General features: G+C 68.2%; 56 protein-coding genes (1 of these 56 cut by a window edge). 28 read left to right on the forward strand and 28 right to left on the reverse strand.

Annotation, left to right across the window (positions count from 1 at the left end):
- The 8 genes from sucB to NP4_RS35235 all read left to right on the forward strand — a co-directional run.
- Positions 1 to 789 (forward strand): 2-oxoglutarate dehydrogenase, E2 component, dihydrolipoamide succinyltransferase (gene sucB, locus NP4_RS35200; protein ID WP_068007260.1); only part of this gene is annotated, 789 nt, incomplete at its 5' end.
- Between the two features lie 8 nt (positions 790 to 797).
- Complete coding sequence (locus NP4_RS35205) at positions 798 to 1,697, forward strand: TIGR01777 family oxidoreductase (protein WP_068007263.1); 900 nt, start codon at positions 798 to 800, stop codon at positions 1,695 to 1,697.
- Between the two features lie 30 nt (positions 1,698 to 1,727).
- The gene (locus NP4_RS35210) at positions 1,728 to 2,330 is read left to right on the forward strand and encodes a GNAT family N-acetyltransferase (RefSeq protein ID WP_174556210.1); all 603 of its coding nucleotides are present in this window, start codon (positions 1,728 to 1,730) and stop codon (positions 2,328 to 2,330) included.
- A 77-nt stretch (positions 2,331 to 2,407) separates the two neighbouring features.
- Complete coding sequence (gene lipB, locus NP4_RS35215; RefSeq protein ID WP_068007437.1) at positions 2,408 to 3,139, forward strand: lipoyl(octanoyl) transferase LipB; 732 nt, start codon at positions 2,408 to 2,410, stop codon at positions 3,137 to 3,139.
- Positions 3,140 to 3,160: 21 nt separating this feature from the next.
- A complete protein-coding gene (gene lipA / locus NP4_RS35220; protein ID WP_174556211.1) occupies positions 3,161 to 4,213 on the forward strand; it encodes a lipoyl synthase in 1,053 nt (350 codons plus the stop codon).
- 158 nt (positions 4,214 to 4,371) lie between these two features.
- Positions 4,372 to 6,573, forward strand: coding sequence for an elongation factor G-like protein EF-G2 (locus tag NP4_RS35225; protein ID WP_068007445.1), 2,202 nt, complete (start codon positions 4,372 to 4,374; stop codon positions 6,571 to 6,573).
- Positions 6,574 to 6,637: 64 nt separating this feature from the next.
- Positions 6,638 to 7,381, forward strand: coding sequence for a DUF4191 domain-containing protein (locus tag NP4_RS35230; protein ID WP_068007265.1), 744 nt, complete (start codon positions 6,638 to 6,640; stop codon positions 7,379 to 7,381).
- Between the two features lie 190 nt (positions 7,382 to 7,571).
- Positions 7,572 to 8,432, forward strand: coding sequence for a C1 family peptidase (locus tag NP4_RS35235; protein ID WP_082876507.1), 861 nt, complete (start codon positions 7,572 to 7,574; stop codon positions 8,430 to 8,432).
- 80 nt (positions 8,433 to 8,512) lie between these two features.
- Here the strand turns inward: NP4_RS35235 and NP4_RS35240 are convergent, their stop codons facing one another.
- On the reverse strand, positions 8,513 to 8,974 hold the full coding sequence (locus tag NP4_RS35240; RefSeq protein ID WP_068007453.1) for an RDD family protein: 462 nt from the start codon (positions 8,972 to 8,974) through the stop codon (positions 8,513 to 8,515).
- 37 nt (positions 8,975 to 9,011) lie between these two features.
- Entirely contained in the window at positions 9,012 to 9,119 is a 108-nt protein-coding gene (locus tag NP4_RS42220; RefSeq protein ID WP_245997945.1) for a CGNR zinc finger domain-containing protein, read from the reverse strand.
- Here NP4_RS42220 and NP4_RS35245 point away from each other — a divergent pair.
- Positions 9,073 to 9,507 carry an alpha/beta fold hydrolase gene (locus NP4_RS35245; RefSeq protein WP_068007268.1) on the forward strand — a complete coding sequence of 145 codons (435 nt, stop codon included), beginning with the start codon at positions 9,073 to 9,075 and terminating at the stop codon, positions 9,505 to 9,507. The genes NP4_RS42220 and NP4_RS35245 overlap by 47 nt on opposite strands.
- Positions 9,508 to 9,789: 282 nt before the next feature.
- Positions 9,790 to 11,226 carry a type I glutamate--ammonia ligase gene (glnA, locus tag NP4_RS35250; RefSeq protein ID WP_062512046.1) on the forward strand — a complete coding sequence of 479 codons (1,437 nt, stop codon included), beginning with the start codon at positions 9,790 to 9,792 and terminating at the stop codon, positions 11,224 to 11,226.
- A 77-nt stretch (positions 11,227 to 11,303) separates the two neighbouring features.
- Here glnA and NP4_RS35255 read toward each other — a convergent pair whose 3' ends face one another.
- Entirely contained in the window at positions 11,304 to 12,659 is a 1,356-nt protein-coding gene (locus tag NP4_RS35255) for a DUF2637 domain-containing protein (RefSeq protein WP_068007270.1), read from the reverse strand.
- A gap of 147 nt (positions 12,660 to 12,806) precedes the next feature.
- Positions 12,807 to 13,205 (reverse strand): RNA polymerase sigma factor, encoded by a 399-nt coding sequence (locus tag NP4_RS35260; protein ID WP_068007274.1) that lies wholly within the window; start codon positions 13,203 to 13,205, stop codon positions 12,807 to 12,809.
- 336 nt (positions 13,206 to 13,541) lie between these two features.
- Between NP4_RS35260 and NP4_RS35265 the strand changes: the two genes are divergently transcribed.
- Positions 13,542 to 14,366 (forward strand): tyrosine-protein phosphatase, encoded by an 825-nt coding sequence (locus NP4_RS35265; RefSeq protein ID WP_245997890.1) that lies wholly within the window; start codon positions 13,542 to 13,544, stop codon positions 14,364 to 14,366.
- A 60-nt stretch (positions 14,367 to 14,426) separates the two neighbouring features.
- Here the strand turns inward: NP4_RS35265 and NP4_RS35270 are convergent, their stop codons facing one another.
- The 5 genes from NP4_RS35270 to NP4_RS35285 all read right to left on the reverse strand — a co-directional run bounded on the left by NP4_RS35270 (position 14,427) and on the right by NP4_RS35285 (position 17,281).
- Positions 14,427 to 14,606, reverse strand: coding sequence for a hypothetical protein (locus NP4_RS35270; protein ID WP_062512049.1), 180 nt, complete (start codon positions 14,604 to 14,606; stop codon positions 14,427 to 14,429).
- A 149-nt stretch (positions 14,607 to 14,755) separates the two neighbouring features.
- Positions 14,756 to 15,205 carry a TY-Chap domain-containing protein gene (locus NP4_RS35275; protein ID WP_068007278.1) on the reverse strand — a complete coding sequence of 150 codons (450 nt, stop codon included), beginning with the start codon at positions 15,203 to 15,205 and terminating at the stop codon, positions 14,756 to 14,758.
- A gap of 116 nt (positions 15,206 to 15,321) precedes the next feature.
- Complete coding sequence (locus tag NP4_RS35280; protein WP_068007281.1) at positions 15,322 to 16,137, reverse strand: SDR family NAD(P)-dependent oxidoreductase; 816 nt, start codon at positions 16,135 to 16,137, stop codon at positions 15,322 to 15,324.
- A gap of 105 nt (positions 16,138 to 16,242) precedes the next feature.
- Positions 16,243 to 16,401 carry a hypothetical protein gene (locus tag NP4_RS41380; protein ID WP_156524967.1) on the reverse strand — a complete coding sequence of 53 codons (159 nt, stop codon included), beginning with the start codon at positions 16,399 to 16,401 and terminating at the stop codon, positions 16,243 to 16,245.
- A gap of 88 nt (positions 16,402 to 16,489) precedes the next feature.
- Positions 16,490 to 17,281 (reverse strand): ABC transporter permease, encoded by a 792-nt coding sequence (locus NP4_RS35285; protein ID WP_082876508.1) that lies wholly within the window; start codon positions 17,279 to 17,281, stop codon positions 16,490 to 16,492.
- Between the two features lie 117 nt (positions 17,282 to 17,398).
- Between NP4_RS35285 and NP4_RS35290 the strand changes: the two genes are divergently transcribed.
- The 8 genes from NP4_RS35290 (at position 17,399) to NP4_RS35325 (ending at position 26,933) form a co-directional block, all read left to right on the forward strand.
- Positions 17,399 to 19,048 (forward strand): CocE/NonD family hydrolase, encoded by a 1,650-nt coding sequence (locus NP4_RS35290; protein WP_068007289.1) that lies wholly within the window; start codon positions 17,399 to 17,401, stop codon positions 19,046 to 19,048.
- Positions 19,045 to 20,397: a M20/M25/M40 family metallo-hydrolase gene (locus NP4_RS35295; RefSeq protein ID WP_068007293.1), complete on the forward strand. Its 1,353-nt coding sequence runs from the start codon at positions 19,045 to 19,047 to the stop codon at positions 20,395 to 20,397. The genes NP4_RS35290 and NP4_RS35295 overlap by 4 nt, the downstream gene beginning before the upstream one ends.
- Before the next feature lie 524 nt (positions 20,398 to 20,921).
- Positions 20,922 to 21,761 carry an alpha/beta hydrolase gene (locus tag NP4_RS35300; protein ID WP_068007297.1) on the forward strand — a complete coding sequence of 280 codons (840 nt, stop codon included), beginning with the start codon at positions 20,922 to 20,924 and terminating at the stop codon, positions 21,759 to 21,761.
- Positions 21,762 to 21,835: 74 nt separating this feature from the next.
- Complete coding sequence (locus NP4_RS35305; RefSeq protein WP_068007301.1) at positions 21,836 to 22,603, forward strand: DUF2334 domain-containing protein; 768 nt, start codon at positions 21,836 to 21,838, stop codon at positions 22,601 to 22,603.
- Positions 22,603 to 23,772: a glycosyltransferase gene (locus NP4_RS35310; RefSeq protein ID WP_068007304.1), complete on the forward strand. Its 1,170-nt coding sequence runs from the start codon at positions 22,603 to 22,605 to the stop codon at positions 23,770 to 23,772. The genes NP4_RS35305 and NP4_RS35310 overlap by 1 nt, the downstream gene beginning before the upstream one ends.
- Before the next feature lie 147 nt (positions 23,773 to 23,919).
- Positions 23,920 to 25,167, forward strand: a complete 1,248-nt coding sequence (locus NP4_RS35315) for a sensor histidine kinase (protein ID WP_068007308.1) — start codon at positions 23,920 to 23,922, stop codon at positions 25,165 to 25,167.
- An 11-nt stretch (positions 25,168 to 25,178) separates the two neighbouring features.
- Positions 25,179 to 25,823 carry a response regulator transcription factor gene (locus NP4_RS35320; RefSeq protein ID WP_068007312.1) on the forward strand — a complete coding sequence of 215 codons (645 nt, stop codon included), beginning with the start codon at positions 25,179 to 25,181 and terminating at the stop codon, positions 25,821 to 25,823.
- Positions 25,824 to 25,832: 9 nt separating this feature from the next.
- Positions 25,833 to 26,933 carry a glycerol dehydrogenase gene (locus tag NP4_RS35325; protein WP_068007314.1) on the forward strand — a complete coding sequence of 367 codons (1,101 nt, stop codon included), beginning with the start codon at positions 25,833 to 25,835 and terminating at the stop codon, positions 26,931 to 26,933.
- Here NP4_RS35325 and NP4_RS35330 read toward each other — a convergent pair.
- The 6 genes from NP4_RS35330 to NP4_RS35355 all read right to left on the reverse strand — a co-directional run bounded on the left by NP4_RS35330 (position 26,930) and on the right by NP4_RS35355 (position 32,528).
- Entirely contained in the window at positions 26,930 to 27,811 is an 882-nt protein-coding gene (locus NP4_RS35330) for a DMT family transporter (protein WP_068007316.1), read from the reverse strand. The genes NP4_RS35325 and NP4_RS35330 overlap by 4 nt on opposite strands.
- A 51-nt stretch (positions 27,812 to 27,862) precedes the next feature.
- Positions 27,863 to 29,092, reverse strand: a complete 1,230-nt coding sequence (locus NP4_RS35335) for an RNA polymerase sigma factor (RefSeq protein ID WP_068007318.1) — start codon at positions 29,090 to 29,092, stop codon at positions 27,863 to 27,865.
- Entirely contained in the window at positions 29,092 to 29,496 is a 405-nt protein-coding gene (locus NP4_RS35340) for a YciI family protein (protein ID WP_068007321.1), read from the reverse strand. Before NP4_RS35340 ends, NP4_RS35335 begins: the two co-directional genes overlap by 1 nt.
- 61 nt (positions 29,497 to 29,557) lie before the next feature.
- Positions 29,558 to 30,874, reverse strand: coding sequence for an MFS transporter (locus NP4_RS35345; RefSeq protein ID WP_373863891.1), 1,317 nt, complete (start codon positions 30,872 to 30,874; stop codon positions 29,558 to 29,560).
- Positions 30,875 to 30,920: 46 nt separating this feature from the next.
- Positions 30,921 to 31,313, reverse strand: a complete 393-nt coding sequence (locus tag NP4_RS35350; protein ID WP_068007327.1) for a VOC family protein — start codon at positions 31,311 to 31,313, stop codon at positions 30,921 to 30,923.
- An 18-nt stretch (positions 31,314 to 31,331) separates the two neighbouring features.
- Positions 31,332 to 32,528, reverse strand: a complete 1,197-nt coding sequence (locus tag NP4_RS35355) for an alpha/beta hydrolase family protein (protein ID WP_068007332.1) — start codon at positions 32,526 to 32,528, stop codon at positions 31,332 to 31,334.
- A gap of 111 nt (positions 32,529 to 32,639) precedes the next feature.
- Here NP4_RS35355 and NP4_RS35360 point away from each other — a divergent pair, with 111 nt between their 5' ends.
- Complete coding sequence (locus NP4_RS35360) at positions 32,640 to 33,230, forward strand: TetR/AcrR family transcriptional regulator (protein ID WP_068007457.1); 591 nt, start codon at positions 32,640 to 32,642, stop codon at positions 33,228 to 33,230.
- Here NP4_RS35360 and NP4_RS35365 read toward each other — a convergent pair.
- On the reverse strand, positions 33,227 to 33,898 hold the full coding sequence (locus tag NP4_RS35365; RefSeq protein ID WP_068007335.1) for a TetR/AcrR family transcriptional regulator C-terminal domain-containing protein: 672 nt from the start codon (positions 33,896 to 33,898) through the stop codon (positions 33,227 to 33,229). The genes NP4_RS35360 and NP4_RS35365 overlap by 4 nt on opposite strands.
- Positions 33,899 to 33,970: 72 nt before the next feature.
- Between NP4_RS35365 and NP4_RS35370 the strand changes: the two genes are divergently transcribed.
- Positions 33,971 to 35,461, forward strand: coding sequence for an FAD-dependent monooxygenase (locus tag NP4_RS35370; protein ID WP_068007338.1), 1,491 nt, complete (start codon positions 33,971 to 33,973; stop codon positions 35,459 to 35,461).
- A gap of 184 nt (positions 35,462 to 35,645) precedes the next feature.
- On the opposite strand, the gene NP4_RS35375 is transcribed toward NP4_RS35370, so the two are convergent.
- The 4 genes from NP4_RS35375 to NP4_RS35390 form a co-directional block, all read right to left on the reverse strand.
- A complete protein-coding gene (locus tag NP4_RS35375) occupies positions 35,646 to 37,019 on the reverse strand; it encodes a bifunctional lysylphosphatidylglycerol flippase/synthetase MprF (RefSeq protein ID WP_082876509.1) in 1,374 nt (457 codons plus the stop codon).
- A gap of 229 nt (positions 37,020 to 37,248) precedes the next feature.
- Positions 37,249 to 40,260 carry a bifunctional [glutamine synthetase] adenylyltransferase/[glutamine synthetase]-adenylyl-L-tyrosine phosphorylase gene (locus tag NP4_RS35380; RefSeq protein ID WP_068007342.1) on the reverse strand — a complete coding sequence of 1,004 codons (3,012 nt, stop codon included), beginning with the start codon at positions 40,258 to 40,260 and terminating at the stop codon, positions 37,249 to 37,251.
- A gap of 9 nt (positions 40,261 to 40,269) precedes the next feature.
- Entirely contained in the window at positions 40,270 to 41,607 is a 1,338-nt protein-coding gene (locus NP4_RS35385; RefSeq protein WP_062510220.1) for a glutamine synthetase family protein, read from the reverse strand.
- A gap of 96 nt (positions 41,608 to 41,703) precedes the next feature.
- Entirely contained in the window at positions 41,704 to 43,251 is a 1,548-nt protein-coding gene (locus tag NP4_RS35390) for an alpha/beta hydrolase (RefSeq protein ID WP_114755675.1), read from the reverse strand.
- Between the two features lie 144 nt (positions 43,252 to 43,395).
- On the opposite strand from NP4_RS35390, the gene panB reads away from it, so the two are divergent.
- Positions 43,396 to 44,238 (forward strand): 3-methyl-2-oxobutanoate hydroxymethyltransferase, encoded by an 843-nt coding sequence (gene panB / locus NP4_RS35395; protein WP_068007469.1) that lies wholly within the window; start codon positions 43,396 to 43,398, stop codon positions 44,236 to 44,238.
- A gap of 111 nt (positions 44,239 to 44,349) precedes the next feature.
- Here the strand turns inward: panB and proS are convergent, their stop codons facing one another.
- Positions 44,350 to 45,789 carry a proline--tRNA ligase gene (proS, locus tag NP4_RS35400; RefSeq protein WP_068007345.1) on the reverse strand — a complete coding sequence of 480 codons (1,440 nt, stop codon included), beginning with the start codon at positions 45,787 to 45,789 and terminating at the stop codon, positions 44,350 to 44,352.
- Between the two features lie 133 nt (positions 45,790 to 45,922).
- On the opposite strand from proS, the gene NP4_RS42970 reads away from it, so the two are divergent.
- The 4 genes from NP4_RS42970 (at position 45,923) to NP4_RS35420 (ending at position 49,149) form a co-directional block, all read left to right on the forward strand.
- Positions 45,923 to 46,363 (forward strand): hypothetical protein, encoded by a 441-nt coding sequence (locus tag NP4_RS42970; RefSeq protein WP_245997889.1) that lies wholly within the window; start codon positions 45,923 to 45,925, stop codon positions 46,361 to 46,363.
- Entirely contained in the window at positions 46,363 to 47,322 is a 960-nt protein-coding gene (gene pip, locus NP4_RS35410; protein ID WP_068007350.1) for a prolyl aminopeptidase, read from the forward strand. The genes NP4_RS42970 and pip overlap by 1 nt, the downstream gene beginning before the upstream one ends.
- Entirely contained in the window at positions 47,322 to 48,206 is an 885-nt protein-coding gene (locus NP4_RS35415; RefSeq protein ID WP_068007355.1) for a CHAD domain-containing protein, read from the forward strand. The genes pip and NP4_RS35415 overlap by 1 nt, the downstream gene beginning before the upstream one ends.
- A 64-nt stretch (positions 48,207 to 48,270) precedes the next feature.
- Entirely contained in the window at positions 48,271 to 49,149 is an 879-nt protein-coding gene (locus NP4_RS35420; RefSeq protein ID WP_245997888.1) for a DUF4436 family protein, read from the forward strand.
- Position 49,150: 1 nt separating this feature from the next.
- On the opposite strand, the gene NP4_RS35425 is transcribed toward NP4_RS35420, so the two are convergent.
- From NP4_RS35425 to NP4_RS35435, 3 genes are all read right to left on the reverse strand, one after another.
- Entirely contained in the window at positions 49,151 to 50,599 is a 1,449-nt protein-coding gene (locus NP4_RS35425) for an RNB domain-containing ribonuclease (RefSeq protein WP_068007359.1), read from the reverse strand.
- 14 nt (positions 50,600 to 50,613) lie between these two features.
- Positions 50,614 to 50,946, reverse strand: coding sequence for a hypothetical protein (locus tag NP4_RS35430; protein ID WP_062510210.1), 333 nt, complete (start codon positions 50,944 to 50,946; stop codon positions 50,614 to 50,616).
- A gap of 745 nt (positions 50,947 to 51,691) precedes the next feature.
- On the reverse strand, positions 51,692 to 52,231 hold the full coding sequence (locus NP4_RS35435; RefSeq protein WP_082876510.1) for a TetR/AcrR family transcriptional regulator: 540 nt from the start codon (positions 52,229 to 52,231) through the stop codon (positions 51,692 to 51,694).
- Positions 52,232 to 52,254: 23 nt separating this feature from the next.
- On the opposite strand from NP4_RS35435, the gene NP4_RS35440 reads away from it, so the two are divergent.
- Positions 52,255 to 52,572, forward strand: coding sequence for a hypothetical protein (locus tag NP4_RS35440; protein ID WP_068007362.1), 318 nt, complete (start codon positions 52,255 to 52,257; stop codon positions 52,570 to 52,572).
- A gap of 28 nt (positions 52,573 to 52,600) precedes the next feature.
- On the opposite strand, the gene NP4_RS35445 is transcribed toward NP4_RS35440, so the two are convergent.
- From NP4_RS35445 to NP4_RS35460, 4 genes are all read right to left on the reverse strand, one after another.
- A complete protein-coding gene (locus NP4_RS35445) occupies positions 52,601 to 53,656 on the reverse strand; it encodes a slipin family protein (RefSeq protein ID WP_114755674.1) in 1,056 nt (351 codons plus the stop codon).
- A gap of 83 nt (positions 53,657 to 53,739) precedes the next feature.
- The gene (locus NP4_RS35450) at positions 53,740 to 54,849 is read right to left on the reverse strand and encodes a zinc-binding dehydrogenase (RefSeq protein ID WP_068007365.1); all 1,110 of its coding nucleotides are present in this window, start codon (positions 54,847 to 54,849) and stop codon (positions 53,740 to 53,742) included.
- Between the two features lie 18 nt (positions 54,850 to 54,867).
- The gene (locus NP4_RS35455; protein WP_211335874.1) at positions 54,868 to 55,467 is read right to left on the reverse strand and encodes a TetR/AcrR family transcriptional regulator; all 600 of its coding nucleotides are present in this window, start codon (positions 55,465 to 55,467) and stop codon (positions 54,868 to 54,870) included.
- A gap of 101 nt (positions 55,468 to 55,568) precedes the next feature.
- On the reverse strand, positions 55,569 to 56,372 hold the full coding sequence (locus tag NP4_RS35460; protein WP_082876511.1) for an APH(3'') family aminoglycoside O-phosphotransferase: 804 nt from the start codon (positions 56,370 to 56,372) through the stop codon (positions 55,569 to 55,571).
- A 68-nt stretch (positions 56,373 to 56,440) separates the two neighbouring features.
- Between NP4_RS35460 and NP4_RS35465 the strand changes: the two genes are divergently transcribed.
- Positions 56,441 to 56,605, forward strand: the 5' end (the start) of a protein-coding gene (locus NP4_RS35465; protein ID WP_068007375.1) for a nitroreductase family deazaflavin-dependent oxidoreductase. The gene runs 261 nt beyond the window's last position; only the first 165 of its 426 coding nucleotides appear in the window; it begins with the start codon at positions 56,441 to 56,443; the stop codon falls past the right edge of the window.

Consider the following 56,605-nt stretch of genomic DNA (forward strand, 5'->3'; position numbering starts at 1 on the left):
GCCCCCGCCGCGGCGAAGGCCCCCGCGGCTCCGTCCGCGCCGGCCGGTGTCCGCCCGGCGCTGCAGGCGCTGCGCGGTACCACGCAGAAGGCCAACCGCATCCGCCAGATCACCGCGGCCAAGACCCTCGAATCGCTGCAGACCACCGCGCAGCTGACCCAGACCCACGAGGTCGACGTCACCAAGATCGCGGCCCTGCGGGCGAAGGCCAAGGACGCGTTCACCAAGCGCGAGGGCGTGAACCTGACGTTCCTGCCGTTCTTCGCCAAGGCCGCGGTCGAGGCGCTGGGCGTGCACCCGAACGTCAACGCCTCCTACAACATGGAGACCAAGGAGGTCACCTACCACTCGGCCGTCCACCTCGGCATCGCCGTGGACACCGAGCAGGGCCTGCTCTCCCCGGTCATCCACAACGCCAGCGACCTGTCGCTGGCCGGTCTGGCCCGCGCGATCGCCGATATCGCCAACCGCGCCCGCACCGGCGGCCTGAAGCCGGACGAGCTCGCGGGCGGCACCTTCACGATCACCAACATCGGCAGCCAGGGCGCGCTGTTCGACACCCCGATCCTGCTGCCGCCGCAGGCGGGCATGCTGGGCACGGGCGCGATCGTCAAGCGGCCCATGGTGATCTCCGAACACGGTGAGGAGTTCATCGGCATCCGCTCGATGTGCTACCTGCCGCTGACCTACGATCACCGCCTGATCGACGGCGCCGACGCCGGACGCTTCCTCACCACGATCAAGCACCGGCTCGAGGAAGCCGCGTTCGAGGCGGACCTGGGTCTGTAAGCAGTTCCTTGAGGGTCGTGATCGCCGGTTCGTCCGGGCTGATCGGGACGGCGCTTGTGGCGGCCCTGCGGCGCGACGGGCACGAGGTGGCACGACTCGTGCGCCGTCCCGCCGCCGCCCGCGACGAGTTCGAATGGAATCCGGTGCGCGCGCAGGTGCCCGAACGGGCCCTGCGCGGCGCGGATGCCGTGATCAATCTGTGCGGCGCGGGAATCGGCGCGCGCCGCTGGAACGGCGGTTACAAACAGCTGCTGCGCGACAGCCGCATCACTCCGACCGATGTGCTGGCCGCCGCGGTCGCCGACGCGGGGGCGCCGACGCTGGTGAACGCCAGCGGCGTGCACTACTACGGCGGCGGCACCGGCGACCGGATCGTCACCGAATCCGCTCCCGCCGGAACGAGTTTCCTGGGCACGATGTGCGCCGACTGGGAGGCCGCCGCCGAACCCGCCGCCGCGGCGGGCGCCCGGGTGGTACTGCTACGCAGCGCGCTCGTGCTGTCGCGGCACGGCGGTCTGCTCGGCATGCTGCAGCCGATGTACGCGCTGGGATTGGGCGGTCGTCTGGGCAACGGCCGCCAGTACGTCCCGTGGATCTCCCTGGCCGACGAGGTCGGCGCGATTCGATTCGTCCTGCGCCACAACACGATTCACGGTCCGGTGAATCTGGTCGGCCCCGCGCCGGTCACCAATGCCGAATTCGGTCGCGCCCTCGCGCGCGCCAAACATCGCCCCGCCCGCCTGGCGATTCCGGCCCCCGTACTGCGGCTGGCCATGGGTGAATTCGCCGAGGAGGCGATCCTGCATGCCCCGCGCGCGATCCCCGCCGTGCTCGAGGAGGCGGGCTACACCTTCCGCCACCAGACCATCGGGCAGGCGCTTGGCGCGGTCTTCGATCACGACTCCTGAATCGCGGCGCTCGCCGGTTACCGTGTGCCGATGAGCGAGCAGGTGATCGTCCGCAACGCCCGCGAGGCTGATCTGCCGGAGATTCTGGCGATCCACAACACGGCCGTCGCCGAGACGACCGCGATCTGGGACGAGGAACCGGTGGATATCGGCGACCGGCAGCGGTGGCTGCGCGAACGGGAGTCCGCCGGACAGCCCGTACTGGTCGCCGAGATCGACGGCGCGGTCGCGGGTTACGCCACCTACTCGCAGTGGCGACCCAAGCGCGGCTTCCGCTACACCGTGGAGAATTCGGTCTACGTGGCCGATCGCTTCCAGGGCCGCGGGGTGGCCACCGCCCTGCTCACCGACCTGCTGGCGTGGGCTCGGGGCCCGGGTCGGGTGCACGCGATGATCGCGGCCATCGAATCGACCAACACCACCTCGATCCGGCTGCACGAGAAGTTCGGCTTCCGCACGGTCGGCGAATTGCCCGAGGTCGGCTACAAATTCGATCGCTGGCTGGACCTGACCCTCATGCAACTCACGATCGAACCCGATCCGAACGCCGCGGGGGACGCGGCCGTCCTGCCGCTGTGGGAAACGCCCGGGAACCGGCCCGAGGATCCGGATGGCGTACCGTCGATGTCGTGAGCGAGCCGTCCGTACAGAGCACGCCTGCGGGCGAATCCGCCCCGTCGACCCCTCCGGTGATCCCGGCCGCCGGTCGCGTGACCGAATCAGCCCGCTACGACAGCACTCCCGTCGTGGTCGAGGAGCTGGGCGTCATCGACTATCAGAGGGCCTGGGACCTGCAGCGCGACCTGGCCGCCGAACGCGCGGAAGGCCGCGGCCGCGATCATCTGCTGCTGCTGGAACATCCGTCGGTCTTCACCGCGGGCCGCCGCACCGAACCCGAGGACATGCCGATGGACGGCAGCCCGGTCGTGCAGGTCGACCGCGGCGGCAAGATCACCTGGCACGGTCCGGGCCAGCTGGTCGGATATCCGATCGTGCGGCTCGCCGAACCGGTCGACGTGGTGCACTACGTGCGCCGCCTCGAGGAGGCGCTCATCAGCGTCGTCTCGGGTCTCGGCGTGACCTGTGGTCGCGTCGAGGGCCGCTCGGGAGTGTGGGTTCCGGCGAACGACGCGCAACCCGAGCGCAAGGTCGCCGCGATCGGCGTGCGCGTCCAGCGCGGCGTCGCCCTGCACGGCATCTCGCTCAACTGCAATTCGGTCCTCGACGGCTTCGACGCGATCGTGCCCTGCGGCATTCGCGACGCCGGGGTGACGACGCTGACCCGCGAGCTGGGCCGCGAGGTCACCGTCGCGGAGGTGCGTCCGCTGGTGTCCGCGGCGATCCTGCGCGCCCTCGACGGCGACCTGCCCGTTTCCGAGCACACTATTACCCGCGTCACACCGGTCGGGGCGGGCGTCGGAGCACCCGCCAAGGCCGAATGAGACCGGCGTAGCATCGGTTCAGTGACCTCAGTCGACACCCCGACACCGAAGAACGGCGGGCTGAACCCAGCTCAACCGAACGGACGCAAGCTGCTTCGCATCGAGGCACGCAATGCCGAAACGCCGATCGAACGCAAACCCAAGTGGATCCGCACCCGCGCCACCATGGGCCCGGAGTATTCCGAACTCAAGGGCCTGGTGAAACGCGAAGGGCTGCACACGGTCTGCGAGGAGGCGGGCTGTCCGAACATCTTCGAATGCTGGGAGGACCGCGAGGCCACCTTCCTCATCGGCGGCGAGCAGTGCACCCGCCGCTGCGACTTCTGCCAGATCGACACCGGTAAGCCCGCCGCCCTCGACCGCGACGAGCCCCGCCGCGTCGCCGAGAGCGTGCAGGCGATGGGCCTGCGCTACTCCACCATCACCGGTGTGGCCCGCGACGATCTCGAGGACGGCGGCGCCTGGCTCTACGCCGAGACGGTGCGCGCCATCAAACAGCTCAACCCGAACACCGGCGTGGAGCTGCTCATCCCCGACTTCAACGCCGTTCCCGAGCAGTTGGCCGAGGTGTTCTCCTCGCGTCCGGAGGTGTTGGCGCACAACGTGGAGACGGTCCCGCGCATCTTCAAGCGCATCCGCCCGGCCTTCCGCTACGAGCGCTCGCTGGCCGTGATCACCGCCGCCCGCGAGGCCGGCCTGGTCACCAAGTCCAACCTCATCCTCGGCATGGGCGAGACCCCCGAAGAGGTCACCCAGGCCATGCGCGATCTACACGAGGCGGGCTGCGACATCCTGACCATCACCCAGTACCTGCGCCCGTCCCCGCGCCACCATCCGGTCGACCGCTGGGTCAAGCCGGAGGAGTTCGTCGAACACTCCCGCGTCGCAACGGAACTCGGCTTCGCCGGTGTCATGGCCGGTCCGCTGGTCCGCTCCTCCTACCGCGCCGGTCGCCTCTACGCCCAGGCGCTGGCCCACCACGGCCGCGAACTGCCCGCTGAGATGGCCCATCTCGCCGAGGGCGGCAGCGCGGCCCAGGAGGCCACCTCGGTGCTGGCGCGCTTCGGTTCCTGATCGATCCCGTACGAAACCCGCGGGTCCGTTTGTTCACGGGCCCGCGGGTTTGTCGTATCCGTCCATGTTTCGGGATCTTTCGAATCGCTGACAACCCGTGGTCCACGGTGGGAAGCTCGGATTAACCGCACATGTCGTACTCGGGGATCGAGGGTGTCATGGTCGAGAAGGCGAGCGCAGCTGCCGGAGGCAACGGCAGAGTGGCGACGGTCGAGAGTCCGGCCGATATTCGCAATGTGGTCCTGGTCGGCCACAGCGGATCCGGGAAAACCACCGTGGTCGAGGCGCTCGCCGTGGCCACCGGTGCGGTCACCCGGGCCGGCCGCGTCGAGGACGGCACCTGTGTGTCGGACTACGACGACATCGAACAGCGACAGCATCGTTCGGTCCAGCTGTCGGTGATACCCGTCCATTGGAACGACATCAAGATCAACCTTCTTGACACGCCAGGATATGCCGACTTCGTCGGCGAATTGAGGGCCGGTCTGCGAGCAGCGGACGCGGCCCTTTTCGTTGTCTCGGCCGCCGCGGGCGCGGAGGGCGTGGGCGGGCAGACCCTGGCGCTGTGGGAGGAGTGCGCCGCGGTCGGCATGCCACGCGCGCTGGTGATCACCCACCTGGACGCCGCCCGCGCCGATTTCGAGGAGATGGCCCGCACCTGCCGCGATATCCTGGGCGGCGGCGCGGCGGAAAGTATGCTGCCGCTGCATCTTCCGGTCTACGGGCCCAAGGCCGCCGACGGTCACCGACCCGTCACCGGGCTGATCGATCTGCTCACCCAGCAGGTCTTCGACTATTCCCGGGGCGAGCACACCCGTACCGAACCCACCGACGAGCAGAGCGATCTCATCGAGTCCAACCGCGGCCGCCTCATCGAGGGCATCATCGCCGAGAGCGAGGACGAAACGCTCATGGACCGGTACCTCGAGGGTGAGGAGATCGATCTCACCACCCTGGTCACCGATCTGGAACGCGCCGTCGCACGCGGCAGCTTCCACCCCATCCTGATCGCCGCTCCGCCGCCCGAGGGCGCCAAACAGGGTCTGGGCATGATCGAGATCCTGGACCTGATCACCCGCGGATTCCCCACGCCCGCAGAGCATCCCGTCGCCGCGAGCTCACCCACCGGCGACTCCGATCCCACGCCGCTCACCTGTGATCCGCGGGCGCCGCTGGCCGCCGAGGTGATCCGCACCGCCTCCGACCCCTATGTCGGGCGGTTGTCGCTGGTGCGGGTCTTCTCCGGCACCCTGCGCCCCGACGACACCGTGCACGTCTGTGGCCACGGGCCGGACGCGGAGCGCAATCACGACCTGGACGAGCGGGTGGGAGCGGTCTCGGCCCCGTTCGGCAAACAGCAGCGCCCGCTCGGCCAGGCCATCGCCGGCGATATCGCCTGTGTCACCAAACTCGGCCACGCCGAGACCGGAGACACCCTGTCGGCCAAGGACACTCCGCTGCTGATCGAACCCTGGCCGATGCCCGAACCGCTGCTGCCGGTGGCCATTCGCGCGCACAGCAAGGCCGACGAGGACAAGCTCTCGCAGGGGCTGGGCCGCCTGGTGGCCGAGGATCCCACCGTGCGGCTCGAGCAGAACGGCCAGACCCATCAGCTGGTGCTGTGGTGTCTCGGCGAGGCGCATCGCGAGGTCGCGCTGGAGCGGCTGCGTTCGCGGTTCGGAGTGCAGGTCGACACGGTCGACCACCGGGTGGCGCTGCGCGAGACCTTCGCCGGGACCGCGACCGGTCGCGGGCGGCATGTCAAACAGTCCGGCGGCCACGGCCAGTACGCCATCTGCGAGATCGAGGTGTCGCCGCTGCCGGAGGGCTCGGGTATCGAATTCGTGGACAAGGTGGTGGGCGGAGTCGTTCCGCGCCAATTCATTCCGTCGGTGGAGAAGGGTGTGCGCGCCCAGGCCCTCAAGGGTGTGGCGGCGGGGTATCCGCTGGTCGATGTGCGGGTGACGCTCTACGACGGCAAGGCGCATTCGGTGGACTCCTCGGACGCGGCGTTCCAGACCGCGGGCGCGCTGGCGCTGCGCGAGGCCGCCGCGGCCGCCAAACTCAATCTGCTCGAGCCGATCGCCGAGGTGCGGGTCACGGTGTCCGACGACTATGTGGGCGCGGTGCTGTCGGATCTGTCCAGCCGTCGCGGCCGGGTGCTCGGCACCGAACCGGGCGGGATCGGGCGCACGGCCATCCGCGCCGAGGTGCCCGAACTGGAATTGAGCCGCTACGCCATCGACCTGCGCTCGCTCTCGCACGGCGGGGCCCAGTTCACCCGGTCCTATACCCGGCACGAGGCCATGCCCGGCCAGATCGCCGACACCGTCCGAGCCCAGGCCAGGGCCTCGGCCTGACGGCCGGGTCGTTCTGTCCGATCCGCCTGCGCGGCGCCTGAGCGGTCCCCACTATCCTGAGAATATGGCAGCAGGTAAGGGCGGTAAGCCGTCGAAGGAAGCGAAGGCCGCGGCGAAGGCGGCGCGCAAGCAGGCGTCGAAGGAGCGGCGTCAGCAGCTCTGGCAGGCGTTCCAGATGCAGCGCAAGGAAGACAAGCTGCTGCTGCCGTTGATGATCGGCGCATTCCTCGGCATCGCCCTGGTGCTGTTCGTGATCGGCCTGTTCTTCCACCTGCAGTGGTTCCTGTTGCCGATCGGCCTGCTGCTGGGTGCGCTGGTGGCGTTCATCATCTTCGGCCGCCGCGTGCAGCGCAATGTCTACGCCAAGGCCGAGGGCCAAGCGGGCGCGGCCGCGTGGGTGCTCGAGAATCTGCAGGGCAAGTGGCGCGTCACCAACGGTATCGCCGCCACCACGCAGCTCGATGCCGTCCACCGCGCGATCGGCCTGCCCGGCGTCATCCTGATCGCCGAGGGCTCCCCGCAGCGCGTGAAATCCCTGCTGGCCCAGGAGAAGAAGCGCACCGCCCGCCTGGTCGGCGACACCCCGATCTACGACATCGTCATCGGCAACGACGAGGGCCAGGTCCCGCTCAAGGAATTGCAGCGCTACCTCACCAAACTCCCCCGCAATATCGACACCAAGCGGATGGATCTCATCGAGGGCCGCCTGTCCGCCCTGGCCACCCGGGGCGGCCCGGCCCTGCCCAAGGGTCCGCTGCCCAGCGGCGCGAAGATGCGCGGCATGCAGCGCACGATCCGCCGCCGCTGAGCGATGCCTCCGGCAGGCCCGCGTCCCTTCCGGACGCGGGCCTGTCGTCGTTCGAGCATGACTTGAACATCCTTGTCCCGCAAGCGATCCCGGCAGATATTGATTGCGTCGGAAAGTGCCGGTCGGTTCTCCCCCTCCTCGGGCGATTCCGGAGCCGCCCGGTGATCGCTAATCATGTCGGGAGAATTCCATGCGTTATTCAGCTTTACCCGCGGCCGTCGCATTCGCCGTGGGTGTCGGGATCATGTCGGCCGGATTCGCGCAGGCGGATCCGGGTGCGCCGCAACCGGTCAGCACCCATTTCTACGGCCTCGATATCAAGGGCGCCCAGGCCGCCGAGGCCAAGGGTGACACCAGCTACGGAACGGCGCTGCCGGTCCGGGTCGGTTCCGTCGCGCCGCCGGCGTCGTATTCGCTGCGCCAGTACGCGCTCCCCGCGGGCAACCAGGGTCGCGTCGGGTCGTGCGTGACGTGGGCGACCGGTTACACCGGGTTCGGCGTCTTGATGAACGAACAGAGCATCAAGGGCGGCCCGATGGCGCCGATGTTCATCTACTCGCAGATCGCCAAGGGCCATGACAACGGCACCTGGGCCTCGGTCGCGCTGCCGATGGAACAGAACCAGGGTATCGACACCAAATCCGATTACTGGCAGGGCGATTTCGACTACACCACCCAGCCCGATGCCAAGGAGCGCGCGAATGCCGCGCACTACAAGCTCTCCGGCAACAAGGATCTGACCCACGGCGACCGCGTCGCCAACATCAAGGCCGCGATCGCCTCCGGCCTGCCGGTCCCGATCGGCTTCACCGTGCGGCAGAGCTTCGAGAACCTGAACAAGAACAACTCCTACTACAACCCCTCCCGCGGCGAGCGGGCCCTGGGCGGCCACGAGGTCACCATCGTCGGCTACAACGAGAAGACCGTCACCATCGAGAACTCCTGGGGCGCGAACTGGGGCGACAGCGGCTTCTTCACCGCTCCCTGGTCGTTCATCACCGGCGGTGACGTGAGCGAGATCCACTCCATGGGCAAGCTCGTCGCCCAGTAGTTTTCACATCCGGTTCCCGTCGACGCCCTGGGTCGACGGGAATCGTTCGTGTTCGACTGGGAATCCACCCCACCCGAACGTCAGCGCAGGCGGATCAGGGCGGTGCCGGTGGCGCGGTCGTGCATGCCGCGGCTGTCGGAGTCGGTGAACAGCGCGGGGACCACGAAGATCAGCAGTATCTGGCGGACCAGGGCGCGAACGAAACCGACGGGCGCGTCGGCGTCGATGCGGAGCACGCGCATACGCAGGAAGAACTGGCCGGGGGTGAAGCCGAAGAACGTCACCGTGAGCAGGCCGATCGCGAACCACACCAGCAGGGTGACGGTATTGAGCGAACCGGTGCCGTGCACAATGAGCGCCGCGATGCCCATGGCGATGAACCAGTCCACGAACAGCGCCACGATGCGTCGGCTCATCGGGGCGATGGATCCGGCACCGGATTCCGGCAGGCCCAGGAGCTTGCCCGGATATTCGTCGGGGGCGGGGTCCCCCGGATCGGCCGCATTCGGCCCGGACAGCCAGGAACCGGTGATTCGTGCCATGGTCTCCAGCTTAGGCAGCGCGAGCGGGTCGACCACGTCACACCCGGCGCGCACGGTCGTAGTGCCTGCGGGCCTTGGCCCGATTACCGCAGGTGGCCATGGAACACCAGCGGCGACGCCCGCTGGGTGAGGGATCGAGATACAGCCACGAGCACGCGCCGCAGCGCCGCAGCCGCGCGAGTTCGGGGCTCGACAGCGGCGCGGCATATAGACCGCTGCGCGAAGACGACCTGCGGCTGTATCGGCGGCCCTGGCTCGGCCCGGACGGCCAGGCCGCCTTCTACCGCCAGCTCGCGCAGATGAGCGACCGCTACACCGACGAGATCGAGGACCACTACGACTCGATCGACTGCCCCGTCACCGTGCTGTGGGGCGAACAAGACCGCTGGATCCCTCTGGACCGCGGCCGCGAACTGGCCCGCCGTATTCCCGGCGCGACGCTGCGCCCGGTCCCCGAGGCCGGACATCTGCTTCAGGAGGACGCGCCGGAGGCCGTCGTCGCGACCGTGCTCGATGTGCTGGCCGCCGCATGACATTCGCGAGCCGCCGCCGTCTCCACCGCCCGCGAGCGGTTCGGGTGGGGCCGAGCCGAGCGACCGCACCGGACTGATGGCAGGATGTGCGTGCCGGCCGACATCCATCGGGCCTCGGCCGACCCCACGCGAGGTGCGACAACACCGCGCTCTCGCGGTGAGCGGCACGCGTAACACCAGCGAAACACGACCTTGATTTCGGGGAAACACCGCATCCATACCGTTCAGCGACGAACCCAGCAATCGGCACCTGGCTGGGAACCGATCCGTAAGGAGTACTAAGTGGCGTTCAGCACGGCCGACGAGGTCATCAAGTACATCAAGGAGGAGGAGGTCGAGTACGTCGACGTCCGGTTCACCGACCTCCCCGGTGTGCAGCAGCACTTCTCGATCCCGGCGAAGTCCTTCACGGCCGATCTGGCCGAGGAGGGTCTGGCGTTCGACGGATCCTCGGTGCGCGGTTTCCAGTCGATCGACGAGTCGGACATGCTGCTGCTGCCCGACTTCTCGACCGCCCGCATCGATCCCTTCCGGGCCGCCAAGACGCTGAATCTGAACTTCTTCGTCCACGATCCGTTCACCCGCGAGGCCTACAGCCGCGACCCGCGCAATATCGCGCGTAAGGCCGAGGAGTACCTGCGCTCGACCGGTATCGCCGACACCGCCTACTTCGGTCCCGAGGCGGAGTTCTACATCTTCGACTCCATCCGCTACGACTCGGCGATCAATGGCGCCTTCTACGAGATCGAGTCGATCTCCGGCTCCTGGAACACCGGCGCGGAGTTCAACCCGGACGGCACCCTGAACCGTGGTTACAAGGTGCGCAACAAGGGCGGTTACTTCCCGGTCGCGCCGTACGACCACTACGTCGACCTGCGCGACAAGATCTCGACCAATCTGCAGAACGCGGGCTTCGAGCTCGAGCGCGGCCACCACGAGGTGGGCACCGCCGGACAGGCCGAGATCAACTACCGCTTCGACACCCTGCTGGGCGCGGCCGACGATCTGATGCTGTTCAAGTACATCGTCAAGAACACCGCCTGGGCCGAGGGCAAGACCGTCACCTTCATGCCGAAGCCGCTGTTCGGCGACAACGGCTCGGGTATGCACGTGCACCAGTCGCTGTGGAAGGACGGCAAGCCGCTGTTCCACGACGAGGCCGGCTACGGCGGCCTGTCGGATCTGGCGCGCTGGTACATCGGCGGCATCCTGCACCACGCCCCGTCGCTGCTGGCCTTCACCAACCCGACGGTGAACTCCTACCACCGCCTGGTCCCCGGCTACGAGGCCCCCATCAACCTGGTGTACTCGCAGCGCAACCGCTCGGCCGCCGTGCGCATCCCGGTCACGGGCAACAACCCGAAGGCCAAGCGCATCGAGTTCCGCGCCCCCGACTCCTCGGGCAACCCGTACCTGGCCTTCGCCGCCATGCTGATGGCCGGCCTGGACGGCATCAAGAAGAAGATCGAGCCCGCGGCCCCGGTCGACAAGGACCTCTACGAGCTCCCGCCGGAGGAGGCCAAGAACATCCCGCAGGCCCCCACCAGCCTCGCCTCGGTCATCGACCGGCTCGAGCAGGACCACGAGTACCTCACCGAAGGCAATGTCTTCACCGAGGACCTCATCGAGACCTGGATCCAGCTCAAGCGCGACAACGAGATCGCCCCGGTCAACCTGCGCCCGCACCCGTACGAGTTCGAGCTGTACTTCGACGTGTAAATCGGCGTGTAGCAAACACTTCCGAGGCCCCAGCCGAATCCGGCTGGGGCCTCGGGGGTTGCCGGCCCTGCCGCGGTTCAGTGGGATCCGTTGCTGCTCACCTTCTGCTCGGGACGATCCTGCCGCACCGCCTCACCCAACATCCCCGGAATCCGACTCCGCCGCTCCTCCTCGAGATCACCGATGATCCGCCCCACTGTGCGGCGGCTGATATCCAGTTGAGAGGAGATCTCCGCCGGAGGCGTATTGGCCTCGTGCAGTTCACGCACCCGACGGCGCACGGTCGGATCGCGCCGCCGCGGCTTCGCCACCGCCGCCTTACCGTTCCCGGCGCTCGCGATCGCCGTGCCGGTCCGAGTACTTCCAACCGGCGTTCCCGTTCCCGCGCTCCCCGCCGATATTCCGTTCCCGGCGCTCACGATCGCCGTGCCGGTCGCGATACCGGCCGTCGTCGGCCCGTTCACGGCGCTGGCCGCCACCGCGTCGCTCGGCGGAACCCCCAGTGGCGCTGTGGGATACGGGTCGACCCCGGTGGTTTCGGCTGGGTCCGTTGTCGCCGGGTCGGGGCGGGGTCGGTTGTCGGGCGGGACCGGCAGCCACGGATTCGGCAGTTCCATATCCACCAGCGTCGATGTACTCGACAGCACGCCGATCATGTCCAGCAGCACTTCTCGTTGGCGCGGCGCGGTCACCAGGCCGCCCTCTTCCACCGCCGCGCGCATCGCCTTCTGCAGACGGCTCATCGCTCGGCGGGTTCGCCAGGTTCCGGCGTGTGAGTCGCGCAGTGAGCGCGCTCGGTCGTGGGCCAAGGCGACCTCGATCAGGCGGCGCTGGGTGGCTACCTCGCTCGCGGTGCGGTCGGTGGGGTCGGCGAGGCCGAGTCGGATCAGGATGCGTTCGGGGGTGAGTCGCCAGTTGATTCGGGTGAGCTGGCCGGCTCGGCGGCGTTCCAGCGCCATACTGCGTTCCCAGCCCCACGCGGCGACCAGCGGTGCGGACAGTCGGATCAGCAGTGTGCCGAGGTTGTCCGCGTCGGTCGCGGCCAGCACCGCGGACAGACAGGTGAGCACCCACATCGCGATGCCGTCCACACCGGCCGATCCACCGTGTCGCTGCGCGGCGCGGGCGCGCAGCGCGGAGGTGATCACCATGATCTCGAGGAATGCGAAGAACATGATCCGCAGCGACAAGGTCAGGTGCAGCGATTCCTCGAAGAACACCCACATGCCCTGCGCGCTCACCCCGGTGGCGATCGCCGCCGCGACCACGGTACCGATCTGCTCGACCGTGAGTTCATGACGCCGAACAAGTTTCACCGCTTGCCGCGCGCTCACGACCACCCCGGCCGTGAGCGCCAGCGTCGCCACGGCGGCCAGCAGCGCGGGAACGGGGTGCGCGTCGACACCACCGATGAATCGATCGATCAGCCTCATCAGATGGTTCCGATCCTTCCCGGAGTTCGCGCGTACGCCATCGCCGATTCTCGACAATCCGCCATGCCGCGCAACCGGAATCGGGGAATCAGTTGCCGAGGATCCGCGGACAGTCGGGCGCCGGGGTGCGCACCGGGGCGGTGAAACTCAGCCCGGCGCCCCGTCCCGGCAGCGATGTCGCGCGCGGGCCAACTCGGCATTGGCCGCGTCGCTCGCGCTCGCGGGTTGCGCGCCCGAGGAGGTCAGTTCGGCGATATCGACCAGCTCGACGACCTGCCGGTCCAGCGCGGGCAGTGTGGCCAACGCGGTCAACCGTTCTCGCCCCGATCGTTCGGCGTCGATGCGGCCGAGCAGCTCCGTCGCCTCGTCGACATCGAGCGGCCGCCGCCCGCCCAATCGGGCCCGGGCGTCTCGCGCGCGGGTCGCGTATTCGCAGTGCCGCGCGTACACCCGCCGCGCGATCCCCAGCACCCAGGCCCGCGCGGAACCGCGTCCCGGATCGAAGGTCTCGAAGGAGGTGATGGCCGCGACGAAGTAGGACAGCACCAGAGCGAACTGTGCCCGATACAGCGCCTCGAATTCGGTCGCCGGTCCGCCCGCACCGGTGTCGGGAGGAGAACCCGATCGCTCAGCATTTCACTCACACTCACCAATTGCCGCTGTCCGGCCGCACCGTTACACCAGCAAGATCACCAGCTGACCTCGGCCAATTCCGCTTGTCCACAACAAATCTCGGTGAGTACGGTTGCGAGTCCCGGTCAGCGAGGTAAGTGCCGCCGATACCACAGAACCCCACCGAACACATAATCAAGGCCCCTACTGTCCCGCGACATGAGGTTCTCGTTAGTTTCATTGTTCGGAGCCGCCTTGGCGGTATGTGCGTTGACCGCTACGACCGTAGCCGCCCAGCCCGGGGCGGAACTGGCCGTGGCGGGGGGAAAGATCGAATTGCAGGGTGCGGTGAACACCCGCGATATCGGGGGATACCGGACCTACGACGGCAAAACCGTGAAGTCCGGCAAGGCCATTCGATCGGATTCACTCCAATCGCTGACCGATGCGGATCTGCAGAAGCTGGGCTCACTGCAGTTGAAGCAGGTGATCGATCTGCGGACGGCTCAGGAGGTGCAGTTCTCCGGCGCGGACAAACTTCCCGCCGGGGTGCCGCTGGTCTCCCGTCCGACCAGCGATACCGGCATGTTCGTGCTGATGCTGCAGCTGATCCAGTCCAAGGACTACCAGAAGCAGGAGTCGACGCTCGGCAACGGCGGGGCCGAACGAATCATGCAGAACATGTACACCAGCCTCGCCACCGATCCGGATACGAAAGCCAAGGTGGCGCAGACCATCCGCGATCTGGCCTCCACCGACAAGCCGACCCTCTACCACTGCACGGCCGGTAAGGATCGCACGGGCTGGATCACCTACATCGTGCTGCGCGCGGTCGGTGTCCCGGAGCAGACCGCTCGCCAGGATTACCTGAAGTCCAACCAATATCGCGCCGCGGCCGACGCGAAACTGCGCGAGCAGGTGAAACAGGCCGGGCTGATGCAGAATCCGGATCTGCTGATCCCGCTGCAGGAGGTGCGAGACGAATATCTCGATACCGCGGTGAACAAGATCGGCGACTTCGGCCGCTACCTCACCGACGGGCTGGGTTTGGACCCGGGCACCATCTTGAAGTTGCGTAAGAATCTCGTCGGCTGATTCCCCTATCCGAGCCGAAGCCCCCGGAGGCCCTGGGGCTTCGGCCATTTCGGCTGCCGCTCAGATGTGCGGATGGCAGCCCAGCGACGCGCTGTACACCGCGGCCCGGCGCTGCCCGGCCGCCATATTGCGACGTTCCTCGCTGGTCAGGGTGCGCCGTGCCCACGAGCGGCGCGCGTAGTCCCGAAGGGCGGGCAGCCAAGGACGGTGATCACCGGTTCGGAAGTGCGGACGGTTCATTGCTGAGACTCACTCTCCCCTCTCGTATGGCGCGGAGTCGCGGACTACCAGTCTTGCACCGAACAATCACGAATTCCGTCAAAATTCGATGAAAACAGAAGGTGAACTTCATATGTACGACTCGTCTCGGTGACGATCCGGTCACGGATTCAGATGACGCGGCGGCGCGCGATGGGCCCCAGCACCGAAAGGTCCAGATCCCCGGACGCTTCGGTCCAGCCCATCGCCCGCAGATCCGCCGGGGATTCGATCCCGAAGGCATCGTGCAGGCCGAAGGCCACCGCACCGGCCAGCTGCAGCAGTCCGGCCCACGAGATGGGCCAGAACAGCATGCGCCGCCAGTTCTCCACCTCATGGGCCGGCACCGGAGCGCTCCAGCCGAGCTCGCGTAATCGCCGGTCGGCGGCGTCGGAAATCGGTTCGGCCAGATAGTGATTGCCCGCCAGTTCGACCGTCAGTCGGATGTCGTACTGCAGGAATTGGACGTAGCGATTGCCCGGCGCGGCGATGATCAGTGTCGCGCGTGAGGGCAGTTCGGATACACAGCGGGCCAGCGCTCGCGCGAACCCGTCCCAGTCCGCTGCCACCGCTTCGCTCATTTGTCCCCCGGCGCCCTTCCACCGATGGGCCGATCATACGCCGCCTATCCACTGACGCCGCCGAAATATTGTGTCCGGTACGGCTTTTCCGATTCCGGTAGTCGAATACCGTTCGCTCACTCGATTTCGGTGAGGCGCGCGGTGAGCCGGGCCAGACGGGCCCGAACGCCATGGTTGTCCACGAGCGCAGCCGGTTTCGCGGGCTCGGCGCGCAGATGGTAGCCACCGTTGACGACGGGGCGGCCGGAGTCGCACAGCGCCGCGATCTCGGCCGCGACCTCGGCGGCCGGGCGACCGACCTGGCCGTAGCGCTTCAGCATCGCGGTTCTCATATTCCCGGGATCGACGCCCAGGGCGGTGAACGCGTCGCCGTGGGTCTCGGCGAGCGTGCGGGTGAACATGGTCAGCGCCAGTTTGGACTGCGCGTAAACCGGCAGCGGCAGATAGTAGCCCTGCTTGCGGTCCAGATCGTGCCAGGCGATGCTGCCGCCGCGATGCAGTTCGGAGGAGATGTTGAGCACCCGGCCGCGGGCGGCGGTGAGCGCCGGGGTGAGAGCCCGGGTCAGCACATAGGGCGCGAGGTAGTTGACCTGCAGGGTCACCTCGTGTCCCGCCGAGGTGCGGGTGCGGCGCTCCGGCCCGGCGATGGCCGCATTGTTGACCAGCAGATCCAGCGCGGGCACGGTCCGCGCCAGATCCGCTGCCAGCGTGGCCACTTCGGCCATCTCGGTGAAATCGGCGACCACCAGCCGCAGGCGCAGCGGCTCGGCCCCGTCTTTGACCAGTTCCTCCAGGGCGCGGTCGCCGCTGCTCTGATCGGGGGCGTGCACGATCACGGTGCGCCCGTCGTCGACCAGGCGCCGGGCGAGCGCGAAGCCGAGTCCGCTGGTGGCTCCGGTGATCAGCGCGGTACGGGAAATTGCATCAAGCATGGGTCATTCCTCAGGAAGGTGTCCGGCGGACAGCAAAAGGCACGCGAGCGTGGGTATTTCGAAAGAGAAGCCGCCGTCGGCGGCGATGAAAGTCGGATTCGACCGTCAGGCGCGGGGGCCGCACGACGGCGGCTCGTCCTCGCCGCCGAATCCGAACCGCTGCAGACTCGTCGGCACGGACTCCACGCGGGCCGACCACCCGCGGCGCTCGGTGATCACCGAGTCCACCTGCGGGGCACGACTACTCGCGCGCGGATCGACCATGTATCCATCAGACCGTTCCGCGATATCCCGGGCAAGCTCCCGGGGCCGTCTTGACGAATTCTTACCGGATGGGTGCACCGCGACGCCGCTATCGGCTGACGGCCTTCTTGTACTGCGCGATCGCCAGCGGTACGAAGATCACCAGCAGTAGGGCCGTCCACAGCAGCGAGGCCAGAATCGGATGGTGCATCGGCCAGGCCGTCGAGGCGTTGGGCAGGGCGGAGCTGGTGTTGCCGAACAGCTGTCGGGACGCCTCGACCACCGCCGAGATCGGATTCCATTCGGCGACCACCCGCAGCACCGTGGGCAGGCGGTTGGGGTCGACGAAGGTGTTGGCCACGAAGGTCGCCGGGAAGATGATGATGAATACCGCGTTGTTGTAGACCTCGGGCGTGCGGATCGCCAAGCCCACCAGGGCCATCAACCACGAGACGGCATAGGCGAACAGCAGCAGGATCGCGAAGCCCGCGATCGCCTCCAGCAGAGAGGTGCGGATCCGCCAGCCGACCAGCAGCCCGGTCAGCGCCATCACGACCAGGCTGATGACATTGATGAACACGTCGCTGACCGTGCGGCCCAGCAGCACCGCGCTCGGCGACATCGGCAGTGAGCGGAAGCGGTCGATGATGCCGTTCTTGATGTCCTCGGCCATACCGAGGCCGGTCCAGGTGCTGCCGAAGATCACCGTCTGCGCGAAGATTCCGGCGATGAGATATTCGCGGTAGCCGCGGCCGGGCATGTCGATCATGCTGCCCAGCACGTAGGCGAACAGCAGCACGAACATGATGGGCGACAGGGTGGTGAATACGAGTAGATCGGGTACGCGTTTGATCTTGATCAGATTGCGCTTGGTGATCGTCGCACCGTCGACCACGGCCATGGTTACCGGATTCACACACCGAAGTATGGCCGAGGGCACCGACAGATTCCGCGCGCTGCGCCGTTACACCCCCGGTTCCAGGGGCTGGACCGATGTCCAGGCAAACTCGATAGTCCTATGGTGCTCCGGACGTTGATCTCGCGCGGCCTGCTCGGGCTGCTGTTGTTGGTGAGCTGCACGGCGACGGCCGTGGCCGCGCCGACCGTGCCCTATCAGTGGCGACAGGAATTCATCACCGCCCCCGACGGGGTGCGCCTGCACGCCGACATTCTGCGTCCGGCGGGTATGGCCGATGATGTGCGGACGCCGGTGGTGCTGACGGTCAGTCCGTATCGGGCGCATCTGGCCTATCTGAGTCAGCCGCGATTGCAGGGCGGGCCCTCGACGGAGAATTTGCAGACCGAGATGTTCCTGCAGGCGGGCTACACCTATGTGATCGTCGATCTGCGCGGCTTCGGCGGATCCAACGGCTGCCCGGATTTCGGTGGTCCCGGTGAACGCGGGGATGTGGCCACCGCGGTGGAATGGGCGGCGGGACAACCGTGGTCGACCGGCCGGGTGGGGATGTTCGGCACCTCCTACGAGGCGTGGACCGGGCTGATGGGCCTGGCGACCAAACCGCGGGGGTTGGCCGCGGTGGCTTCCTTCGAGCCGGTCGTCGATCCCTATTCATATCTGTACATGCAGGGCGTGGCCTGGAAGTTCTCCGGAAAGCCGGTGACCGAGAGCGGGGTTCGGCCCGCCGATCTGGCCGGATTCGAACATCTGCTGATCTCGGCCACGCCCGCGCATCCCGCGGATCCGGCCGAATATCAGATCAACGCCAACCGCAATCCGCTCGAATGCGCGCAGCCGTATGTGTCGAATATCGCCGATCACAATGGAGCGAGCGAATTCTGGCGCGATCGCGATCTGGTGGACCGGTTGCGGGGCAATACGATTCCGCTGTTTCTGGGTCAGGGGTTCGTGGATTACAACACCCGTGCCTATCGGGTCTTCGATGTGTGGAACAACCTCGGGCCGGGTGAGCACAAGGCGTGGTACGGGCAGTGGGGGCATCGCACCTGTCATATCGATTGCGGGACACCGCAATTCGATAGCGAGTTGCTCGCCTTCTTCGATCGGCATGTGGCGGGCAAGGATGTGGCGGTACCGGGACCGCGGATCACCGTGGGGCGCTTCGACGGCCAGTGGCGCGGGGAACAGAGCTGGCCGCCCGCCGATTCGCGGCGGGTGGCGGTGACGCTGCGGCCCGGCTCCTACACCGATCGCGGGCTGCCGCCCGGGCCGGATCGGGAGTTCTGGTCGGTGTCCCAGTCGCTGGACCGGGATCAGCAGCTGTCCGGAATCCCCACGGCCGCACTGTCGTTGCGCGGTCCGGCCGAGGCGACGGTAGCGGTGGAGCTCTACGATATCGCCCCCGACGGGCGCGCGACGGTGATCACCCGCGGCATCGCACCCGTGCGCGACAGCGCCGAGGTGCGGCTGCTCGGACAGGACTGGCTGGTGAGTGCGGGGCATCGGATCGGGTTCCGGATCACCGATGTCGTCGACGACGTGTGGTCGCACACCCCGGCCGACGCGCGGGTCGAGGTGACCGACGCGCGGGTGGAGTTGCCGCTGCTGACCGGTGAGCGCATCTCCGATGTGGCGGGCGCGGTGACCGACAGCATCCCGAAGTGGCGGGCGGAGAAGTCCGTCACGGTGGCCGCGGATGTGCTGAACAATGCAACGGTGACCATCCCCCTGCCCGACCGCGGCCGATGACCGCCCGCGCGCCGGGCGTAGACGACGAGACCGCCGAGCGGCTGGCGGCCGCGCTGCGCTGCGCGACCGTGTCCACCGAGGGCGGCGAACCCGCCGACGCCGAATTCGATCGACTGGCGGCGCTGCTGGAACGGTTTTATCCGCTGGCGCATTCGCGGCTGGAGTTGGCGCGGTTCGGGCACAGCCGGTTGTACCGCTGGGCGGGGACCGAGCCCGGGACCGCGGCGATTCTGCTGGCGCATCTGGATGTTGTGCCCGTCGACGACGAGACGCGCTGGACCCATCCGCCCTTCGCCGGGGTGGTCGACGACGAATTCGTCTGGGGGCGTGGGGCGATCGACGACAAGAGCCGGGCGCTGGCGATTCTCGAGGCGGTCGAGCAGGCGCTGGCGGCCGGGCGGCGGCCGCGGCGCACGGTGTATCTGGCGTTCGGGCACGACGAGGAGGTCTTCGGGGTCGGCGGCGCGGGCCGGATGGCGGCGCGGCTGCGGGCCGATGGGGTGCGGGCGGAGTTGCTGTTGGACGAGGGTGGGGTGATCCTGTCCGGGATGCCTCCGGCGACCCGGCCGGTCGCCTCGATCATGGTGGGCGAAAAGGGTTGGGCCACGGTGCGTCTGGCGGTGACCGATACCGGTGGACATTCGTCCATGCCTGGGCGGCGGACCGCGGTCGGGCGCATCGCCCGGGCCGTCGCGCGGGTGCAGGACCATCCGCTGCCGCTGCGGTTGACGCCGGTGATCATCGATATGCTCGAGCGATTGCGGCCCGCGTTTCCGCTGCCGCTGCGCCGAGCGCTCGGCGTACTACCGCGCGGCGGCGCTGCCGTGACCCGAATCCTGGCCCTGCGACCGCAGACCGAGGCCCTGGTGCGCACCACCACCGCACCCACGGTCATCCGGGGCGGCGTGAAGGCCAACGTCCTGCCTCAGCACGCCGAGGCCCTGGTGAATTTCCGCATCCTGCAGGGCGATTCGGTCTCCGACGTCCTGGCCCACTGCCGCCGGGTGATCCGCGACAACCAGGTATCGGTCACCCTCCACGGCATCTCCTCCGAACCCTCCCCCATCAGCCCCACCGGCCCCACCTTCACCCTCATAGCCGACATCACCCGCACCCTCGTCCCCGAGGCCATCGTCACCACCGGAATAGTCCCCGGCGCCACCGACTCCCGCCACTACGAGGGCCTGGCCACCACCCGCTGCAACTTCGCCCCCATCCTCCTGGCCCCCGAAGACCTGCTACGCATCCACGGCACAGACGAACGCCTCTCCCGAGAAAACTACGCCCGCCTGATCGAATTCAACCGCCGCTTACTCGACCACCTCACCGAACCCCCCACCGCTCGCTAGCGCTCGCGGTGGGGGAACGAGGGACTGCGTCGTCGTGAGGGACCAGGCACGGCGAAACCACGAGGCAGGGCACGCGAAATCGCAGGGGGAATGCGTCACGGAAACGCCGAGGGAAAGGCATCACCGAACCGCCGAGGGCAGTGTGGGATTCGTGGGGTGGATCGGTGGTGTTGTCGCGGGGCTCAGCGGGTGAAGACGGATGTCACGGAGCGGGCGGTCAGGGCGGCGGCTTCGGTGGGGGTGATCTGGTTGCGGGCGAGTTGGAGTAGTAGGCCCTCGATCAGGGCCGATAGTGCGCGGGCATCGTGTAGGGCTTCGGAGCGGGGCGTTCATCGCGTTCGCACGACATGGCGACCCGGGCTGGCGACGATTCGACAATGTTGAACGCGTCCACCGCATCTGGAAAACCCCACCGGCGCTCGGCCACGACCCCCTGTCCGCCTCCCGCCGCATCTGGCAGCGCCGGACAGCCCGCGAATCGCGGTAACGGCGACATCCTGTGGCGGTCAGGTCACAATGGCGGGATGAGTGGAACCGAGACGGGTGGGTTCGAGGGCCGGGCTGGGCGGATTTTCTGGCGGGCCTGGTTGCCCGACGGTGCGGTGCGCGGGGTGGTCGCGCTGGTGCATGGGGTTGCCGAGCATTCGGGGCGGTACGAATACGTCGGGCGGTGGTTGGCCGATGCGGGGTTCGCGGTGTACGCGCCCGATCACATCGGGCACGGGCGTTCGGCCGGGGGTAAGTCGAATATCGAGTCCATCGACGGGGCCGCGGACAATGTGATGACGCTGCTCGAATCGGCTTCGGCGAAGCATCCGGGAGTGCCGCGATTCATCGTTGCCCACAGTATGGGCAGTTTGATCACGCTGCGGCTGGCCACCCGGGCGGCATTGGATGTCGCGGGTATCGCGGTGTCCGCGCCGCCACTGGTGATCGAGGCGGGGAACGCGGTGCAGCGGCTGGCGGCTCCGATACTGAGTCGGTGGACGCCCAATCTCGGTGTACTGCGGCTGGATTCGGCCACGATCAGTCGCGATCCGGAGGTGGTGCGCGCCTACGACACCGATCCGCTGGTCTTCCGCGGCGCACTGCCCGCCCGCACCGCGAACGAAATGCTGCGGAACGCCGAGGCGGTGACGCGGAACCTGAATCGGCTCACCGTGCCCACCCTGGTCATGCACGGCACCGGCGATCAGCTGGCATCCCCGGCGAGCACCGATCTCATCGAGCGCGACGCCGCCGCGAAGGACCTCACCGTGCGTCGCTACGAGGGCCTGTATCACGAGATCTTCAACGAGCCCGAACGCGATGTCGTGCTGACCGATCTGGTCGAATGGTTGGAGAAACATCTCGGCGACAACTGAGACAAGATCACGATTTGCCCGGCTACGCCCCGATTGTTCAGCTGATGGCAACCGGGCGCTGCTAGCGTGCGCCCGTGTCCGCACGTCTGGTGGTGAGTATCCATGATGTCGCTCCGGCCAGTGAGGCCGAGACCGCGCGCTGGTGCGCCGATGCCGACGCGTTCGGAATTCCGGTGTCGCTACTGGTGATACCGGGTCCGTGGCGTGGCTTCCGGCTGTCCGAAGCGCCCGATTACGGCATGTTCCTGCGCGAGCGCAGAGCCCACGGCGACGAGATCATGTTGCACGGCTGGGATCATCGCGCGCCGGAGGACGGTTCGTTCTTACGCCGGGCCATCGCCCGGCTGGTGGCCCGCGGCGCGGCCGAATTCGCCGCCCTCGACGAGACGGCCGCCGATGCCCGGCTGCGGCCCGCGATCGCGGTCATGGACGAAATGGGCCTGGCGACAACCGGATTCACCCCGCCGGGCTGGCTGGCCTCGCCCGCCGCGCTGCGGCTGCTGCGCCGGGCCGGGTTCTCCCACACCACCGACCATTTCGGCGTCCGCGATCTGCGGTCCGGCCGCCGCCACCGCGGCTTCGCCCTGTCCCAGCGCCCGGGCGGCCGCGGTGAACAGACCGCGGCCTGGCTGATGCGCACCCTGGCCCAGCGCACCGCCCTGCGCGGCGGATTCGTGCGCATCGCCCTGCACCCCGACGATCTACACCGCCCCGGACTGCGCGCCGCCGCCCTGCGCGCGATCGATGCCGCACTCACCGCCGGGGCCCGCCCGATGACCTACGCGGAGGTGATCGGCTGCGCGGGTACACGAGTCGTCGCGCCGCGCGAGGTGATCGGCTGATGCGCATCGTGCAGCTCGCCAACTTCTACACCCCGGCCTCGGGTGGGCTGCGCACCTGTGTCGACGAGACCGGCCGCGGCTATCTTGCCGCCGGACACGACCGCGTGCTGGTGGTGCCCGGACTCGTCGACGCCGATGAACTCACCGACGCCGGACGCCGAATCACGCTGCGCGGCCCACGTTTCGGCGGCGCGGGCTACCACGTGCTCACCGCACGCCGCGCCCGGCCGCTGCTGGAACGGCTGCGCCCGGACGTCCTGGAATGCAGCGACAAACTCAGCGTGCGCTGGCTCGCGCCGTGGGCCCGCCGCGCCGGGGTGCCGCTGGTGCTGTTCTCCCACGAGCGCATCGACGCCATCCTGCGCCCCCGGGTGCCGCCCGGCTTCCCGCTGGTCACCGCCGCGGATCTGGCCAATCGTCGACTGTCGGCCCGCGCCCGGCACATCATCGTCACCTCCGGCTTCGCCCGCGACGAATTCACCCGCATCGGCGCGCGCAATGTGCACCGGATTCCGCTGGGCGTCGATCTCGAGACCTTCCATCCGCTCGACCCGTTCACCGACGTCGGACCGCTACGCCTGGTCGTTGACAGCCGAAACGACCGGCCCGCAACGCTTTCCGCCGATCGCGCCGTGGTGGGCCTGGTCCTGGTGAGCAGGCTCTCTCGCGAGAAGCGACCCGGCCACGCGATCGAGGCGCTGCGCCTGCTGCGCGAGGGCGGCATCGATGCCGAACTGACCGTGATCGGCGACGGCCCCCTGCGAGATCGGCTGCGCGAGCAGGCCTTCGGTCTCCCGGTGACCTTCACAGGCCATGTCTCCGACCGCACCACCGTGGCCCGCATGGTCGCCGCCGCCGATATCGCCGTCTGCCCCTCCCCCGCCGAAACCTTCGGCTTGGCCGTTCTCGAGGCCCTGGCCTGCGGCACGCCCGTCGTGGTCCCCCGTGCGGGCGCGGCCCGCGAACTGCTCGGCGCGCCGGGCTCGGGCCTCGAATGCGACGGCACCCCGGCGGGTCTGGCCGCCTCGGTGGCCACCCTGCTCGCGGTTCCCGAACGCGCCCGCCGCGGCGCGGCCCGCCGCAGCGCCGAACGTTTCCCGTGGTCGGCCACGGTCGCCGATTTACTGTCGCTCTACGCCGATTTCGAACCGACCGCCCGCTCGGCCTGAACTCCAGAAATGAGAACCGCCACCGGGCCGACCTGAGCCCAAAGATGCCGTCGCTCGACCGATCCGATCGGAGGTAGGGCCAGCCCCACCCCGGGGCGTGGGCGGGCCGGGTGGAGTGGCGGGCCGGCGTCGGGAATCGTGAACGACATGTTCGACATTGCCCAGGTTCGGCGGCGGCTGGTGTATCTGCTCAGCGGCCTGCCCATCGCACTCGTCAGCTTTCTCGTGCTGGTCTGCGGGTTGTGTGTGGGGGTCGGGTCGTTTTCGGTTTTTCTCGGGCTGCCGCTGCTCGCGGGGACGCTGTGGGCCGCTCGCGGGTTCGCCGGGCTCGAGCGCCACCGGGTCGCCGCGCTGACGGGGAAGCCGTTTCCCCCGGCCCGGTACGAACCGAGCGCCGGCAGTATTCCGCGCAGGCTCTGGGCGATGCTCAGAAGTCCTGCGAACTGGCGCGAGGTGGCGCACGGGTTGGTAGTCCTGCCCGTCGCCGTAGTCACCTGGGGTATCGCCCTGATCTGGGTCGTCGGCGCGCTCGCGGGTCTGCTGTCGCCGCTCTACGCCTGGTCGCTGCCCCGCTACCCCGACAACACCGGCCTCGCCGATCTGCTGGGCATGCATTCGGTACTGGCCACGATCGTGGTGAATGTGGTGCTGGGCCTGGTGTTCCTGGCCACGTTGCCCGTCGTGCTGCGCGGGCTGACCGGACCACACATCGCCCTGGCCCGCGCGCTGCTGACCGACGAGAAGGCCGAATTGCGCGCCCGCACCGAACAACTCACCGCCAGCCGCAGCGCCGCCGCCCAGGCGGAGGCCCAGAATCTGCGCCGGGTGGAACGCGATATCCACGACGGGCCGCAGCAGCGACTGGTCCGGCTGACCATGGACCTCGAATCCGCGCGCCGCCGCATGAACGATGATCCCGAGGCCGCCCGGACCCTGGTCGACGAGGCGCTCACCCAGACCCACGAGGCGCTGCGGGAACTGCGCGCGGTATCGCGCGGTATCGCGCCGCCCATCCTCATCGACCGCGGCCTCACCGCCGCATTGGCCGCGGCCGCCGACCGCTGCCCGATTCCCGCCACCCTCGACTGCGCGCTGCCCGAGGGCGACCGACTCGCCGAATCGGTCGAGAACGCGGCCTATTTCGTGGTGAGCGAGGCGCTGACCAATGTCGCCAAACACGCGCGCGCCACCGCGTGCGCGGTGACGGTGAGCATCGAAGCCGCGACGCTGTGGCTGCGGGTGGCCGACGACGGGATCGGCGGGGCCCATCTCGGCAAGGGCCACGGTCTGGCCGGGCTGGCCGATCGCCTGGCCGGGGTCGACGGCCGCCTCGACGTGCACAGCCCGGCGGGCGGTCCGACGGTGCTGACCGCCGAGATTCCGCTGGCCCAGTAGCATGTCCGTCCGTGCGTGTGGTGCTGGCCGAGGATTCGATGCTGCTTCGTGAGGGCCTGGTTCGATTACTGGACGAGGCGGGCGCGACCGTGGTCGAGGCGGTGGGCGACGGCGAGGAACTGGTCCGCGCGGTGGTCGAACACCGACCCGATATCGCCGTCACCGATGTGCGCATGCCGCCCTCGTTCACCACCGAGGGGCTGCGCGCGGCGCTCGAGGCGCGGCGGCGCGCGCCGGGAACCGCGGTACTGGTGCTGTCGCAGTACGTCGAGCAGTCCTACGCCTCCGATCTGCTCGCCGAGGCGGGCGTCGGCGGCGTCGGCTATCTGCTCAAGGATCGAATCTCCAAGCTGGAGGAGCTGTCCGACGCGCTGCACCGGGTGTCCGAGGGCGGCACCGTACTCGACCCCGAGGTCGTGTCCGGACTGTTCGCCCGCCGCCGGCGTGGTCCGCTCGACGAGCTCACCCCGCGCGAGCGGCAGGTGCTCGAACTCATGGCGCAGGGCCGCACCAACCGGGCGATCAGCAAGCGATTGGATATCAGCGCGGGCGGCGTGGAGAAGCATGTGTCCTCGATCTTCGCCAAACTCGCGCTGCCGCCCTCCGACGACGATCACCGCCGCGTACTGGCCGTGGTGGCCTGGCTCAGCGGGTAGCGTGGTCTGATGCTGAGTGTGTTCTCCTCGCCGGGACATTACGTGCAGGGGCGGGACGCGACCGCCGCGCTCGGATCGGAGCTGACGCGGCTCGGGATCGACGGACCGGTGCTGATCGTGGCGGGCGGCAGCGCGCGGCGGCTGCTGAACGACAGCTGGGAGCGTTCGCTGACGGACGCGAAAATCGCCTACTCCGTCCATGATTCGAGCGGCGAGTGCAGCCGCGCCGAACTGGCCCGGATCACCGCGGTCGCACAGGACACCGGCAGCCGGGCGCTACTGGGCGCGGGCGGCGGCAAGGTGCTCGATTCGGCCCGCGCCGTCGCCGACGATCTCGGCCTGCCCATGATCAGCTGTCCGACCACCGCCTCGAGCGACGCGCCGTGCAGCGCGCTGTCGGTGATCTATACCGACACAGGCGAATTCGAGGCCTATCAACTGGTTCGGCGCAATCCCGCGCTGGTGCTGGTCGACACCTCGGTCATCGTGCGCGCCCCCGCCCGGCTGCTGGCCGCGGGTATGGGCGACGCGCTGGCCACCTGGTTCGAGGCCCGCACCTGCACCTCGGCGCGGGTACGCAACATGCGCGGCGGGGCCTCCACGCGCAGCGCGACAGCCCTGGCCCAACTCTGTTACGACACACTGCTTTCCGATGGCCCGCAGGCATTGGCCGCGGTGCGCGAACAGGCCGTCACCCCGGCGCTGGAGCGCATCGTCGAGGCCAACACCCTGCTGTCGGGTCTGGGTTTCGAATCCTCGGGACTGGCCGCCGCGCACGCGGTGCACAACGGACTGACCGCCGCCCCGGCGACGCATTCGTATCTACACGGGGAGAAGGTCGCCTTCGGCGTGCTCACCCAATTGGTGCTCGAGGGCGCGGCCGCCGATGAGATCGACACCGTGCTGAACTTCTGCGCCGAGGTCGGCCTGCCCACCACCCTGGCCGCCCTGGGTCTCGCCGACGCCGATTCCGACACCCTGTCCGCGGTCGCGACCCGCGCCACGGCCCCGGGGGAAACAATTCACAACGAACCGTTCACCGTCGACGCGGCCATGACCCTCGACGCGCTGCGCACCGCCGACGCCCTCGGCCGCCGGGGACGCGCCTAACCGACCGGAACCGGCCGGGCGGTCTCGCGCTCGTCGTGCAGGGTCGGCGAATTCGCCAGCAGCGCAATGCCTCCGATGACGAGTCCGGCGGCCAGCGCCAGCGGTAGCGGATAGATCGTGGCCGGGGTGAACAGCGTCAGGCCCGCGGTGTAGCTGAGGATCGGATCGGTGATCGTCATCGTGGTCAGCGCCGTGGGCAGCGAGCCGCGCGCGAACGCCTCCTGGGTGAGCACCGCGCCGATACCGGTCGAGATCGGTACGCCCAGCAGCAGCCAGCTCAGCTGCGGCAGCGCCCCGGCCGAGATCGACACCAGCACGGCCGTGGTCGACACGCAGCATCCCGAGGCCATCGCGATCAGCGCCGAACGCAACTGTCCCGAACGGGCCCGCTGCGCCAGCGCCAGCAAGACCAGCACCGCCATCGGAATCACCACGGCCGCAAGGGGTAACCGCTCGGTGCGCACCGAACCGTGCGGCACGCCGTGGATGATCAGCACCACCAGCCCGCCGCACACCGCCGCGGTCCCCGCCCAGTCCCGGCGCAGCAACCGCACCTGCCGCCGCCCCGCCGACAGCGGCAGCGCGAACAGCAACTGCACTACCAGCAGCGCCTGCACCATCGGCAGCGCCGTGTACCGCAGCGCGGCCGCGTGCAGTACGAATCCGGTGGCGCTCGCGCCCTGTCCCATCAGCCAGCGCCGATTCGTCACCAGCGTGCGCGCGATCCCGATCACCGCGAGTGATCGCCCCGCCTTCGGATCGGCCAGGGCCGCCCGCCGCGCACTACCCTGCTGCAGCGCCGCCGCCACCGCGAACAACAAGGCTGACAGCAGCGCCAATCCGCCGCCGATCACCTCGATGCCGACCACTCCGATCATGGATCCTATCCTGGGCAGCTTCGGTGAACCCCGGTTGGCGTCGAGGCGAACTCAGGTGAGCCGGTCGGCGCGCGCGTTCAGATACCGCTGCTGAGGAAGGTTCTTCGCCTGGGCCGCGGCGCGGCGATAGCGGTCGCGCGCACCGCGACGATCTCCCGAAAGTTCCAGCAGATGCGCCCGCACTGCCTCGACGCGATGGTCGCCCGCGAGGCGATCGGCCACCGCGTCGACCAGCCGCAACCCCGCCTCGGGCCCGCGCGACATCGCGATCGCCACCGCATGATTCAACGCGACCACCGGATTGTCGCCGAATTCGAGCAGCCGCTCGTAGAGGGCCGCGATCTGCGGCCAATCGGTGGCCGCGTAGTCGACGGCCTCGTCGTGCAGCGCCGCGATGGCGGCCTGTAATTGGTACGGGCCGACGGCCCCGCGCGGCAGGGCCGCGGTGATCAGGGCGATGCCCTCGGCGATATCGGTTGTGCGCCACAGGCTTCGATCCTGATCCGCCATGGACACGAGTTCGCCGTGCGGGCCGGTGCGGGCGGGGCGGCGCGCATCGGTGAGCAGCATGAGCGCCAGCAGGCCCGCGGTCTCGCTGTCCTCGGGCAGCAGCCGGTGCAGCAGGCGGGTGAGACGGATTGCCTCGACCGATAATTCGCCGCGGTGCAGTTGTGCGCCCGAGGTCGCGGCATAGCCCTCGGTGAAGATCAGATACAGCGTATGCCGCACCGCGGCCAGCCGGTCGGCGCGCTCGCCCGGCGCGGGCACGGCGAACGGGACGCCGCTGTCGCGCACGGCGCGCTTGGCCCGGCTGATGCGCCGGGTCATGGTCGCCTCGGACACCAGGAACGCCCGTGCGATCTCGGCGGTGGACAAGCCGCCGACCGCGCGCAGGGTCAGAGCGATCTGCGCGGGCGGCGACAGCGCGGGATGACAGCACAGAAACAGCAGGATGAGCGTGTCGTCGCCGTCCTCGCGGGCCAGATCGGCCGGTGCGGCCACCCGATCGTGCGGGGGCTCCGACCGCGCGACCGCGTCCTCACGATGTCGCCGGGCCTGCTCGTTGCGCAGCAGATCGGTGAGCCTCCGCCCGGCGACGGTGATCAGCCAGCTCAGCGGATTGTCCGGTATGCCGGCCCGCGGCCACTGCGTGGCAGCGGCCAGCAGCGCCTCCTGCACCGCGTCCTCGGCGGTGTCGAAATGTCCGTAGCGCCGTACCAGCGCGCCGAGGACCTGCGGCGTCGATCGGCGCAGCAGGTCCTCGAAATCGCTGTGCGCCATCACATCTCGTCCGCGGACTCCATGATCGGGCGAATATCGGCATAGGCGTTGGCGACGACGGCGTCCGGGGCGGGGCAGCCCTGCAGACGGCTCGCGATCTCGACCGCCCGGTCGAAGCTCGCGCACTCGATGATCCAGTACCCGGCGAGAACCTCCTCGGTCTCGGCATAGGGCCCGTCGGTCACCAGCGCCTGCCCGTCGCGATTGCCGACCCTGCGGGTATGCACGGGTGCGGCCAGCGCGCGGGTCTCCACCAGTTCACCCGATTCCTCGAGTTCGGCATTGAAGGCCGTCATGAACTCCGCCAACTTCGCGAAGTCCGCGGGTGTCCACGGCGACTCGCCCGCACCGGCCATCCCGTCATAGTCGCGCTGCGAGCCGTAGCTCAGAATCATGTACTTCATGGTCGCTCCTCTCGCCCGGCGCCCGTGCGGCGTCGTTCATCGGATACGTCGAAGCAATGATTCATTCTCGGACATCGGCGGCCGCGACCGATCTCGGGCGCAGGATCAGCGCACCGAGTCCCGCGGCGACCATGGCGACGCCGACCAGCCACAGCCCGGCCTTCTGCGTACCGGTCAGATCGCGTAGCCAACCGGTGATGTAGGGCGCGGCGAAACCGCTGATATTGCCGAGCGAGTTGATCAGCGCGATACCGCCCGCCGCGGCCGCCCCGGTCAGGAAGGTTCCCGGCAGCGCCCAGAAACTGCCCAGCGCCGCCATGATGCCGACCGCGCACACCGTCACCGCGGTCATCGCGGCGAACGGATTGCCCAGATACAGCGCGATCGGAATGGCCAGACCGCCGATCACCGCGGGCAGGGCCACATGCCAGCGCCGTTCGCCGGTGCGGTCGCCGTGGCGGCCCCACCACACCATCGGAATCGCGCCGATCACATAGGGCACCGCGTTGATCAGACCGCGCTCGACCACCGAATAGTGCGTGCCGTACTGCTGCTGGAAGCCGGCGATGATGGTCGGCAGGAAAAAGCCCAGCGCGTAGAGGCCGTAGACGATGCCGCCGTAGATCGCGGCCAGTCCGAGCACCCGCCGATGGGTCAGCGCCTTGCGCAGCGTCCAGCGCTCGCGACCCTCCACCTCGACCCGCTCGCGTTCGAGTTCACTTGCCAGCCAAGCCTTCTCCTCCGGCGCGAGCCAGTTCGCCCGCTCGGGCCGATCGGTGAGGAAGAACCAGGTGACCACGGCCAGCAGCAGTGCGGGCAGCCCCTCCACGAGGAACATGAACCGCCAACCCCGCAGGCCGAACACCCCGTCGCCGTACTGGATGATCAGGCTCGACAGTGTGGATCCGAGCGCGGTGGAGATCGGAATCGCCAGCATGAACAGCGACACCACGCGCGCCCGGTGGGCCTGCGGGAACCAATAGGTCAGATACAGCAGGATGCCGGGGAAGAATCCGGCCTCGGCCACGCCGAGAACGAAGCGCAGCACGACGAGCGTGGTCGCATTCGGCACGAAGGCCATCGCGGTGGCGATCACGCCCCAGCTCAACATGATTCGCGCGATCCACCGCCGCGCCCCGAAACGGTGCAGCGCCAGATTGCTCGGCACCTCCAGCACCAGATATCCGAGAAAGAAGATGCCCGAGGCGAATCCGAATACGGTCTCGCTCACCGCGAGATCCGATTTCAGCCCGCTCGGCCCGGCGAAACCGATATTGACCCGGTCCAGATAGTTGACGAAATACAGCAGCCCCAGAAACGGCACGAGCCGAAATCCGACCTTACGCAGCGTGCTCCGGGAGACATCGTTGGCTGGCAACACCCTCGTACTTTCGGCCGCACGGGGTTGAGCGTCAACCCCCCGCTCAGGGGTACACGGCGATTTCGATCAGATTGCCGTCGAGATCGCGGCAGTAGTGCGAGGTCATCTCGCCCAGTGCGCCGATCTTGGTCACCGGCCCGGCGACGATCTCCACCCCGCAGCCGGTCAGGTGGTCACGCACCCGCTCGGGCGTGGCATCGGTGACGAAGCACAGATCCTGCGCCCCGGCGGCCGCGACGGCCCCGGTGATCCAGTCCGGATCCTCGCCCTGCGGGCGCAGGTTGATCTTCTGCTCGCCGAAGACCAGCGCGGTGCGGGCGGCGGGCCCGAAGGTCTCCGCCCGCATCCCGAGCACCCGTTCATACCAGGCGGCCGTGGCCGCCACATCACGACAGTTGATGACGATGTGATCGAAACGCCGTACCGCGAAGTCCATATCGCGGACGCTACTCCCTCACGCCGAGGTGTGGTCGAGCCAGTCGAACAGGCGCTGATGGGTGAGCAGCATCGCGCCCATGTGGCAGTGTTCGCCCGCGCCGTCGGCGTCGGTGCCCAGGACGCGCTCCTTCGGACAGGTCAGCGCGTCGTACAGACGCTGCGCCTCACCGCCGAAGAACTGGTCGTTCTCGGCGTCGAAAACCAAGGTGGGGCAGGCGATCCGGTCGACAACGCCGGTGAGGGTGTAGGGCGCGGTCGCGCGGATGAACTCCGCCGGGGACGCCGCACCGAAGGTCCAGACGCCGTTGTTCATCGCCCACCGCAGCTGCGCGCTGAACGAGATCATCAAGGCCAGTACCGAATTCGCCTCCTCGTCCCGCCCCGCCTCGACCCATTCGGTCAGGAACGGCGGCAGCATTCGCCGCACCGGATCGTGGTAGCTGAACAGTCCGTCGTTGAGGATCAGCGCCGCGATGCGCGGTTCGAAGGCGGCGGCCCGCGCGGTCAGATAGCCGCCGAGGCTGTAGCCGTACAGCGAGATTCGATCGGCGTCGACCTCGGGCAGAGCGACGGCGAAGTCGACCACCGGGGTGATGACGGCCTCCCAGTCGGGCCGGAACGGCAGGCCCTGATCGCGTATCGCCGCACCCTGGCCGGGGCCGTCGAAGGCCAGCACCTGATAGCCGCGCGCCACCGCCGCGGCCGCGAGCGCGAACCAGGACTCCTCCAGCGTGGAATCGAAGCCGCTGTTGAAGATGACCGTGGGGCGGGGCGCGCCGGAGTCGTCGACCAGGTACAGATAACCCGGCAGGGTGGTGCCCTCGTAGGGAATCGATACCGCGCGCACCGGGGTGTCGAGCAATTGCGCCGCGGTGGCGAAGCTTTCGCGCGACAGCCGCGACAGCTCGTGCACGACCGGATCGTCGGCCGGGTGCTCGCGCCGGTAGAACTCGGCGGTGCGGTAGTAGTTCGACGCCCGCAGCAGCGCCTCGCGCGCGCTGACCCGCCGGCCGCCCACCAGGCACTCGCGGCCGATCGCGTTCACCCGATCCGCGGTGGCCTTCCACTCGCGCAGCCAGGATTCGTCATCGCCCTCGGTGATACGCGCGGCGGTGACCAGCACCTCGCCCAATTCGGCGCCCTGGTAACAGGCGAAGCCCGCGGTGCGCAGCGTCTCGAATGAGTAGGACTCGTCCTCGAAGAGGAATTTCATGGCTTTGACCTCATGTTTTACGTCGATACGGCACCGTTTCGCCGTATGGATAGAACGATAGATCGACCTACGACGAAACGCAACCGTTTCGTCGTTGTTAGGATGGACACCATGAAACGCACCCCCGCCGGCGCCGCGGTCATGCAGCCTCAGGTCACCGCGGCCATTCGCGCGGCCGCCTTCGCGGAACTGGCCGAGGTGGGTTACGGCAAGCTGTCGATGGAGGCGGTCGCGCGGCGCGCGGGGGTCAGTAAGCCGACGCTGTATCGGCGCTGGCCATCCAAACAGCAACTGATCCTGGCCCTGGTCACCGAAACCGCGATCACCGCTGCCGAAACACCCGACACCGGATCCGTCCGCGGCGATCTGCGCGCGTTCCTCGAGAACACCGCCGCGGGCCTGTCACATCCGTTGGCGGCCAGAATCGTTCCCGATCTGCTCGCCGAGGCCGTGCGCACTCCCGAACTGGCCGAGGCGCTGCAATCCGGCCTGGCCGAACAGCGCCGCGAACGGGTGGCCGAACTGCTGCGGCGCGGCGTCGACCGCGGCGAACTGCCCGCGGATCTGAATATCGCACTGGCGCTGGACTTCACGATCGCGCCGCTGTTCTGGCGGCAGATGGTCGGCGGCAGCGCGACCGATCCGGACTATCTGGACGAGCTCACCGAGATGATCCTGCTGGCGTTCCGGGCCGCTCGCTAACCACCGAGGCCCACGCGGCGTATTCCCTCGAGCACCACTCGCAGTCCGTCTTCGAAGCCGCGATCGGTATCGGGATCGAACAGGTCGGCGAGCACCGCCGCGGTGAGCGGGAAGCGCTCCCGATCGATCCTGGCTTCCAGAACTCCGTCCCCGTAGGGATTCTCATCGCCGTAGTCGACCCCGAGGCGGGACTGCTCCTCGATGGTGAAGCCGACGGTGTAGTGCAGTAGCACCGGATAGGCCCGAGCGGCCGTGCGCAATTCGAAGCCACCGTCCTGCAGGGTGGCCAGCGCCAGCTCGACGGTGCGGAAGACGAGCGGATCGGTGACGGCGGTGCCGGCGAATACCCGGGCGCCGTCGCGATAGCGAAGCATGGTGCGGCGCAACCGCTTCGCCCAGTCGGCCGCCCACTCGTCCCATTCGACCCCACGCCGCGGCGCCTCGATACCCCCGACCGTATCGGCGTACATGATCGTCGCCATCGCGTCGAGCAGTTCCTGCTTGTTCTTCACATGCCAATACAGTGCGGGCGCTTGCACATTCAGCCGCCTAGCCAACGCACGCATGGTCAGCCCGTCGAGGCCGACCTCGTTGAGCAGGTCCAGGGCGGTACGGGCGATCAGCTCGGCGGTGAGCTTGACGGGCGGTGTGGATTTCCTCGGCGGCACACTTGACAGTTTAACATCGTTCAGCACATCCTTAACAGCGTTCTATTTAACGTTGTTAAGGAGGTGGTCGCCATGGCGACCGTACTGATCGCCGGTGCGGGCCCGACGGGTCTGATGCTGGCCTGCGAATTGCGCACGGCCGGAGTGGATGTCGTACTGCTGGACCGGCTCGGCGAACGCGGCGGTGAGTCCCGGGCCGCCGGTCTGCACCCGCGTTCGATCGAGGTGCTGGATCAGCGCGGCATCCTGGATCGCTTCCTGGCCGAGGGTCGCCCGATCCAGGCCGGGCACTTCTCCGGTATCCGACTGGATTTCAGCGGCCTCCCGACCCGCTACCCGCACACGCTGTTGCTGATGCAGTACCGGGTCGAGCGGCTGCTCGAGCAGCGCGCCGCGGAATTCGGGGTGCGCGTGCGATGGTCGAGCGAGGTGATCGGCCTCGCGCAGCACGACGACGGTGTCGAGGTCACCGTGCGCGGCCCGGCCGGAACCGAAACGCTCACCGCCGATTACCTGGTCGGCTGCGACGGCGGCCACAGCAGCGTGCGCAAGCTCGCGGGCATCGAATTCCCCGGCACCGACGCGACGCTGACCTCGATCCTCGCCGATGTCGAAATACCTTCTCCCCCTGCCGAAATGATCTTTCAGCAGCGGCGCAAGAACGGCAGTTTCTCGATCTTCGGCTTCGAACCCGGGTGGTACCGCGTGATCACCAACGAATACGACCGCGTGATCGATCGCCACGCACCCGTCGACATCGAGGATCTGCGTCACTCGCTGATCCGCATCGCCGGAACGGATTTCGGCATCCACAGCCCGCGCTGGGTCTCCCGCTTCCACGACGCGGCGCGGCAGGCCGATCGCTACCGGGTGGGCCGCGTCCTGCTCGCGGGCGATGCCGCGCACATCCACTTCCCCGCGGGCGGCCAGGGCCAGAACCTCGGCATCCAGGACGCGGTCAATCTGGGCTGGAAGCTGGCCGCGGTGGCTACCGGCAGCGCGCCGCACACGCTGCTCGACACCTACGAAGCCGAACGCCACCCCGTCGCCGCGCGCGTCCTGCGCAACACTCGCGCCCAGACCGCCCTCGGCCGCCCCGGCGCCCACACCACCGATCTGCGCGAAACCTTCGAAACCCTGGTCGGTTTCGGCAACGTCAACACCTACCTGGGCGGCATGATCTCCGCCCTGGACATCCACTACCCCCTCGGCGACGCCCACCCCCTGCTCGGTCGCCGCATGCCGGATCTGGATCTGAAGACCGCCGACGGCGAGATCCGGACCTTCACGCTGCTGCACGCCGCGCGCCCGGTCCTCCTGGATCTGGGGCATTCCGGCGATCTCGCGGCGCCGGCGTCGGGTTGGTCCGATCGCGTCGACCTCGTCACCGCGCGCTGCGAACAGACTCGTACGCCCCTGCCGGACATCGGCGCAATCGAGTTGCCCGCCGCCGTGCTGATCCGTCCCGACGGCCATGTCGCGTGGGCCGCGACCTCCCTCGACATCGATACCGCGACGCTGCCCGCGGCCCTGGCCGCCTGGTTCGGCCCCGCCGCGAACTGACTTGCCCTCGTCCCACATTCAGCGGCGACCGCCCGACGGGTGCACAATGCAGGCGCCAATCCCCGAAATGAAAGGCTCGGTTCACCACATGGAGCTCTTGGACGTGGTCGCGAACATCTTCACCACGGCGATGCAGGTCGCGAGCGGCAGCGCCGCCTGACCCAGCCGCGGCCGGCCCTCGGATTCAGTCCTGTCGACGATGCGGGACGAACTCGAGGGTCAGCAGCGCCGCGGCGGTGAAGACGATCTCGCGCCAGCGGATCAGGACGAAACGCTGGTCGGTGAAGGAATTGAACTTACGCAGGAAGCGATACAGCGACTCCAGTCGGATCATCGGGTCCAGCAGCCGGGCCAGCATGTACAGGCTCTGCTTGGCGCGAGAGCGTTCCTTGTCGCTGTACAGCTCGGGGAACGCCGCGAAGGCCAACGAGATTCGCGTCACCCCCCGGTCGCGGCTGTAGGCGACCAGATCCACGATCATCCGTTCGTCCAGTCCATTGGGCGCGTCCTTGCGCCGCCACGGGACGTCCAGACTCAGCTCGCTGCCGTGGTTGGAGGAGCCGTAGCGCTGGAATCCGACGACCCGATCATCGGCGTCGCGGGCGATCACCACCAGCATGCCGGGGTTCCGGCCGTCGAGCAGATGGTCGAGGATCATCGAGAATCCGCGGGTCTGGCGACCCGAATGCCATTCGTCCACGATCTCGAACAGTGTGGCGCGCAACGCCGGATCCAATTCGCGCTCGTAGCGGATCTCGGTGGTCACGCCGAAGTTGTGGGTGCGGCTGACGGCTTGGCGCAGATTGCGGTACTTGCGCCCCACCATATCGAAGCCGTCGACATCGATCACCACATCGCGCCCGATCGGAATCGCGTGCAGCCCGTGGTGTTCCGAGGCGTGGGTGCGCCACAGCTCGCTCAGTTGCGGGCTCGCGCCCAGGACCGCGATGCGCCAGCCGTGATTGACCGCGAATTCGGAGAATTCCCGGATCAGCGTGGCGAATTCGGTCCGATCCCCGATCGGATCGCCCGCGACCACCGCGATGCCGAACCGCGTGCGATAACCGATGGCCGCGGTCGAATTCGCGTTGAAGAAATAGGTTTTCGACGAGTGCAGCGCGAACGGCGCGATCGGATCGTCGACCGTGCGATCGACCAGTGCCGCGATCCGGAACCGCTGATCGGGCTGCGCCCGCGAACCCTGCGGCAGCATCAGCACGAAACCGGTGGAGGCCAGGCAGAAGAAACCGATCGCGTGATGATCGCCGCGATAGGCGATATTCGAGATGCCGAGCATGATGACAGCGCCGGTGAAGTGCGGCAGCGTGATCGGGCGCCGCAGATGCAGTCCGCGCGCCACGGCCAATCCCGAAATCGATACGGCCACGAACCAGGCGTGGTTGACTCCGTCGCGGGCGGCTTGATCGGCGGCGTAGAGCAGGGCGATGCCGACCAGCAGCAGTACCGCGATCAAGGGCACCCGCACCGCGCGGGTGGGCGTCAGCGCCGCATGCCGGTACGTCTGATACCCCGTCAGGGCCGAATTGGTCTCCGCCATGCCCGTCCTCCCGCTACTCCCACCGACCACACAGCGCAGTGCGCTTCCAGGTGATAATCAACGGATATCGCGCCGGGGCTGTTCCCCGCAAACCAATTCTCACCCATCGATGGGGAAATTCACCCGTGCCCGCGCCAGCCGCATCACTCGGATCATGCCGCTGTCCAGCGCCTACCCGCCTGCCGAGGGTCGATCGCTAGCCGCACAGCGATCTACGCCACACCCGCGGTCAGGACTCCCCGCCGAACACCCGCTCGACCACGGATTTCGCCCGTCGCGTCACGCGCATGTAGTGGTCGAGGAATTCGCTGCCGTCGTCGTTGGGCCAGCCCGCGACGCGGGCGACCGCCGACAGCAGCGGACCCGGTCCCGGCAGTTGATCGGCCGGTTTACCCCGGACCAGCACCAGCGCGTTGCGGGCCTTGGTCGCGGTGAGCCAGGCGTCGCGCAGCAGCGCCACATCGGCCGCGTCCAGCAGGTCGGCGGCCTCGATCGCGTCCAGTGATTCCAGGGTCGAGGTGTTGTGCAGCTCCGCGACCTCGTGGGCGTGGCGCAGCTGCATCAGCTGCACGGTCCATTCGATATCGGCCAGGCCACCGCGGCCGAGTTTGGTGTGGGTGGCCGGATTCGCGCCGCGCGGCAGCCGCTCGGAATCCACCCGCGCCTTGATGCGCCGGATCTCGCGCACCGCGTCGGCGGAGACGCCGCCCTCGGGATAGCGCACGGCATCGATCATGTGCAGGAACCGCACACCCAGCTCCTGATCGCCCGCGACCTGATGCGCGCGCAGCAGCGCCTGCACCTCCCACGGCTGCGCCCACTGCTGGTAATAGGCCTGATAGGCGGCCAGCGTACGGACCAGCGCGCCATTGCGGCCCTCCGGGCGCAGGCCCGCGTCCACCTGCAGCGGCGGATCGGTACTCGGGGCGCCCAACAGCCGCTGCACCTGTTCGGCCACGCCGATCGCCCACTTCACCGCGACCGTCTCATCGGCCCCGGGCCGCGGATCACAGACGAACAGCACATCGGCGTCGGAGCCGTAACCCAGTTCCAGACCGCCGAGCCGACCCATGCCGATCACGGCCATGGCCGCGGGCGCGGGGCCGTGCTCGGCCTCGCTCGCGCGGATCACCGCCTGCAGCGACGCCTCGAGCACCGCAACCCACACCGACGACAGCGCCTTGCACACCTGCGGCACATCGAGCATGCCGAGCACATCGGCCGCGGCCACCCGCGCGAGTTCGTGGCGGCGCAGCGAACGCGAGGTCGCCACGGCGCGTTTGGGATCGGCGTAGCGGGCGGCCCCGGCCAGAATGCCCTCGCGCACCTGATCCGGGCGGGGCGCCAGCAGCAGCGGGCCCTCGGGTCCGTCGGCGAACATGCGGATCGTCTCGGGCGCGTTGATCAGCAGATCCGGCAGATAGGCCGAGGAGCCCAGCACGATCATCAGCCGCTGCGCGATCGCGCCCTCGTCGCGCAGTTCGCGCAGGAACCAGGTCTGATCGCCGAGCCCCTCCGAGACGCGGCGGTAGGCGAGCAGTCCGGCATCGGGATTCGGTGTCTCCCCGAGCCATTCGAGCAATGTCGGCAGCAGCAGCGCCTGAATGCGGCCCTTGCGCCCGACCTCGTTGGTGAGCGCCTTGAGGTGGCCGAGCGCGTTCTCCGGCGCGGCGTAGCCGAGGGCCGCCAGCTGCCGGATCGCGGCGGCGGGGCTGAGCCGCAGCGCATCCGCGTCGAGTCGCGCCACCGATTCCAGCAGCGGGCGATAGAACAGCTTGGCGTGCAGGCGGCGCACCCGCACGGTATTGCGCTTGATCTCGCTGCGCAGCACGCCCACCGCGTCCTGGCGGCCGTCGGGTCGCATATGCGCCGCGCGCGCGAGCCAGCGCATACCCTCCTCGTCGTCGGCCGCTGGCAGGGTGTGGGTGCGCTTGAGCCGCTGCAGTTGCAGCCGATGTTCGAGCAGGCGCAGGAATTCGTAGGAGGCGGTGAGATTGGCGGCGTCGTCGCGGCCGACATAGCCGCCCGCCGCGAGTGCGGTCAGCGCCTCGACCGTGCCCTGCACATGCAGCAACTCATCGGCCTTACCGTGCACCAATTGCAGCAGCTGCACGGCGAATTCGACATCGCGCAGACTGCCGTGCCCGAGTTTGAGCTCGCGCTCGCGCAGATCCGCGGGCACCAGATCCTCCACCCGCCGCCGCATGGCCTGCACATCGGTGACGAAATCCGGTCGCTCCGAGGCGTTCCAAACCATCGGCATGAGCGCGGCGCGATAGCTCTCGCCCAATTCCAGATCGCCGGTGGCCGGGCGCATCTTCAGCAGCGCCTGGAACTCCCAGGTGCGCGCCCACCGCTTGTAGTACGCCACATGCGAATCCAGCGTGCGCACCAGCGCCCCGGCCTTGCCCTCGGGGCGCAGTCCGGCATCGACGTCGAAGAACGCGTTGCCCGCCACGGTCATCATCTCCGCGGCCAGGCGGGTGGCGGTGGTGTCGGCCGGTTCGGCGACGAACACCACATCCACATCGGAGACGTAGTTCAGTTCGCGCGCACCGCATTTGCCCATGGCGACCACCGCGAGGCGCACCGGCACCTCTGCGTCCGGGCAGACCCGCGCGACCGCGACCGCCAGCGCCGCGGTCAGGGCCGCGTCGGCCAGATCGGTCAGCTGATAGCCCACCTGCTGGTAGCGCAGCACCGGCTCGTTCTCCACGGTGGCGGCCAGATCGTGGGCGGCCAGCAGCATGAGCAGATCGCGATATCGCTTGCGCAGCAGGGCGATCGCCTCCGGACCGGCGATCTTCGCGCGGTACAGCATGCCCCCCGCGGCCTCACCCTCGGGCGCGGCCTCCACCGCGGCGAGCAGGTCGGCGATCAGCTCGTCGCGGCCGGGCAGATCACCGCGACGCAGCAGTTGCCAGCCCTGCGGATCGGCGACCAGATGATCGGCGAACGCGCTCGACGAACCGATCAGCGCGAACAGCCGTCCGCGCAGCGACACCTCGGTGCGCAGCGCCGAATCCAGTGCGGCCCAGTCGGATCCGAGCCGCTCACGCAGCCGGATCAGGGTCAGCAGAGCCAGATCGGCGTCCGGCGAACGCGACAGGGCCCACAGCAGTGGAACGCTCTCGACGTTGTCCCACTCGAGCTCCCGCAGCGATGCCGCGGCATTCGGCTCGAGCAATCCGAGCCGACCCGCGCCGGGCACCGCGGGACGGGCAGTGGGTGGCCGTACCATGCTTTCAACCTACAGGTCCAGGTACTCCTGCAGTTCGTACGGCGTGATCTGGGCGCGGTAGCCCGCCCATTCGCGGCGCTTGTTGCGCAGGAAGAAATCGAAGACGTGCTCGCCGAGGGTCTCGGCGACCAGTTCCGAACGCTCCATCGCCTTGAGCGCCTCGTCCAGACTGCCCGGCAGTTCACGGAACCCCATGGCGCGCCGCTCGGCCGAGGTCAGCGACCACACGTCGTCCTCGGCCTCGGGCGGCAGCGTATAGCCCTTCTCGATACCGCGCAGACCGGCGGCGAGTAGCACCGCGAAGGTCAGATACGGATTGCAGGCCGAATCGGGGCTGCGGATCTCGACCCGGCGCGAGGACTGCTTGTTCGGGGTGTACATCGGAACCCGAACCAGCGCAGAGCGATTGGACCGGCCCCACGATGCCGCGGTCGGGGCCTCGCCGCCGTGCACCAACCGCTTGTAGGAGTTCACCCACTGATTGGTGACGGCGCTGATCTCGTTGGCGTGCTCCAGGATTCCGGCGATGAACGCGCGCGCGGTCTCCGACAGATTGAGCGGATCGTCGGGATCGGCGAAGGCGTTCTGCTCCCCCTCGAACAGGCTCATATGCGTATGCATGGCCGAACCGGGATGTTCGGCGAAGGGCTTGGGCATGAACGTCGCCCGCACGCCCTCATCGATCGCCACCTCCTTGATGAGGTAGCGGAAGGTCATCACATTGTCGGCCATCGACAGGGCGTCGGCGTAGCGCAGATCGATCTCCTGCTGACCGGGCGCGCCCTCGTGATGGCTGAACTCCACCGAGATGCCCATCGACTCGAGCGCGTCGATGGCGTGGCGGCGGAAGTTCGGCGCCTCGTCGTGGACGGCCTGATCGAAGAAGCCGCCGTTGTCCACCGGCACCGGATTGCCGTTCACCAGACCCGAGCGCACCAGGAAGAATTCGATCTCCGGATGCACATAGCAGCTGAAGCCCAGATCGCCGGCCTTGTTCAGCTGCCGCCGCAGCACGTGGCGCGGATCGGCCCACGACGGAGAACCGTCGGGCATGGCGATATCGCAGAACATCCGCGCCGAATGCTGATGTCCCTTACTGGTCGACCACGGCAGCACCTGGAAGGTCGACGGATCCGGCCGGGCGACCATATCCGCCTCGGAGACGCGGGCGAAGCCCTCGATGGCCGAACCGTCGAAGCCGATGCCCTCCTCGAAGGCGCCCTCCAACTCCGCGGGAGCGATCGCGACGGACTTGAGATACCCCAAGACATCCGTGAACCACAGCCGTACGAAGCGAATATCCCGCTCCTCGAGCGTACGCAGCACGAATTCCTTCTGGCGATCCATAGCCGCGAGCGTAAGCAAGCGGCGTTAAATCCGTGTTACATGGGGTGTTCCCGGCGAAAAGCGTGTCGGGACAGCAACAATCTCGCGGCCGCACCCCTATCCGCAGGTGAGCCCGGTCGGCGGCGCCTTCAGATCGATCAGGTAGTCGAAGACCGCGTTGTCCACACATGGCACGCCGCCGGACAGGAACGCGGTGTGTCGGGTACCCCGGTTGGTGATCAGCGCCGCGCCCAGATCCTTGGCCAGATTCACGCCCGACTGATACGGCGTCGCCGGATCGTTGGTGGTGGAGATGACCACGGTCGGGGGCAGGCCGGGCGCCGAAATCGAGTGTGGGTCGGCGGTATTGGGGACCGGCCAGAACGCGCACAGCTCCAGCGGGGCGTGTCCGGTGCCGTGGCCGTCGTCGAGGAAGGGCGCGGTCTTGCGCAGCTCGCCGTCCTCCTGATCGGTCACCGCCCGATCCTTGACCGCGGGATCGTCGACGCAGTGGATGGCCAGGAAGGCGTCCTGGGCGTTGGAGTAACTGCCGTCGGGGCGACGGCTGTCGTAATCGTCGGCCAGGGCCATCAGAATGTCGCCGCGGCCGTCGGCCGCCTGGGCCAGGCCCGCGCTCAACACCTGCCAGCGATCCTCGGCGTAGAGGGTGTTCTGCACGCCGGTGATCGCGTCGCCGTAGGTCAGCGGGCGGCCGTCCTTGGTGGGCAGCGGGCGATTCCAGATCGGCGCGAGCAGCGCGCGGAATCGCGTCACAGACTGCGCCGGATCGGTACCGAGCGGACATTGCGGATCCTTGGCGCAGTCGGCGGCGTAGGCGTCGAAGGCCTTCTGGAATCCGGCGGCCTGCTGCAGCGATTCCTGCACGGGCTGCTGTTCGGGATCGATGGCCCCGTCGAGGACCAGCGCGCGCACCCGATCGGGGAACTTCTCGGCATAGGCCGCGCCCAGGCGGGTGCCGTAGGAGTAGCCGACGTAGGTGAGCTTGGGATCGCCCAGCACCGCGCGGATGACGTCCATATCCTGCACCACCTCGCGGGTGCCGATATGGGCGAGGAATTCGTTGCCGGTGCGCTCGCTGCAGTGCGCGGCGAACTGCTTGTTCTCCTCCTCGGCCGCGGCGATACCGGCCGGGTCGTTGTTCTTCTGCGGTTCCGCGCGCTGCTCGTCCCATTCCTTGCCGGTCAGGCATTTCACGGCCGGGGTCGAAGCCCCGACGCCGCGCGGATCGAAACCGACCCGATCGAAGCGCTCGGCCAGCGGGGTGCCGTTGCCCTGCGTGGCCATGGTCAGCCCGGCCACGCCCGGCCCGCCGGGATTGAACAGCACCGAGCCGATGCGCTGACCGCTGGCCCGCATCCGCGAGATCGCGATCTGCGCGGTGCCGCCGTCGGGTTTGGCGTAGTCGATCGGCACGGTGACGTGGGTGCATTCGGCCGTGCGCGGGAAGCGGTCCTGCGGATCGCTCGAAAAACCGTTGCAGCTGTCCCACTGCGGGGTCTGGCTGTAGAAGCGGTCCAGCGCGGCGGGCGTCGGCGCGCCGGGCGAGGACGGCGCGGGTTCCTCCTTACCGGAGACCGTGCAGGCGGCAGCCACGCACGTCAGGGCCAGCAGCACGGCGACACGACCGGAACGCAACAACGACATGGTGAGATCCTGCCATCTCCTCGCCTGTGACCAATTCCATGGCTCGTACGGCTTAAATCGGCGATCGGCCCGGGGCAGACTGAGTGGGTCAATTCCACCCGGGGACCCGCATCGGGCCTCGAGGCGACAACGAAAGGGACGATGATGTCCGAACAGGAGAGCGCTGCCTACGGGGCTGCACCGAAAACTTCGCGAAAGAAGATTCGAGTACAGCACCTGCAGCAGATGAAGGCCGCGGGCGAGAAGTGGGCGATGTTGACCGCCTACGACTACTCCACGGCGAAGCTGTTCGAGGAAGCCGGAATTCCGGTGCTGCTGGTCGGTGATTCGGCGGCGAATGTGGTCTACGGCTACGACACGACCGTGCCGATCTCGCTGGACGAGCTGATCCCGCTCGTGCGCGGCGTCGTCCGCGGCGCGCCGCATGCGCTGGTCGTGGCGGATCTGCCGTTCGGCAGCTACGAGGTGTCCCCGCAGCAGGCGTTCGACAATGCCGTGCGCCTGATGAAGGAGGGCGGCGCCCAGGCGATCAAACTCGAAGGCGGCGAACGGGTTTCGGAGCAGATCGCCGCCCTCACCCGGGCCGGCATTCCGGTCATGGCCCATATCGGGTTCACCCCGCAGTCGGTCAACACCCTCGGCGGATTCCGCGTCCAAGGCCGCGGCGACGGCGCCGAACAACTCATCGCCGACGCCATCGCCGTCCAGGAGGCCGGCGCCTTCTCGGTCGTCATGGAAATGGTCCCCGCCGAACTGGCCGCCCAGGTCACCCGCAAACTGACCATCCCGACCGTCGGCATCGGCGCCGGCGCGGATTGCGACGCCCAGGTCCTGGTCTGGCAGGACATGGCCGCCTACACCAGCGGCAAAACCGCCAAGTTCGTCAAGCACTTCGCCCAACTCGGAGACCAATTGCGCACCGCGGCAACGGCTTACGCGGATGAGGTCCGCCGAGGGGCGTATCCGGGGCCGGAGCACAGCTTCTGACATTCCTGTTTTCCTGGAGGTCCCGGCCGCCCCCAGAGTTTCCTGGAGGTCTCGGCCGCCCCCAGAGTTTCCTGGAGGTCCCGGCACGCTTTTCGCCGGGACCTCCAGGACTCAGTAAGCCCGCCCGAAAATCACCCGTTTCCCATAAGCCGACGCCGCCCCACACCGCACACACGCCCCCGCCGTCGGATCCCCTTCCAGCGGAATACATCTCGGCGTAGCCGCCGTCACGGCCTTGATATCGTCCTCGCACGCGGGCGTCCCACAGTGCAGCGCCAACGCCCACCCCGTCGACACCGCCGCCGCGAACTCGTCCCAGGTATCCACCACACGCGTGTGCTCATCGCGGAACTTGGTGGCACGGGCCAGCAGGTACTCCTGAAATTCGTCCAGAATTCCGGGCAGCACCGTCGGCAGCGAATCAATCGCGACGGCCTGCTTCCCCTCGTCGCCAAGGCGCTTCACCATCATCGCGGTCCCCGCCTCGAGATCGCGCGGCCCGAGTTCGAGCCGGATCGGCACCCCCCGCATCTCCCAGTCGTTGTATTTGAATCCGGGCGTGAGCTGCGGCCGCGCGTCGACATGGGTCCGCACGCCCGCGGCCCGCAGCCGCTGCGCCAACTGCTGGGCGGCCTCCTCGACCGCGGCACTGCCCCCGCGCGTGATCGGAACGATCACCACCTGATGCGGCGCCAGCCGCGGCGGGAACACCAGCCCCTTGTCATCGCCGTGGGTCATGACGATGCCACCGATCATCCGGGTGCTCATACCCCAGGATGTGGTGTGGCACAGCTCCTCCCGGCCCGATTCGCCGGTGAAGCGGATATCGAACGCGGTGGCGAAGTTGGTGCCCATGTAATGCGACGTCCCCGACTGCAGTGCCCGGCCGTCGCGCATCATGGCCTCGATCGTGAAGGTGGCGACCGCACCGGCGAATCGCTCACCGGGCGTCTTCTCCCCGGCGACCACGGGCATGGCGGCCAGATCCCGGGCCACCTCGTGATAGAGGTCCAGCGCGAGCATGGTCTCCCGGCGCGCGTCGCCCTCATCGATATGCGCGGTGTGGCCCTCCTGCCACAGAAATTCGGTGGTGCGCAGGAACATTCGTGGCCGCAGTTCCCAGCGCACCACATTGGCCCACTGGTTCAGCAGCAGCGGCAGATCGCGATGCGAGCTGATCCACTTGGCCATCATCTCGCCGATGATGGTCTCCGAGGTCGGGCGCACGACCAGCGCCTCTTCGAGTTCCTTACCGCCGGCGTGCGTGACCACCGCCAGCTCCGGCGAGAAGCCCTCGACGTGTTCGGCCTCGCGGGACAGATAGCTTTCGGGGATCAGCAGCGGGAAGTAGGCGTTCTCGTGGCCGGTGGCCTTGATGCGACCGTCGATCTCGGATTGCAGTAGCTCCCATAGCCGATATCCGTACGGTCGGATGACCATGGTGCCCTTGGCCGGGCCGCGGTCGACGAGGCCGGCCTTGAAGACCACCTCGTTGTACCAGGCAGCGAAGTCCTCACTTTGTGCGGTCACACCGCGCTCATCCCGTGCCATGCCCCAGAGGGTACTCAGTGCAGGTCGCGGGGAAGAAATGCATTACCCGGGGGCGACGGGTGCGAAGAAATGGCAGACTCGGAGGCCGACGAGCCGAACCGAGCAAAGGGAACAGATGTCGCAGAGCCGTTGGATGACTCGCGGTGCGCTCGCCGCCACAGCCGTGGCGGTGACCGCACTGATCGCCGGATGCGGGGGTGGTTCCAACGGATCACCGGCGCCCGCCGGATCCAGCGGATCGATCACCTCCACGGCCCACCCGACCGCCTCGGCCGCACCGGGCACCGGCGCCAAACCCGCACCCGTGCCGATCACCGACGAACTCGGTAAGAAGTTGTGCGACGCCATCTCCCCGCAGCTGTCGGATTGGCGGGTGCAGGGCCCCACGCTGGGCCGGGTGGCGCTCAACATCACCGTGCACGAGTGGGCGGTCCAGAACGGCGGCATCAATCTGCAGGTCCTGGCCGATAAGCCGGTGGTCGACCGCATCACTCGGAAGAATTGCTCGGATATCCGCACCGAGGCGCTGAAGGCGCTCGAGCTGCAGGATCTGGCCTCGGGAATCGCGTTCTGATGAGCAGCCTGTACCCGCCCATCGAACCCCACCGCGAGGGTCTGCTCGACGTCGGCGACGGCCAGCGGATCTACTGGGAGGAAAGCGGTAATCCCGAGGGCAAACCCGTGGTCTTCCTGCACGGCGGCCCCGGCGGGGGCACCTCGCCGATGCATCGGCAATTCTTCGATCCGCAGGCCTATCGCATCGTGCTGTTCGATCAGCGCGGCTGCGGCCGTTCGGTTCCGCACATCGCCGACGGCGCGAGCCTGGAGACCAACACCACCTGGCATCTGGTCGCCGATATCGAAAGACTGCGAACGCATTTGGGTGTCGAGCGCTGGCAGGTGTTCGGCGGCTCGTGGGGTTCGACCCTGGCGCTGTCGTATGCGCAGACCCATCCCGATCGCGTCACCGAACTCGTGCTGCGCGGCATATTCCTGTTGCGCCGCAAGGAGATCGACTGGTACTACAATGGACTCGCCGCCTACGTGTACCCTGACGAGTGGGAGAAATTCCTCGCGCCGGTGCCGGAAGCCGAACGCCAGGACGATCTGGTGAGCGTCTACCACCGGCTGCTCCACTCCCCCGATCCCGAAATCGCCACGGCGGCGGCAGTCGCCTGGTCAACCTGGGAGGGTGCCACGAGTTCGCTACTGCCCCAACCGGATCGAGTCGCCGAATCCGCCGACCCGCGCTTCGCGCTGGCGTTCGCCCGGATCGAGAACCACTACTTCGTCAACGGCGGCTTCCTCGACGACGGCCAGCTGCTGCGCGATATCGACCGCATCGCCCATATCCCCGGCGTCATCGTGCAGGGCCGCCACGACATCGTGTGCCCGGCGGTGAGCGCATGGGATCTGCACAAGGTATGGCCGAATTCGGAACTGCACATCGTCGACGACGCCGGCCACGCCGCCAGCGAACCGGGTACCAGCCACCACCTGGTCGCGGCCACCGACAAGTTCCGGAACAGCTGATGAGCACGGCAGCCGGCCCCGCCCTCGTCGCCGCCCTGGCCGACGATCTGGACCGGCTGCTGTCGGCCGAGCCGGATGTGCGCGCCGACCGGCCCGACTCGGTGCACAGCATGCGGGTGGCCACCCGACGCCTGCGCAGCGTGCTGCGCTCGTATCGAAAACTGTTCCACGACGGGCCGATCGATGAGATGCGCGACGAACTGCGCTGGCTGGCCGGACTTTTGGGAGTGGCCCGCGATGCCGAGGTGCGCGCCGAACGATTCGCCGCGCTGACCGAGGAACAGCCCACCGAACAGCGGCGCATCGGCCGCCGACTGGTCTCCGCCGAGCGCGCCAAATACACCCGCGCGCACAGGGCCGTCCTGAAGGCCCTCGACGGCGACCGCTACGCCACGCTGCGCGAGCGGCTGCGCAAACTGCATTCCCATCCGCCGCTGCGCAAGAAGCGCGCCAAATCCGATGCCGCCGACGCCTTTTCCTCGGTGCTGCGCAAGGATTTCCAACGCCTGCGCAATCTGGTCCGGGAAGAACCGGAGGTTCCGGAGGAGGACCGGGTCGAGCACCTGCACGAGATCCGCAAGGCCGCCAAGCGTTTACGCTATTCCGCCGACGCGGCGGGACGGGTGCTCGGGGGTCCGGCCGAGGAGCTGGCCCGCAAGGCCAAGAAGCTGCAATCGGTCCTCGGCGATCACCGCGACGCGGTGGAGGCGATGGCCATGATCGAGACGCGCGCGGCCGCGGCCCGGCAGCGGGGCGCCGATACCGGCGTCTACGAGGCGCTGGCACTGTCGGAGGCCGCGGCGGCCCGCAAGGCCCTGGAGAGCTATCCGGTTGCCGCGGAATTCTTGAAGACCAAGTACAAGCGTAAGGAAATGCTCGGATAACGTATTTGCCGATCGTTAGCCATGTCACCGCGAGTTCGTCATGCACTATGGCTATCATCGCCGAATGCAGCAGCGCCCGAAGAACGGAGTTCGCGGCTGGTTGTGGGCCGCTCTCGCCGCGCTCGTGTTGATCGCGATCATGGCCGCCAGCCTGGGCATGTACGCGGTGGGCAAGAACCGCGCCGACAGGGTCTACTCCTACGGCGCGGTCGACGCGCCCGACCGGGTCGACGTGGGCGTGACGGTCATCCGGATCGATACCGCGACACAGACCGCGGCGATCGCGGTGAACGTCTTTCCCCGCGGCACGTTCGCCGATGAGGCGGGCGATCTCCGCTCCGACGCGAAACTGCTCCTGCCGACGGCCGCGAAATCCGATCCGATTCCGCTGAAGGCCGGTCAGCCGGTGTCGACCATCGATACCAGGCTCGAAATGCTCGGCACCACCACCGATTACCCCTTCGACACCTATCGCACCCGCGCGGTAGTCCAGATCCTCGCCGCGGACGATCGCGAGCTCCCGGCCATGGTGACGATCGCCAACAACGATTCGTTCTTCCAGATCGCGAGCCGATTCAGCTCCTCGGATCCCGGCGATCCGGCACTCATCGATCTGACGCTCGACGCGGATCGCACGACGCCGACCACGATTTTCGCCGTATTCCTGATGGTCCTGATGCTCGGGCTCGCGATCGCGGCCGTCACGACCGCCTACTACGTCCTGCACTGGCGGCGCGGCCTGCTGTTCCCCGCGTGCTCGCTGCTGGCGGTCCTGCTGTTCGCACTGGTGCCGCTGCGCAATGCGGTGCCCGGCAGCCCGCCGATCGGTTCGATCATCGACTTCGCCTCGTTCTTCCTCGCCGAGGGCATCATCTCGGTGGCGCTGATCGTCTCGGTGATCATCGGCTATCGCGTGGAGATCGCCAGGGAGCGCGCCGAATGACTCAATCCGCGGGGAAGGCGAAGGTGACCGTGCGCGTGGCAGGCGCGGATTCGACCAGGCGCACCCGCACCTGCCAGCCCTCCGGCGGCGAGCCGACGCATTTGGCCACCACCGGCGGTTCGGCGACGAAGATCTCCGCCGGGCGACTGCCGTTGGCCTCGCGCACCACCACCGCCCGGAATACCGAGCCCAATCTGTCCGCGAGCACCGTGGATTCGGTCAGATCCAGACACGCCCGCTCGAGCTTCCCGGCGACGGCGTCACCGCGGCGCATCGACTCCGCGGCCTCGGACAGACCGTCGCGAACCCAGCGCGGCACCGGGGTTCCGGCGCAGCGGGCCAGGCAGATCTCGGTGGCGTAGCGGTCGGCCAGTCGCCGCAGCGGCGCGGTCACATGTGCGTAGGGCGCGCCGATTCCGCTGTGCTCCACCACGGCCGGGGCCTCGTCCCCGAGCACGGTGTAGGTCGCACCGCGCAGCAGTCCGGTGGCCTCGGACATCAGGACCAGGGCCGCGGGTGTTTCGGTATCCAGCGCGGCGAGCATGCGGCCCACGGAAGTCTCGGCGGGCCAGTCGATGCCGAGCGCGGCGGCCGTGCGCCGCATCGACTCGACCGCGGCCGGTGGCGGGGCGGGCATCGTGCGCAGCAGGCCGATCCGGCCGCCGGAGTCGCCTGTCTCGCCCAGCATGATCCGTGCCGCGCACATACCGGTCAGCAGCGAGATCTGCTCGTTCCAGTCGTCGGCCTCGGTGCGCGGTTCCAGCACGAGCTGCCAGTGCTGACCCCCGCCCTTGTCATGTCCGTCGGGCACGACCGACTGTGCGGGCAGGCGCAGTCCGATCGCGCCGCGGGCGAGTCCGGCCTCGATGCGCAGCCGCCCGAATTCGGGCAGCGCGGCGATCGAGGGATGCAGCCGACCGGCGTCGGCATCGGCCTGCACACCGGCGTAGTCGAGGCGGGCGCGGGAGCGCACCAGGGCGCGCTCGACCGAAAACCGTTGCGGTTCGCCCGCTTCGTCGCATTCGATGGTCCACAGTGCGGCCGGACGGTCCTGATCCGGCAGCAGGCTGGCCGACCCCTCCGAGAGCACCGGCGGATGCAGCGGCACGGTGCCATCGGGCAGGTAGAAGGTTTCGGCTCGCGCGAGAGATTCGCGGGCGAGCGCCCCGGTGGGGGCGACGACGGCCGCCACATCCGCGATGGCGTATCGCAGCAGGAAGCCGGAGGAGGTTCGTTCGAGATGCAGCGCCTGGTCCAGGTCCAGTGCGCCGGGCGGGTCGATCGTGACGAAGGGGATGTCGGTGCGATCGGCCCGGGAGCCCGCGAACGCGTCGACCGCGTCGCGGGCTTCCGAGACGGCCTCGGCCGGATACTCCGAGACCATTCCGAATTCGGTTCGCACGGCGCCGAAATCGACCGGCGCCGAGACGATCCGCTGATGGAGTACCACGTGCAGGCGCGGGACTACTGCAGCGCCAGCATCGTGCCGTTCAACTGATCGAACGGCCCGTACACCGTGAACACGACCCGGCCGTTCGGGTACTGCGAGGACAGATCCGCCGCCGAATTGAGCGCCTGCCCGAACGACGCGGCCGACGGATGGGGCAACGTACCGATGGCGTTCCCGATATGGGTCTGATGCACCCACTGGGTGTCACCCGGGGAGAGGTCGACCTGCACCCCGCCCGGCAATGGAGTCACCGCGACCGCCGAAGCGGACCCGGCCCCCAGCACAGCCAAAACCGAAGCAGCACCGGCGATCATGGCACCGGCAACCAACTTGCGAACCACGCGCATAGAGATAGAACCTGCTTTCCGACGTCGTTGACACCCACAGCCCCGTTGCCGCCCCCAGGCAACGGAACTTTCCAACGCGCAACACTCTATGACGTTTGTCACGGATTAGGCCACTCGAGCACAGATCGCCGCGCCCACCCCGGCGCGCCGCACCCAGTCCCACTCGCGCTCAACTGGATTCCCCCTGTTTCAAACGTGTCCAATGCCACCCCGAATCCGCCCACAACCTCGAGTGCCTCGGCATTCACCCCCACCCGCACACCCCCACCGCCACACCCACGACCGACGCGCGGCCCACCGATCGCCGCCAGACCGATCGGTCCCAATTGCCGGATTCAATGGCCCACACGGCAACTCGGGACAGGGCGACACGATCATGATCAAGAGCAGAACCGAATAACTTGGGCGGCTTTCCGATCCGGTCGCGCCGACCTGGTAATTCTATTCGGAAACACTTCGGTCGACGGCCGATTCCCGCTGTGCCTGCGCGAAGCGGCATCCGCTGTTAATGTGGCCCGGTGTTCGCGGGACCGGTCGGTCCCATCACCCCATTCGCATGTCGAGAAACAAGGGAGTTCCGCACCGTATGTCGTCCATCGTCTACGACTACCTGTTGCCGCTGCTCGGCCCCGAGCAGGCCGCCTACTGGGCTCAGATCCTCGTCATCAACCCGGTGGGCTGACCCACCAGCACGGGCCTCACGCCGCGGCGGCACCCCGATGGGGGTGCCGCCTTTGCTTTTTCGTCACGCCCCGTATGCGCGCAGGAAGGTGACCACCGCGGCCTCGGCCACCCGGCGCCGCTCGGCCTCGCCGATGGTGGTTGTCCCCCATCGCGTTCTGCCCGCCACCGCGCCGGTCAACAATGCCGCGAACTGCTCGGCGGCCACATCGGGATCATCGATGCGCAGCGCTCCGGCCAGTGACAGCCGGGCGAACCGATCGGCCAGCGCCCGATTCACCCGATCCGAGACCTCGGCGACGATATCGGCCAGTTCCGGCAGCCGCGCCGATTCCGCGGCGACCAGTCGGCGCAGCGAACGCGATTCCTCGGCGCAGTAGCACTCGATCAGCCGCAGCCCGAGCCGCCGCAGCCGCGCGTCCAGTTCGCCCGCTCCCGAAACCTGCTCGAGCGCCGCGAGATCGGCCGCCAACGCCACATCGGACAGATCCTGCACGGCCTGGCGGAACAGCGTCTGCTTATCGCCGAAGTGGTTGTAGACGGTCGCCTTGGCCACCCCCGCCTCGGCCGCGATGTCGTCGACGCGGGCCTGCGCGTAGCCCAGGCGGGCGAAGACTCAGCGCCGTCATGCGGCAGGCCGGCAAACTCAGCGACCTGCTGGCCGTCCACTTCACCCGCACCCACCCCGCCAGCCGAATCCGCTACATAATCCTGCACCCCGGCCTCACCGCCACCGGCTTCACCGGCCAGTACAACCCCACCGACACCGCCCTCGTCGCCGCCATGCGCGACCGCGCCCAACCAATCGAAGCGGCCCTCACCCGAATCCTCCACCACCTCGACAACCCACCCACCGCCCCCTTGACCGCCTCATGCAAGACACCCAACTCGACACCCGGACCACTCCCTTCGACCCAGCCGCCGCCCACCGCCTGGCCGAAATAACCACTAATTTGCTGTCAGCAGTACCTGTTCAATCCCGCCCCACCACAGGCTCACCAGCCCGCTGATCTCCAGCCGACCCCAGCCGCGGAGCCTCGATCCCCCGCGGCTCATCGGCTTTATCCAGCTCTCGCCCTTCCCCGCTCACCCCATCCACCCCTTCCCCGGCCGAAACTCCACCCACCTCTTCTTTCGCCGGGACTCCACCTACCTCTTCCCTCGCCGAAACTCCACTAACCTCTTCCCTCGCCGAAACTCCACCCACCCCTTCCCCCGCCGAAACTCCCCCCACCCCTTCCCCCGCCGAGGGCGCTTTTCCCTCGGCGGGGGTCGCCCGCTCCAAAAACCGCAACAACTCCACCGGAAACGGCAGCACCAACGTCGAATTCTTTTCCGCCGCAACCTCTACCACCGTCTGCAGCAGGCGCAATTCCAGTGCCGCGGGAGCCTGGGACATGGTTGAGCCCGCCTCGGCGAGCATGTGGGCGGCCTGTAGTTCGCCCTGGGCGGTGATGACGCGGGCGCGGCGCTCGCGTTCGGCCTCGGCCTGGCGGGACATGGAGCGCTTCAGCGATTCCGGCAGCGCCACATCCTTGATCTCCACGCGGTCGATATGGATGCCCCAGGCCAGCGCGGGGCTGTCGATCATGAGCTCGAGGCCCTTGTTCAACTGCTCGCGGTTGGACAGCAGATCATCCAGTTCGCTCTTGCCGATGATCGAGCGCAGCGAGGTCTGCGCCACCTGGGCCACCGCGAAAAGATAGTCCTGCACCTCGATCACCGCCTGGATCGGATCGACGACCCGGAAGTACACCACCGCGTCGACCCGCACCGTGACGTTGTCGCGGGTGATGCCCTCCTGCGCGGGCACCGGCATGGTGACGATCCGCATCGGCACCTTGCGCATCCGATCCACGAACGGAATCAGCAGTCGCAGACCGGGTTCACGCACCCCGCGCACCCGCCCGAACCGGAACACCAGCCCACGCTCGAACTGCTCGACCACCCGCAACCCGGTGCCGACGGCGACCCCGCCCAGCACCACCCCCACACCGACGAGACTGCTCACGATCGTCACCAGGTCCATACCGCACCCCCGTGCGAAACACCCGGCACACGGAACCACCGGGCCCTGTATCGATCATGGCACCCCGAAGGCGCGCGGGCGAGCTAGTTCGCCACGCTCGCGAATCCGGCCTGCTCGGGGGTGAGCAACTCGTCGGTGTCCAGTTCGGGCAGGATGAGAATCTTGACCTGTTCGGTCGCGCCGTCACTGGGCCGCAGCGCCTCGAAAGCCGTACGGGCCCCGGCCAATCCGGTATAGGCGGTCACCATGAGCGCCGGATCGTAGCGGCCCTCGCGCAGATGTTCGTAGGCCCGCCACACCCCTTCGTAGCGGGTCTCGCCGTACACCGGCCCGCAGACGAATTTGAGCGTGAGGTTGTTGACGACCGCGGTCATCGACCGAATCGCCTCCGGCTCGGCATTGGCCCCCACAATGCTGATCACCGTATGCGGCGGCACCCGCGCGATCAGATGCGACAGCAACCGCGCGCCCGACGCCTCGACAACGTAGAGCCGCCCACCGTCCCCGGCCAGTTCCTTCCACACCGCGACCGGATCGGTATAACGCGGATCGACCGCGACATGCGCACCGTAGGCCAGTGCGATTTCGCGTCGCTTGGCCGACGGGTCCGACACCACGATCGGATTCGCCCCGCGCGCGGCCAGTTCCACCACCGCGCCGAGCCCGATCGGTCCCGCACCGGTCACCAGCGCGCCCTCACCCTGCGAAATCCCGGTCTGGCGAGCGCCGTTGGTTCCGGTGGCGACGGGTTCGAGGGTCGCGGCCAGAATCGGATCGACACCCGCCTCCAGCGGCACATGCATACCCGCGCCGACGATGGTCTCGGTGCTCATACCGCCCGGATAGTCGTTGGCATAGCCGACGCAGCGCACCACACCGGCGGCGTCGGCGACCCACGGCAGCACGAAAAGCCGCTGCCCGACGGAGTATTCGCTCACTCCGGGCCCCAATTCGGTGACCTCGGCGGTGAATTCGTGCCCGAACACCAGCGGGCGGGCCGAATCGAACAGGAAGGTCTCCTGTTTGGCCTCGCGATTGGAGGCGAGAAATTCCTCGGTGTGCGCCCATGCCGACAGATCCCCGCCGCAGATGCCGTTGGCGATCGGGCGCACCCGCAACTGCCAGGCGCCCAGCTCGGGCAGTGGGAAATCGCCGACGGTGAATTCACCCTCGTGGTAGATCGAGGCGCGCATGAGATGTCCTTTCCGCCTTCACGATCGATCACTCAGCGCGGGTGCGAGCAGATGGCACAGGGTGTCGGCGAGCAGATCCAGCGGATCGTCGGTATCCGACGGCCAGCCGGTGGCGATCCAGGCCGCGAAGAACGACTCGATCAGCAATGCGATCAGCAGCGCCCGCTGCCGGGCCTGCGCCGGGGTGACCGCCCGCCACCGATCGGGATCGCCGACCAGCAGATCGACATACCGCTCCCGCGCCGCGATCGTGCCCTCGGTCGAGGCCGGCGGCCCGGCCATGGTGAGCACCCGGATCGAGGCCGCCTGCTCGCGCCAGCGCGCCTCGACCACATCGAGCCAGTCCCGCACCGCCGCGCGGGTCCACACCGACCGGCCCGCCAGATCGGCGTACACCTCGTCGCCGAGCGCGTAGAGCCGATCGGCCAGACCCAGCACGATCTCGGTCTTGCCGGAGAAGTGCGCGTACACGGTCACCCGCGATACCGCCGCGGCCCGGGCGATGTCGTCCATCGTCGCCTCGAGCGACGATTTCTCGGCGAACACCTCGACGGCCGCGTCCAGCAGCCGATCCCGGGTCAGCAGCTTCTGCTCCGCCCGCACGCTGAGCCGTGCCACACTCCTCCTCGCTGAGCAAATCGAAAACTGAGTTAACAAAATGTAAGGCTAACAGCCATTGTGTCAGCTCAACGAGCGTGTCCCGCTGATCGGACGGTTGATCATCCCCACGTCAGCGGATCGAGGTCGAGATAGAAGCGCAGTCGTTCGGCGTCGAGGTCGATGCCGTAGACGCGGGCGAACGCCTCGTCCGCCGCGCGGGCCCGCTGCTCGTCGGGCCAGGTCTCGCGGGAGTTGGCGAGCAGCAGGGCGAAGTCGGTGTAAGGGTCGGCTCGGCCCAGGCGGCCCAGATCGATGAATCCCGTCACCTCGAGGGTCCGCGGGTCCAGGACGATATTGGGCAGGCACAGATCCCCGTGGCACACAACGGCTTCCGCGTCCTCGCGCGGTAACCATCGATCCACCTGCGATACGACCCGCTCGAGCAGCGCCTCGGGCACGAGCCGCCGATGCTCGTCGGACAGGAAGTCCGGATCGACGGCGTTGCGCCCCACGACATCTCGCGCGCGGCCGACCATCTCCGCCAGCCCGCGCCCGAACGGGCAGTCCCGCACCGGCAGCGCGTGCAGCCGCCGCACCGCGCGCCCGATCGACTCCCACGCCGTCCCGAGTTCCTCGGCCGACACCAGATTCGCGGGCATGCCCTCGACCGCGCTGGTGATCAGGCAGGCTCCCGCGTCATTATCGATCCAGTCCAGCATCGCCGGTCCGGGAATGCCCTGGGAGGCCAGCCACTCCACCCGATCGCGCTCGTCCTCGAGTTCCCCGGCCCGGTCGGGACGCACGCATTTCGCATACCGCGCGCCGTCCGGGGATCGGAACACCGCGGCCCCGGACTCCCCGTCCCCCACGACCTCCCATCCGTCCCGCGCCAACAACCGCCCTACCCAATCGAATTCGGACACGATCGCGATGCTAGCCACGCCGCGGGGAAAGCGTTCGGGGGCGAGGGTTTTCCGGCAGGATGCCAGGTATGAGCGGAGACGACTGGAATACCAAGATCATCGACGAGTTCCGGGCGAACGAGGGCCGCGTCGGCGGGATGTTCGAGGGCGCGCCGATGCTGCTGATCCATCACATCGGTCGCAAGAGCGGCCGGGAATCGGTGAGCCCCACCATGTATCTGCCCGACGACCAG

The sequence above is a fragment of the Nocardia pseudobrasiliensis NBRC 108224 genome, from assembly GCF_001613105.1.
GTDB classification, from domain to species: Bacteria; Actinomycetota; Actinomycetes; order Mycobacteriales; family Mycobacteriaceae; genus Nocardia; species Nocardia pseudobrasiliensis.

Bases quoted from the DNA above. Each gene is read 5' to 3' on its own strand.
- NP4_RS35440 (WP_068007362.1), top strand. From the start codon at position 52,255: ATGCGGCAGGCCGGCAAACTCAGCGACCTGCTGGCCGTCCACTTCACC.
- NP4_RS35380 (WP_068007342.1), bottom strand. From the start codon at position 40,260: ATGGTACGGCCACCCACTGCCCGTCCCGCGGTGCCCGGCGCGGGTCGG.
- NP4_RS35240 (WP_068007453.1), bottom strand. From the start codon at position 8,974: ATGGCACGAATCACCGGTTCCTGGCTGTCCGGGCCGAATGCGGCCGAT.
- NP4_RS35255 (WP_068007270.1), bottom strand. From the start codon at position 12,659: ATGAGGCTGATCGATCGATTCATCGGTGGTGTCGACGCGCACCCCGTT.
- NP4_RS35280 (WP_068007281.1), bottom strand. From the start codon at position 16,137: ATGCTTGATGCAATTTCCCGTACCGCGCTGATCACCGGAGCCACCAGC.
- NP4_RS35335 (WP_068007318.1), bottom strand. From the start codon at position 29,092: ATGGCGCACAGCGATTTCGAGGACCTGCTGCGCCGATCGACGCCGCAG.
- NP4_RS35350 (WP_068007327.1), bottom strand. From the start codon at position 31,313: ATGGACTTCGCGGTACGGCGTTTCGATCACATCGTCATCAACTGTCGT.
- NP4_RS35290 (WP_068007289.1), top strand. From the start codon at position 17,399: ATGGTGCTCCGGACGTTGATCTCGCGCGGCCTGCTCGGGCTGCTGTTG.
- NP4_RS35370 (WP_068007338.1), top strand. From the start codon at position 33,971: ATGGCGACCGTACTGATCGCCGGTGCGGGCCCGACGGGTCTGATGCTG.
- NP4_RS35210 (WP_174556210.1), top strand. From the start codon at position 1,728: ATGAGCGAGCAGGTGATCGTCCGCAACGCCCGCGAGGCTGATCTGCCG.
- panB (WP_068007469.1), top strand. From the start codon at position 43,396: ATGTCCGAACAGGAGAGCGCTGCCTACGGGGCTGCACCGAAAACTTCG.
- NP4_RS35360 (WP_068007457.1), top strand. From the start codon at position 32,640: ATGAAACGCACCCCCGCCGGCGCCGCGGTCATGCAGCCTCAGGTCACC.
- NP4_RS35315 (WP_068007308.1), top strand. From the start codon at position 23,920: ATGTTCGACATTGCCCAGGTTCGGCGGCGGCTGGTGTATCTGCTCAGC.
- NP4_RS35445 (WP_114755674.1), bottom strand. From the start codon at position 53,656: ATGGACCTGGTGACGATCGTGAGCAGTCTCGTCGGTGTGGGGGTGGTG.
- NP4_RS35275 (WP_068007278.1), bottom strand. From the start codon at position 15,205: ATGAGCGAAGCGGTGGCAGCGGACTGGGACGGGTTCGCGCGAGCGCTG.
- NP4_RS35310 (WP_068007304.1), top strand. From the start codon at position 22,603: ATGCGCATCGTGCAGCTCGCCAACTTCTACACCCCGGCCTCGGGTGGG.
- NP4_RS35270 (WP_062512049.1), bottom strand. From the start codon at position 14,606: ATGAACCGTCCGCACTTCCGAACCGGTGATCACCGTCCTTGGCTGCCC.
- NP4_RS35325 (WP_068007314.1), top strand. From the start codon at position 25,833: ATGCTGAGTGTGTTCTCCTCGCCGGGACATTACGTGCAGGGGCGGGAC.
- NP4_RS35450 (WP_068007365.1), bottom strand. From the start codon at position 54,849: ATGCGCGCCTCGATCTACCACGAGGGTGAATTCACCGTCGGCGATTTC.
- NP4_RS35340 (WP_068007321.1), bottom strand. From the start codon at position 29,496: ATGAAGTACATGATTCTGAGCTACGGCTCGCAGCGCGACTATGACGGG.
- NP4_RS35230 (WP_068007265.1), top strand. From the start codon at position 6,638: ATGGCAGCAGGTAAGGGCGGTAAGCCGTCGAAGGAAGCGAAGGCCGCG.
- NP4_RS42970 (WP_245997889.1), top strand. From the start codon at position 45,923: ATGACTCGCGGTGCGCTCGCCGCCACAGCCGTGGCGGTGACCGCACTG.
- NP4_RS35285 (WP_082876508.1), bottom strand. From the start codon at position 17,281: ATGGCCGTGGTCGACGGTGCGACGATCACCAAGCGCAATCTGATCAAG.
- NP4_RS35385 (WP_062510220.1), bottom strand. From the start codon at position 41,607: ATGGATCGCCAGAAGGAATTCGTGCTGCGTACGCTCGAGGAGCGGGAT.
- NP4_RS35355 (WP_068007332.1), bottom strand. From the start codon at position 32,528: ATGAAATTCCTCTTCGAGGACGAGTCCTACTCATTCGAGACGCTGCGC.
- NP4_RS35430 (WP_062510210.1), bottom strand. From the start codon at position 50,946: ATGCGCGTGGTTCGCAAGTTGGTTGCCGGTGCCATGATCGCCGGTGCT.
- NP4_RS35235 (WP_082876507.1), top strand. From the start codon at position 7,572: ATGCGTTATTCAGCTTTACCCGCGGCCGTCGCATTCGCCGTGGGTGTC.
- NP4_RS35390 (WP_114755675.1), bottom strand. From the start codon at position 43,251: ATGTCGTTGTTGCGTTCCGGTCGTGTCGCCGTGCTGCTGGCCCTGACG.
- NP4_RS35295 (WP_068007293.1), top strand. From the start codon at position 19,045: ATGACCGCCCGCGCGCCGGGCGTAGACGACGAGACCGCCGAGCGGCTG.
- NP4_RS35225 (WP_068007445.1), top strand. From the start codon at position 4,372: ATGGTCGAGAAGGCGAGCGCAGCTGCCGGAGGCAACGGCAGAGTGGCG.
- NP4_RS35300 (WP_068007297.1), top strand. From the start codon at position 20,922: ATGAGTGGAACCGAGACGGGTGGGTTCGAGGGCCGGGCTGGGCGGATT.
- NP4_RS41380 (WP_156524967.1), bottom strand. From the start codon at position 16,401: ATGGTCGATCCGCGCGCGAGTAGTCGTGCCCCGCAGGTGGACTCGGTG.
- NP4_RS35375 (WP_082876509.1), bottom strand. From the start codon at position 37,019: ATGGCGGAGACCAATTCGGCCCTGACGGGGTATCAGACGTACCGGCAT.
- NP4_RS35420 (WP_245997888.1), top strand. From the start codon at position 48,271: ATGCAGCAGCGCCCGAAGAACGGAGTTCGCGGCTGGTTGTGGGCCGCT.
- NP4_RS35330 (WP_068007316.1), bottom strand. From the start codon at position 27,811: ATGATCGGAGTGGTCGGCATCGAGGTGATCGGCGGCGGATTGGCGCTG.
- pip (WP_068007350.1), top strand. From the start codon at position 46,363: ATGAGCAGCCTGTACCCGCCCATCGAACCCCACCGCGAGGGTCTGCTC.
- NP4_RS35415 (WP_068007355.1), top strand. From the start codon at position 47,322: ATGAGCACGGCAGCCGGCCCCGCCCTCGTCGCCGCCCTGGCCGACGAT.
- proS (WP_068007345.1), bottom strand. From the start codon at position 45,789: ATGGCACGGGATGAGCGCGGTGTGACCGCACAAAGTGAGGACTTCGCT.
- NP4_RS35245 (WP_068007268.1), top strand. From the start codon at position 9,073: ATGGAACACCAGCGGCGACGCCCGCTGGGTGAGGGATCGAGATACAGC.